Annotated in this window: 49 protein-coding genes and 2 pseudogenes (2 of these 51 cut by a window edge); 21 read left to right on the top strand and 30 right to left on the bottom strand. The window is 60.6% G+C overall.

Annotation, left to right across the window (positions count from 1 at the left end; translation table 11 throughout):
• The 6 genes and pseudogenes from aroA to NJC38_RS19020 all read right to left on the bottom strand — a co-directional run.
• Positions 1 to 323 carry the 5' end (the start) of a 3-phosphoshikimate 1-carboxyvinyltransferase gene (gene aroA, locus NJC38_RS19045; RefSeq protein ID WP_253116540.1) on the bottom strand. Its footprint begins 940 nt before the window's first position, so 323 of the gene's 1,263 nt are visible here — the first part of the coding sequence; the start codon lies at positions 321 to 323; its stop codon lies beyond the left edge, outside the window.
• Positions 324 to 386: 63 nt separating this feature from the next.
• Entirely contained in the window at positions 387 to 800 is a 414-nt protein-coding gene (locus NJC38_RS19040) for a type II toxin-antitoxin system VapC family toxin (protein ID WP_253116539.1), read from the bottom strand.
• Complete coding sequence (locus NJC38_RS19035) at positions 797 to 1,051, bottom strand: plasmid stabilization protein (protein ID WP_253116538.1); 255 nt, start codon at positions 1,049 to 1,051, stop codon at positions 797 to 799. Before NJC38_RS19035 ends, NJC38_RS19040 begins: the two co-directional genes overlap by 4 nt.
• A 130-nt stretch (positions 1,052 to 1,181) precedes the next feature.
• Positions 1,182 to 1,667, bottom strand: a pseudogene (locus NJC38_RS19030) (transposase); the annotation flags it as partial.
• Positions 1,668 to 1,948: 281 nt separating this feature from the next.
• A complete protein-coding gene (locus NJC38_RS19025) occupies positions 1,949 to 2,902 on the bottom strand; it encodes a sensor domain-containing diguanylate cyclase (RefSeq protein WP_253116537.1) in 954 nt (317 codons plus the stop codon).
• Between the two features lie 3 nt (positions 2,903 to 2,905).
• On the bottom strand, positions 2,906 to 3,904 hold the full coding sequence (locus tag NJC38_RS19020; protein WP_045492857.1) for a response regulator: 999 nt from the start codon (positions 3,902 to 3,904) through the stop codon (positions 2,906 to 2,908).
• 915 nt (positions 3,905 to 4,819) lie between these two features.
• Between NJC38_RS19020 and wecB the strand changes: the two genes are divergently transcribed.
• The 13 genes from wecB to NJC38_RS18955 all read left to right on the top strand — a co-directional run bounded on the left by wecB (position 4,820) and on the right by NJC38_RS18955 (position 18,496).
• Positions 4,820 to 6,067, top strand: a complete 1,248-nt coding sequence (gene wecB, locus NJC38_RS19015) for a UDP-N-acetylglucosamine 2-epimerase (non-hydrolyzing) (protein ID WP_253116559.1) — start codon at positions 4,820 to 4,822, stop codon at positions 6,065 to 6,067.
• 48 nt (positions 6,068 to 6,115) lie between these two features.
• Positions 6,116 to 8,320: a cellulose biosynthesis cyclic di-GMP-binding regulatory protein BcsB gene (locus NJC38_RS19010; protein WP_253116536.1), complete on the top strand. Its 2,205-nt coding sequence runs from the start codon at positions 6,116 to 6,118 to the stop codon at positions 8,318 to 8,320.
• Between the two features lie 12 nt (positions 8,321 to 8,332).
• Positions 8,333 to 10,441, top strand: a complete 2,109-nt coding sequence (locus NJC38_RS19005) for a glycosyl transferase family protein (RefSeq protein WP_253116535.1) — start codon at positions 8,333 to 8,335, stop codon at positions 10,439 to 10,441.
• Positions 10,438 to 12,393: a tetratricopeptide repeat protein gene (locus NJC38_RS19000; RefSeq protein WP_253116533.1), complete on the top strand. Its 1,956-nt coding sequence runs from the start codon at positions 10,438 to 10,440 to the stop codon at positions 12,391 to 12,393. The genes NJC38_RS19005 and NJC38_RS19000 overlap by 4 nt, the downstream gene beginning before the upstream one ends.
• A gap of 2 nt (positions 12,394 to 12,395) precedes the next feature.
• Entirely contained in the window at positions 12,396 to 13,268 is an 873-nt protein-coding gene (locus NJC38_RS18995; protein WP_253116531.1) for a hypothetical protein, read from the top strand.
• 444 nt (positions 13,269 to 13,712) lie between these two features.
• Positions 13,713 to 14,153 (top strand): curli production assembly/transport protein CsgE, encoded by a 441-nt coding sequence (locus tag NJC38_RS18990; protein WP_253116529.1) that lies wholly within the window; start codon positions 13,713 to 13,715, stop codon positions 14,151 to 14,153.
• A 10-nt stretch (positions 14,154 to 14,163) separates the two neighbouring features.
• Entirely contained in the window at positions 14,164 to 14,583 is a 420-nt protein-coding gene (locus tag NJC38_RS18985; protein ID WP_045492869.1) for a curli assembly protein CsgF, read from the top strand.
• A gap of 70 nt (positions 14,584 to 14,653) precedes the next feature.
• Positions 14,654 to 15,790 carry a hypothetical protein gene (locus tag NJC38_RS18980; RefSeq protein ID WP_253116528.1) on the top strand — a complete coding sequence of 379 codons (1,137 nt, stop codon included), beginning with the start codon at positions 14,654 to 14,656 and terminating at the stop codon, positions 15,788 to 15,790.
• A 90-nt stretch (positions 15,791 to 15,880) separates the two neighbouring features.
• A complete protein-coding gene (locus NJC38_RS18975; RefSeq protein ID WP_231906518.1) occupies positions 15,881 to 16,705 on the top strand; it encodes a CsgG/HfaB family protein in 825 nt (274 codons plus the stop codon).
• Positions 16,706 to 16,723: 18 nt separating this feature from the next.
• Positions 16,724 to 17,230 carry a curlin-associated protein gene (locus NJC38_RS18970; RefSeq protein ID WP_253116526.1) on the top strand — a complete coding sequence of 169 codons (507 nt, stop codon included), beginning with the start codon at positions 16,724 to 16,726 and terminating at the stop codon, positions 17,228 to 17,230.
• A gap of 5 nt (positions 17,231 to 17,235) precedes the next feature.
• Positions 17,236 to 17,529 (top strand): curli-like amyloid fiber formation chaperone CsgH, encoded by a 294-nt coding sequence (gene csgH, locus NJC38_RS18965; RefSeq protein WP_045495061.1) that lies wholly within the window; start codon positions 17,236 to 17,238, stop codon positions 17,527 to 17,529.
• Between the two features lie 61 nt (positions 17,530 to 17,590).
• Positions 17,591 to 17,986: a lysozyme inhibitor LprI family protein gene (locus NJC38_RS18960; RefSeq protein WP_045492879.1), complete on the top strand. Its 396-nt coding sequence runs from the start codon at positions 17,591 to 17,593 to the stop codon at positions 17,984 to 17,986.
• 153 nt (positions 17,987 to 18,139) lie between these two features.
• Complete coding sequence (locus tag NJC38_RS18955) at positions 18,140 to 18,496, top strand: GFA family protein (RefSeq protein ID WP_045492882.1); 357 nt, start codon at positions 18,140 to 18,142, stop codon at positions 18,494 to 18,496.
• 213 nt (positions 18,497 to 18,709) lie between these two features.
• Here the strand turns inward: NJC38_RS18955 and NJC38_RS18950 are convergent, their stop codons facing one another.
• The 17 genes from NJC38_RS18950 to NJC38_RS18870 all read right to left on the bottom strand — a co-directional run bounded on the left by NJC38_RS18950 (position 18,710) and on the right by NJC38_RS18870 (position 42,107).
• Positions 18,710 to 19,000, bottom strand: coding sequence for a type II toxin-antitoxin system RelE/ParE family toxin (locus NJC38_RS18950; RefSeq protein WP_045492887.1), 291 nt, complete (start codon positions 18,998 to 19,000; stop codon positions 18,710 to 18,712).
• A complete protein-coding gene (locus NJC38_RS18945; protein WP_045492890.1) occupies positions 18,990 to 19,229 on the bottom strand; it encodes a type II toxin-antitoxin system RelB/DinJ family antitoxin in 240 nt (79 codons plus the stop codon). The genes NJC38_RS18950 and NJC38_RS18945 overlap by 11 nt, the downstream gene beginning before the upstream one ends.
• Before the next feature lie 322 nt (positions 19,230 to 19,551).
• Entirely contained in the window at positions 19,552 to 20,664 is a 1,113-nt protein-coding gene (locus NJC38_RS18940; RefSeq protein WP_231906520.1) for an SGNH/GDSL hydrolase family protein, read from the bottom strand.
• A gap of 151 nt (positions 20,665 to 20,815) precedes the next feature.
• On the bottom strand, positions 20,816 to 21,874 hold the full coding sequence (locus tag NJC38_RS18935) for an SGNH family hydrolase (RefSeq protein ID WP_231906522.1): 1,059 nt from the start codon (positions 21,872 to 21,874) through the stop codon (positions 20,816 to 20,818).
• A 49-nt stretch (positions 21,875 to 21,923) separates the two neighbouring features.
• Entirely contained in the window at positions 21,924 to 23,327 is a 1,404-nt protein-coding gene (locus NJC38_RS18930; protein WP_253116523.1) for an MBOAT family O-acyltransferase, read from the bottom strand.
• A 327-nt stretch (positions 23,328 to 23,654) separates the two neighbouring features.
• A complete protein-coding gene (locus NJC38_RS18925; protein ID WP_253116521.1) occupies positions 23,655 to 24,788 on the bottom strand; it encodes a cell division protein FtsQ in 1,134 nt (377 codons plus the stop codon).
• A gap of 10 nt (positions 24,789 to 24,798) precedes the next feature.
• A complete protein-coding gene (locus tag NJC38_RS18920) occupies positions 24,799 to 26,214 on the bottom strand; it encodes an MBOAT family O-acyltransferase (protein WP_253116519.1) in 1,416 nt (471 codons plus the stop codon).
• A gap of 21 nt (positions 26,215 to 26,235) precedes the next feature.
• The gene (locus NJC38_RS18915) at positions 26,236 to 26,901 is read right to left on the bottom strand and encodes an alginate O-acetyltransferase AlgF (protein WP_045492906.1); all 666 of its coding nucleotides are present in this window, start codon (positions 26,899 to 26,901) and stop codon (positions 26,236 to 26,238) included.
• Positions 26,898 to 27,560 carry an SGNH/GDSL hydrolase family protein gene (locus NJC38_RS18910; RefSeq protein ID WP_253116518.1) on the bottom strand — a complete coding sequence of 221 codons (663 nt, stop codon included), beginning with the start codon at positions 27,558 to 27,560 and terminating at the stop codon, positions 26,898 to 26,900. Before NJC38_RS18910 ends, NJC38_RS18915 begins: the two co-directional genes overlap by 4 nt.
• A gap of 18 nt (positions 27,561 to 27,578) precedes the next feature.
• Entirely contained in the window at positions 27,579 to 31,649 is a 4,071-nt protein-coding gene (locus NJC38_RS18905) for a cellulose synthase subunit BcsC-related outer membrane protein (RefSeq protein ID WP_253116515.1), read from the bottom strand.
• Complete coding sequence (gene bcsZ, locus NJC38_RS18900; protein WP_253116513.1) at positions 31,628 to 32,830, bottom strand: cellulose synthase complex periplasmic endoglucanase BcsZ; 1,203 nt, start codon at positions 32,828 to 32,830, stop codon at positions 31,628 to 31,630. Before bcsZ ends, NJC38_RS18905 begins: the two co-directional genes overlap by 22 nt.
• The gene (gene bcsB / locus NJC38_RS18895) at positions 32,827 to 35,094 is read right to left on the bottom strand and encodes a cellulose biosynthesis cyclic di-GMP-binding regulatory protein BcsB (RefSeq protein ID WP_253116511.1); all 2,268 of its coding nucleotides are present in this window, start codon (positions 35,092 to 35,094) and stop codon (positions 32,827 to 32,829) included. Before bcsB ends, bcsZ begins: the two co-directional genes overlap by 4 nt.
• Positions 35,094 to 37,313 (bottom strand): UDP-forming cellulose synthase catalytic subunit, encoded by a 2,220-nt coding sequence (gene bcsA, locus NJC38_RS18890; protein WP_253116509.1) that lies wholly within the window; start codon positions 37,311 to 37,313, stop codon positions 35,094 to 35,096. The genes bcsB and bcsA overlap by 1 nt, the downstream gene beginning before the upstream one ends.
• Positions 37,310 to 38,425 (bottom strand): cellulose biosynthesis protein BcsQ, encoded by a 1,116-nt coding sequence (gene bcsQ, locus NJC38_RS18885; protein ID WP_253116507.1) that lies wholly within the window; start codon positions 38,423 to 38,425, stop codon positions 37,310 to 37,312. The genes bcsA and bcsQ overlap by 4 nt, the downstream gene beginning before the upstream one ends.
• A 224-nt stretch (positions 38,426 to 38,649) precedes the next feature.
• Positions 38,650 to 39,807 (bottom strand): MltA domain-containing protein, encoded by a 1,158-nt coding sequence (locus tag NJC38_RS18880; protein ID WP_045492921.1) that lies wholly within the window; start codon positions 39,805 to 39,807, stop codon positions 38,650 to 38,652.
• A gap of 142 nt (positions 39,808 to 39,949) precedes the next feature.
• Entirely contained in the window at positions 39,950 to 40,810 is an 861-nt protein-coding gene (locus NJC38_RS18875) for a hypothetical protein (protein ID WP_253116504.1), read from the bottom strand.
• Between the two features lie 73 nt (positions 40,811 to 40,883).
• Positions 40,884 to 42,107 carry a transposase gene (locus NJC38_RS18870; protein ID WP_253116502.1) on the bottom strand — a complete coding sequence of 408 codons (1,224 nt, stop codon included), beginning with the start codon at positions 42,105 to 42,107 and terminating at the stop codon, positions 40,884 to 40,886.
• 14 nt (positions 42,108 to 42,121) lie between these two features.
• Here NJC38_RS18870 and NJC38_RS18865 point away from each other — a divergent pair.
• Positions 42,122 to 42,211: pseudogene (locus NJC38_RS18865) on the top strand (IS200/IS605 family transposase); the annotation flags it as partial.
• A gap of 225 nt (positions 42,212 to 42,436) precedes the next feature.
• Here the strand turns inward: NJC38_RS18865 and NJC38_RS18860 are convergent.
• The 6 genes from NJC38_RS18860 to NJC38_RS18835 all read right to left on the bottom strand — a co-directional run bounded on the left by NJC38_RS18860 (position 42,437) and on the right by NJC38_RS18835 (position 47,968).
• Positions 42,437 to 42,811 (bottom strand): type II toxin-antitoxin system VapC family toxin, encoded by a 375-nt coding sequence (locus tag NJC38_RS18860; protein WP_253116501.1) that lies wholly within the window; start codon positions 42,809 to 42,811, stop codon positions 42,437 to 42,439.
• A complete protein-coding gene (locus tag NJC38_RS18855) occupies positions 42,808 to 43,035 on the bottom strand; it encodes a type II toxin-antitoxin system prevent-host-death family antitoxin (protein ID WP_253116499.1) in 228 nt (75 codons plus the stop codon). Before NJC38_RS18855 ends, NJC38_RS18860 begins: the two co-directional genes overlap by 4 nt.
• 237 nt (positions 43,036 to 43,272) lie before the next feature.
• Positions 43,273 to 44,583 (bottom strand): methyl-accepting chemotaxis protein, encoded by a 1,311-nt coding sequence (locus NJC38_RS18850; RefSeq protein WP_253116497.1) that lies wholly within the window; start codon positions 44,581 to 44,583, stop codon positions 43,273 to 43,275.
• 129 nt (positions 44,584 to 44,712) lie between these two features.
• A complete protein-coding gene (locus NJC38_RS18845; RefSeq protein ID WP_253116496.1) occupies positions 44,713 to 45,060 on the bottom strand; it encodes a hypothetical protein in 348 nt (115 codons plus the stop codon).
• 118 nt (positions 45,061 to 45,178) lie between these two features.
• Positions 45,179 to 46,387, bottom strand: coding sequence for a trypsin-like serine protease (locus NJC38_RS18840; RefSeq protein WP_290447304.1), 1,209 nt, complete (start codon positions 46,385 to 46,387; stop codon positions 45,179 to 45,181).
• 162 nt (positions 46,388 to 46,549) lie between these two features.
• Positions 46,550 to 47,968: a mannose-1-phosphate guanylyltransferase/mannose-6-phosphate isomerase gene (locus tag NJC38_RS18835; RefSeq protein ID WP_253116492.1), complete on the bottom strand. Its 1,419-nt coding sequence runs from the start codon at positions 47,966 to 47,968 to the stop codon at positions 46,550 to 46,552.
• A 259-nt stretch (positions 47,969 to 48,227) separates the two neighbouring features.
• Here NJC38_RS18835 and NJC38_RS18830 point away from each other — a divergent pair, with 259 nt between their 5' ends.
• From NJC38_RS18830 to NJC38_RS18815, 4 genes are all read left to right on the top strand, one after another.
• Positions 48,228 to 49,133 carry a DUF4214 domain-containing protein gene (locus tag NJC38_RS18830; protein ID WP_253116490.1) on the top strand — a complete coding sequence of 302 codons (906 nt, stop codon included), beginning with the start codon at positions 48,228 to 48,230 and terminating at the stop codon, positions 49,131 to 49,133.
• A 49-nt stretch (positions 49,134 to 49,182) separates the two neighbouring features.
• Positions 49,183 to 50,061, top strand: a complete 879-nt coding sequence (locus tag NJC38_RS18825; RefSeq protein ID WP_253116488.1) for a DUF4214 domain-containing protein — start codon at positions 49,183 to 49,185, stop codon at positions 50,059 to 50,061.
• Positions 50,062 to 50,705: 644 nt separating this feature from the next.
• Positions 50,706 to 51,899: a glycosyltransferase family 1 protein gene (locus NJC38_RS18820; RefSeq protein ID WP_253116486.1), complete on the top strand. Its 1,194-nt coding sequence runs from the start codon at positions 50,706 to 50,708 to the stop codon at positions 51,897 to 51,899.
• A gap of 122 nt (positions 51,900 to 52,021) precedes the next feature.
• Positions 52,022 to 52,939, top strand: coding sequence for a GDP-mannose 4,6-dehydratase (locus NJC38_RS18815; RefSeq protein ID WP_253116483.1), 918 nt, complete (start codon positions 52,022 to 52,024; stop codon positions 52,937 to 52,939).
• 4 nt (positions 52,940 to 52,943) lie between these two features.
• Here NJC38_RS18815 and NJC38_RS18810 read toward each other — a convergent pair whose 3' ends face one another.
• Positions 52,944 to 53,861 (bottom strand): hypothetical protein, encoded by a 918-nt coding sequence (locus tag NJC38_RS18810; protein WP_253116481.1) that lies wholly within the window; start codon positions 53,859 to 53,861, stop codon positions 52,944 to 52,946.
• A 229-nt stretch (positions 53,862 to 54,090) separates the two neighbouring features.
• On the opposite strand from NJC38_RS18810, the gene NJC38_RS18805 reads away from it, so the two are divergent.
• The 3 genes from NJC38_RS18805 to NJC38_RS18795 form a co-directional block, all read left to right on the top strand.
• Entirely contained in the window at positions 54,091 to 55,281 is a 1,191-nt protein-coding gene (locus tag NJC38_RS18805) for a DUF4214 domain-containing protein (protein ID WP_253116479.1), read from the top strand.
• Positions 55,282 to 55,654: 373 nt separating this feature from the next.
• Complete coding sequence (locus tag NJC38_RS18800; RefSeq protein ID WP_253116478.1) at positions 55,655 to 56,989, top strand: DUF4214 domain-containing protein; 1,335 nt, start codon at positions 55,655 to 55,657, stop codon at positions 56,987 to 56,989.
• Positions 56,990 to 57,093: 104 nt separating this feature from the next.
• Positions 57,094 to 57,671: the 5' portion of an acetyltransferase gene (locus NJC38_RS18795; protein WP_253116476.1), read on the top strand. Its footprint extends 121 nt past the window's final position; 578 of the gene's 699 nt are visible here — the first part of the coding sequence; its start codon is at positions 57,094 to 57,096; its stop codon lies off the right edge, out of view.

Raw genomic sequence — 57,671 nt, 5'->3', positions numbered from 1 at the left:
GCCAGCGCGGCGGTCAGAAAACGCGTGGCGGTACCGGCATTGCCCAGCACCAGCGGCTGGCCTGGCGCGTTCCAGCGGCCGCTGCTGGTGACCACAAAGGTGCTGGCATCCGGCTCATCGACCTGCACACCCATCAACCGCAGCGCCTCGGACATCACCCGGGTGTCGTCGCTCTTCAACGCACCGGTCAGGCGGCTGGTGCCCTTGGCGAGGCCGGCCAGCAGCAAAGCGCGGTTGGTAATGGATTTGGAGCCCGGCGGGCTGACCCGACCGGTCAGCGGGCGGTTGACAGGCACAACGGTGATCGTGGATTGAGGTCGCATGATGCCCCTGAAGGATGTCGGCGGAAAAAGCGCGATCCTAGCATGCTGAGACAGCGATGAGACTCAATCCCAAGGATTGATGACTGCCAATCCACCAGCTTCATAAGGAGCTGTATCACGCGATGCCACAGTAAACCCTCTGGATACCGTGATCGACGCAATGTAGCCATCAGGAACAGGAAAGCCTCGCCCACTGGCTCGAGCAGCAACAGCCATCTTTGAGTAATGATGAGCGGCTTCAAGATCAAAAGGCAGAATGCGTTCCTTGAATAATTCCAGAAGCCCTTCAAGGACATTTGCCAACATGCCTCGGCGCTTTCCCGCCGGCAATGAGTCAATGCCAAAACGCAATTCAGCGACCGTAACGCTCGATAAATACAATGTTTCGGCCATTTGATCATTCAGCCAAGCCAACACCTTTGGATCAGGCTGTGGCTTCATTGCTTCAGAAACCACGTTGGTATCCAGAACGATCATTCGAACCCCATTGGCTCAGCGGGTGTCCTGTCGTGTACCTGCTCAAAAATCGAAAAGTCCTCATTGCTCAGACCTGCATTGCGTCCCAGGTTTGACAATGCATCCCCCAAGCGCAACCGCTGCTGTGGCTTGACCACAGAGGCCAGGATTTCACGAATTTCTGCTTCTGTGCTGCGACCATGTTGGGCAGCACGCACACGTAAAGCCCGATGAACTTCATCAGGCACATTGCGTACCGTTAGAACAGCCATGATGCGACCCTCAAAACCGATGTCAATGACAGCAAATATAGATCATTGCTGTCAATTAAACAACAGAAACTACATCAATCGTGCACCTTGACATCCTCCCCGGCCTGAAGGCCGGAGATTCCTACGGCGCTCAGGCACGGCATCGGGCCGCCCCCGAGTCGCTTCGGTGGGTTCCTGCTGCTGGCGCCATGACCTCTGCGCTCACTTCACAGGCTAACCGGGCGTGTCCCGCCCTTAGTACATTGATCGCCCCGACCACATCGGCGTTGCCTTCGAAACCACATCCCACGCACCTGAACAGCGCCTGCGTCTGGCGGTTGGCCGCCGACACATGGCTGCAACACGGGCACGTGCGGCTGGTATTTTGCGGCGGCACTGCAATGAGCCAGCCGCCGCGCCACGCCAGCTTGTAGTCCAGTTGCCGGCGGAACTCGAACCAGCCCTGATCGAGGATGGCCCTGTTCAGGCCAGACTTGGCCCGAACGTTTCTTCCCGGCGCCTCGGCCGTGCCTGCCGCCGACCTGGACATCTTCCGTACCTGCAAGTCCTCGATACACACCATCGCGTGGTTTTGGCTGATCGTGGTGGAGCACTGGTGCAGATAGTCGCGGCGGGCGTCTGGCATGAGTTCGTACTTGAAGGCTTGAAGTCGTTGCATACTGCTCTTGAGCCATGAGCAATGAAGGCGACATTAGGCGCGCACGGCACGGTGTTTTCAAGGTGCATGCCCATGGGGTCTTTGTAACGAAATACCGCCGTAGAAGGGCATTTGTGTCGCCGTGTTACTTCGCATCATCCTGTGGCGGTGCGTCCATCGAACAGCAGCAGACACCCCACTGCAACCAGGGACGGCTACGCCGTCCGCGCTATCCTTCCCCCCCTGAACGGCGGGGCTTGTCACGCGTCGATGGTCACCCGATTACGCCCGCCTTTCTTCGACTGGTACAGCGCCTGGTCGGCCCATTCGATCAAGGCTTTGTAACCGTTGCTCGGTTTGCTGAGGTCAGCCACGCCCAGGCTGATCGTGCAGCGAATGCTCTGGCCTTCGTGTTTCACCTCAAGCGCTTCAACCGCCGTGCGCAAGCGCTCGGCAAAGATACGCGCGCCTTCCTTGTCGGTGTCGGGCAGCAGCACGACGAACTCTTCACCGCCATAACGACCGGCGATATCGGCACCGCGTACCTGAGCACGGACCACCTCGGCCATCGCCTGCAGCACCTGATCGCCCACCTGATGCCCCCAGCTGTCGTTGACGTGCTTGAAGTGATCGATGTCGAGCATCACCAGCGAGGTCTGTGAACCGTAGCGACTGTGCCGGGCGTATTCCTGTTTGAGCGCTTCTTCCCAGTGACCGCGGTTGTTCAGGCCAGTCAGCCGGTCGGTGCTGGAAAGCTTCTGCAACTGGCGGTTGGCGTTGAGCAGCTGATGCCGGTTGGCCGCCACGTCAGTGACGTCATAGATCACCAGGCAGGTGTGGCTGATCTGGTTGTTGGTGCCACGCAACGGAAACAGGCTGGTGTTCTGGTACATGAACTCTTCCTGGCCGGTGATCGGCTGGTAGTTCTTGAAGCGCACCAGGTACGGTCGCTGTTCCCAAATGGTGAACGCAGGCGTGCCCAAGGTGATGACGTTATCGACCTTCTTGCTGAACCAGGCCCGGTTGAGCTCCGGAAACAGCTCGAAGAACGACTTGCCGATAGCCTCGAACGGAATCACTCCGGAGCGGTTTTCCATGAACGTGTTCCACACCTGCACTTGCAGGTCGCGGTCCAGCACGACAATGCCCACATCAATGTTCTGAGTGACCGCCAGTAGCCAGTGAAGCTCTTTGATATCGATACGCTCGTTCATTGATCAGCTCATCATGTAGGCAAGTTTGTTCGTGAGCCGCTCGACCGAGTCTTCGGTGAACAACATCAACAGATCGAAGTGAATATTGTGCCCTTCAACGCTGTAGCTGACCTCGACGGCCAGGGTCTTCTTCCAGCGTTTCTGGTTGACGTCGATCAGGTCGTCGATGCCGCCCTGCTGACCAAGAATCTGCGGGTGGCCCAGCGAAAACGGCACGTCGATCTGCTCACCGATACCGCTCAGGCAGGCACCGATCACCAGAGTCGAGAGGTCCAGAAGCATTTCCATGTCGGTGTAATCGGTGGAGTCTCGCTGCATCAGCCGGGCGATGTCGGCGACCTCCGAGTCATGCAACAGCAACAAGGCTTCACCGGCAATACCGCCGCCGATGTAACCCTGGCACACGGCGGTCAGCCGCTGACCACGCTGAGCATCGGCCAGGGCCATGTGCAACTCGCCCACCTCAAGCATATTGACGTTGGGCACCGGCAGTTGCACGAACACCCCCAGCACCTTGGCCAGCAACGCCGCGGCACGGCCCATGGCGACGTTGACCGTCTCGCGCATGGCATCCTGAAAGCTGATCCGGCCATCGGCGCCAGCAACGATATGCGGCGCCTTGACGGCAGGCGGGCCCAACAGCGCCAGGCGACTCAGGGTCGCTTGCAGCTCGGTGGGGTCAGCAGGCTTTTTCAGAAATGCCAGGGCGCCCAGCTCCATCACTCGCCGCACCGCTTCGTCCTGGACATCCCCGGACACCACAACGACCTTGGCCGCCAGTTGCTCCGAACGGATCGCTGCCAGGGTCTGATAGCCGTCCATCACCGGCATGGTCAGGTCCAGCAGAACCACCTCGCCCTGCCCCCGGCGTATGGCATCGAGGCCTTCAAGCCCGTTGGTGGCCATGGTCACCGACACATCCCAGTCTTCAGGCAAGGCCCGGAGTAACTGCTTGCGCGCCATGTTCGAGTCATCGCAGATCAGTAGCGCTATCGTGGGCATCGCATGGTTTCTCACTGCAAAGAAAAAGTTTCAGACCAATAATGGAACAGCCTTGATGGCCATTGGCAAAGAGCAATTAAAAGCGAGCGTATAACACTCAATGCTGCCTGCGAAACGTTACGGTGGGTGGAATATTCACCTTTGCGCCCGCTTGCCTGCAGCAATGCAATTAGCATGCTCAAGCCCTTGCAGCACGGGCTTGCCAGAAAATACCAAGCCTGTGCGAAGACCATTGCAATACGCCGCAGGACAGCCGACAGCCGCTCAATATTGAACCCGCTAATCATTCTCAACCAGGCCGATGATTAACAGCGCGCGGTTGACGACTAATAGTGCGCAAACACGGCACTCAACGCATCAGCCTGCTGAACTTTCCCACCTTGCGGCGGTCCTGTTTCGCCCTGTACGAAATGATTGAACTTTTAATTCCTCGCGCGCTACGCGTTCTGCCAACCCGTTCGCCATTCTGCCAATATGCAGGCGTCATAGTGCTGACATTAATGACTCCGCTCAGTCGAACAACAGTCGCTAGCCAATGCGTGAGCGTCAGATAATTAATACCCTCAAAACAGCTCAATCAAAAATAGAAAAATGAGAAATATCATATAGTTATGATGATATCAAAACGATAACACCCTCGTTTGAGTTAATCACGACTGCCCGTAACTTCAAAAGTTTCCCGTTCTTTCCTACGCAAAAATCAAATTAATATTTTGCAATTCTTAAATTAAGTACTAATAATCCCTGCACTTCCGGGATGCAAAGCAGTGCAGTTCTTCATCACATGATGTGACCCCCCTAGTGTCGATTCTGTTGACCCCGGTACTACGATAGAACCCGAATCATTAGTTGCCCGCACGCTGTAGCGTACGGGCCGACTGCTGTAAGCGCACGATGACTGCGCGGGAGGCCACCATCGCTAGCAACCAACCCAAAGTCCGTATTCTGTCCATCTTCGGCACTCGCCCCGAGGCCATCAAGATGGCACCGCTGGTCAAGGCGCTGGCCGCCGAGCCCGGTATCAGTTCACGGGTCTGTGTCACTGGCCAGCATCAACACATGCTGCACCAGGTGCTGGAACTGTTTGAGCTCAAAGCCGATTACAGCCTGGAGGTCATGCGCCCCAATCAAGGGCTCAACGGCCTGACCGCCGCACTGTTCGAGGCCATCGACCCGATGCTGGAGATTGCCCAGCCCGACCGGGTGCTGGTCCACGGCGATACCACCACGGCCATGGTCGCCGCGATGGCCGCCTTCCACCGGCGTATTCCGGTGGGCCACGTCGAGGCCGGGCTGCGTACCGGCGATATCCGCCAGCCATGGCCTGAAGAGATGAACCGGCGCAGTATCGACATGACCGCCGACCTGCTGTTCGCCCCCACCGCTGAGGCGCGTCGCCATCTGCTTGGCGAACGCCAGCAGGGCCGTTCGTTCGTCACCGGTAACACGGTCATCGACGCCTTGCAGCAAACGGCCCGGCGCATCGAACGCGACAGCGAACTGCGCCAGCGCCTGGACCAGCAGTTCAGCTTTCTGCTGCCCAGCCGCAAGGTGTTGCTGGTGACCGGTCACCGGCGCGAGAACTTCGGCGCAGGTTTTCTCGATATCTGCAAGGCGCTGCGTACCTTGGCACAGCGTCCGGATATCCAGATCGTTTACCCGGTGCACCTGAACCCCAACGTCAAGGGCCCGGTCACCGAGCAGTTGGGCAACCTCGGCAACGTGCACCTGATCGAGCCACTGGATTACCTGTCCTTCGTGCGCCTGATGCAACGCGCCCACGTAGTGCTGACCGACTCCGGCGGCGTTCAGGAAGAGGCGCCGTCGCTGGGCAAACCGGTGCTGGTGATGCGCGACGTCACCGAGCGCCCGGAAGCCGTGGCCGCTGGCACCGTGCGGCTGGTCGGCACCGCGCCGCAGTCGATTGTCGAGGGCGTCAGTGCGCTGTATGACGACGACCTGCTCTGGCGCCGCACAGCCCAGGCCAACAATCCCTATGGCGACGGCAAAGCCTGCACGCGCATCGTCGATGCACTGATGGGCCGACCGGTCGATGACTTCGTTCCCGGCCAGGCCGACTGGCCCCGCGCAGACTGGCTACAAAATACCGCAAGCCTGCCACCGGCGGCGCACTCAGCGTATTCACGGCCGTTCAACTCCTAGATCGGCGCTTACTTCACCCGCGATTTCCATTCGTTCGAGACCACATTGATGAAGTCCATCCCTGCGGGCGCTCTCAGCGCCCTCGCCTGGGGTGCGAGCCTGTTTGTGCTCGCCCCCAACCTGACCCTGGCCGCCGACAGCCCGCTGACCCAGGCCATTGCCCGGCTCAACAGTGATCTGCGCCAGGACCGCGAGATCCGCCTGGCGGAACTGGGCATCAAGGCGCCCATCATCCTGGGCTCGACCGATGCGCGACGTGAGCTGTACCTGCCGGTACCGGCCGGCGTGCCGCTGCTCGATGCCAGCCTGAAGTTCGATGCCAGTTACCTGAATGGCGAAGGCGGCCGCAACACCCTGTTGTTGTCGCTCGATGGCTACCCGGTGCGCGCCCAAGGCCTGAACGAAGCCCAAGGCGATGCCAGCGTCAGTCTGGGCGTCGACAAGGCGCCGCGTGACAGTGGTTCGGTGCGGCTGGGCGTGGCTTGGTCGTCGATCGTTTCCCGGGATCTATGTGAAGACGAGCGGGTCATCGGCAACGTGCTGCGCATCGAGCCCGACACCCGCTTGCAGTACAGCTACGATGCCGGTCAATTGCGTGATATCGGCGCGGCCTGGAACGCCTTGCCTGGCAAACCCGGCGTGCTGGTCGCGCCCGGCAGCCTGAGCGCGCAGAGCTACGACGCGGTCTGGCGCCTGGGGGTGGCGCTGGAGCGCATTGGCAAGCAGGCGCAGATTCTGCCGTTGCCCGCCGTGGGCGATCAGCTTGATCTGAGCGCCCTGAATATCCCGGCAGCGCTGCGCAACGTGCCGGCTTTCGCCAGCCTGGCAGGCCAGGGCCGCTATACCCTCAAGACCCCCGCCGAAGTGGGTGCCCTGCTGGTGCTGGGCCAGACCCCGAATGTGCAGGCTGATCTGGCGATTGACGATGCGCAGCTGCTCAAGGCCATCAGCCTGGCCCTGGACGCCTTGCAGGCCGAAGTCCAGAGCCTGGATGGTCAGGCCGCTGCCGCGCTAACCCAGTGGCGCCAACGGCATATCGGCGCAGGCCTCGGCGCGTTGAGCAAGAACGAAGCGCGCCTGGCGCTGGTCGGTGCCCGGCCGATGCTGCTGATCGCCCCCGACGCCACGGTCAAGGCCATGAGCCTGTTCAACTCGGCGTGGAACAAACTGGCCCGCAATCGTCAGTTGACCATTGCCGAAGCGCAACTGCCATTGAGCGAGGACGGGCGTCTGGCCCTGTCACGTCTGGGCGGCTCACCGGGTGGTCTGCAAGTGCTGGCCAAGAGTGACTGGAGCGCCACTTTCCCGTTGGGCAACGTTGCCTATGACGGCCGCCTGCCGGTCAAGGCGGTGGTCGATCTGGCCAGTTCACCGGGCGCTTCAAGTACCGCACCGGTGGCCTCGGTGTTTCTCAACGATTACCTGATCGGCGCCGCACAACTGGTCAGCGATGGCCACAAGCAACGCATCGAGGCGCGGATTCCGGCTTATGCGCTGGGCTCGCGTAACGTGCTGCGCGTGTCGTTCCAGCGCCAGCCAGTCAGCAACCGTTGCCTGGAAACCCCGCAGGCGTTTCCAGTCACGGTGCTGCCCACCAGCCATATCGTCCTGAAAGACAGCACGCCGGGCAGCGACTTCGCCGGCATGGCCGCACGCTTTGCCAAAAACAGCCAGATCCTGGTACCGCAAGCCTGGCTGGAGCAACCCGCCAGCAGCCTGCCAACCCTGATCAAGATCGCCGACGCAGCCGGCATCTCGCCACTGCGTGCGCAGCTCAAGGTGCAGACCGACGGCAAGGCCGCGGTGGCCCCAGACCAGACGTTTCTGGCCTTCGAATTGCCCATCAAGGACAGCGATGCCGCTGTGCAGGTCGACGACCAGGGCCACTTGCTGATCAACCACAAGCAGCAACGCCTGCTTGACCTGCAACAGCTGGACGGCATGGCCGCCCTGCAAGTGGTCACGTCCGGCGCTCAGCAGGGCCTGGTGTATCGCACCCTGGGCAGCCATGCCCCGCAGTTCGATGAGTCACTGCTGCTGACCCGCGGCAACGCCTCGATACTGGGTTCTGAAGGTGTGCTGTCGACCTTCGACACGCACGACCCCAGCGGCAGTCAGTTGATCGACGCCGACGAGCCACGCGGCCTGGAGGCCTGGCGTCAGCCGTCACTGCTGTGGCTGATCCCCGGTGCCCTGCTGTTGCTCGTCGTCATCCTGCTGGCCGGCCGCCGCGCCCGCCGTCAACGCCAGTAACGGGACCGCTCGATGACCTCGCTCTACTGGCCGTACTGGCTGGCTCATTACTACAGCTACCTGGAAGCCGCGACCCTGGTGGTCGCGGTGATCATCCTCATCTCCAGCCTCGACGACCTGATCGTCGACCTGTGGTACTGGGCGCGGCGGCTGTACCGCAAGTACACCGCCGAGCGCCGCTACCGGCCACTGACCGAGGCGCAGTTATTGGCGCGTGACCAGCAACCCATGGCCATCATGGTCCCGGCCTGGCTGGAGTACGACGTCATCGCGCCGATGATCGAGAACATGGTCTCGACCCTGGACTACAAGCATTACGTGGTCTTCGTCGGGACTTACATCAATGACCAGCGCACCATTGATGAAGTCGAACGGATGCGCCGCCGTTACAAGCAACTGCACCGCGTCGAGGTGCCGCATGCCGGGCCGACCTGCAAGGCCGACTGCCTGAACTGGGTGATCCAGGCGATCTTCCACTACGAGAAAACCCACGGCATGAGCTTTGCCGGCACCGTGCTGCATGACAGCGAAGACGTGCTGCATCCGCTGGAGCTGCGCCTGTTCAACTACCTGCTGCCGCGCAAGGACATGATCCAGTTGCCGGTGGTATCGCTGGAGCGTAACTGGTACGAGTGGGTGGCAGGCACTTACATGGACGAGTTCGCTGAATGGCACGGCAAGGATCTGGTGGTGCGCGAAAGCATGACCGACACCGTGCCTTCGGCCGGGGTCGGCACCTGTTTCTCACGGCGCGCCCTGGAAGTGCTGGCGGCTGAAAACCAGAACCAGCCGTTCAACACCGACAGCCTGACCGAGGATTACGACGTCGGTGCGCGCCTGGCCAAATACGGCATGAACGCGATCTTTGTGCGCTTCCCGGTGCAGTTCCGGGTGCTGCGCAAGTCGTGGTTTCGCAAGCCGTATGAATCGACCCTGAACATGCCGCTGTGCGTGCGCGAGTTCTTTCCCGATACCTTCCGCACCGCGTTCCGCCAGAAAGCCCGCTGGACCCTGGGCATCGGCCTGCAGGGCTGGGAGCAGATGGGCTGGAGCGGCTCGCTGGCCAACCGTTATCTGTTGTTTCGCGACCGCAAGGGTATCGTCACCTCGTTCGTCAGCATCCTGGCCTACCTCATCCTGATTCAACTGGTGGCGCTGATCGTGCTGCGCTACAGCGGCCTGTGGGATACCAGCTTTCCGACCCTGTTCGATAACAGTGACCTGTTGAGCGTCCTGTTGCTGGCCAACGGCGCGGCACTGCTGTGGCGTATGGCCCACCGTTTCTATTTCACCAGCGTGCTGTACGGCTGGCAGCACGGGCTGTTGTCGATCCCGCGCATGGTGGTAGGCAACTTCGTCAACTTCATGGCCGCCGCCCGCGCTTGGCGCATGTTCCTGATTGGCAAGCTGCTGGGGCGCAAGCTGGTCTGGGACAAGACCATGCACGACTTCCCCTCCACCGACCTGGTGGCCAGCGCGCCGCGCAAGCTGGGCAGCGTGCTGCTGTCGTGGCAGGCGATCAGTGATGAGCGCCTGCAAAGCGCATTGGATGAACAGCACAGCCGTCCCCTGCCGCTGGGCCGAATCCTGCTGAGCCGTGGCTGGCTGGATGACGAAACCCTGGCCGAGGCGATCGCCTTTCAAAATGACCTGCCACGTATCTTCGACCTGCAGGCGCAGTGTCAGGATGACCTGCTCGACCATGCGCTCGTCCTGCGCTGGCGTGCCGTGGCGCTGGGCGCAAATGAACACGGCCAGCCACGCATCGCCGTGACCAGCCCGCTGAGCGACGAAGCGCTGCAGCAAATCAGCATCGCGCTGGGCGGTGAGCCGTTGCAGTTGATTGCCCGGGAAAGCGAAATCAACGCCCAACTGCGCCGGATCGGCGCCGCCACACACGGCCAGCAACCTGCCAAAGGCACGCCGCTGCTCGGCGACTTGCTGATCGAAGCCGGGCTGATCGACCGTCAGGTGTTCGACCGGGCGATGCTCAATTATCAGCCACAACAACACGGAAGAATCGGCGACTACCTGGTGGATCTGGGCGTGTTGCCGCGCGAGACCATCGAACAGGCCGTTGAACGCCAATACCGTTTTGAGCCAATGGAGTCCACGCCATGAAGCGCGCACTGCTGCCGTTAATGGCAAGCCTGGCCCTGCTGCCGGCCAGCGTCATGGCCGAAGTCCTGCCGCTGGCCTTGAGCGGCCCGGCTTATCACCTGGCCAACGAGGCTTACCTGGCCTATGACCGCAAAGATTACGACCAGGCGGTCGCCAAAGCCCGTGAAGCCCTGCGCCAGCGCCCTGATGTGAGCGAGCTGAACGGTCTGGTCAAACTGGCGCTGCGTGACAAGGATCGCCGCGACCACCCCGAGCGATACCCCGATGCACGACCAAAACCCGGTTACCTGGCCGGTAATCAGTCGCTGCGCGAATACCGCAACGGCCATTACGATGCCGCCGCCAGGGCTGCACTCAAGGCCATCAGCCAAGCACCTGAAAACCTCGACTATCGGCTGATGCTGATCGAAGCCCTGCAACGCCAGCAGAAGCTGGAGCAAGCCCACGCGGCCACCACCGAGGCCATCGCAATATTGGGGCCGCAACCGGAGCTGGTGCGCCGCCGGCAGGCGATCGAAGAACAGCAGTCGGTAGTGATTGCCGCCAAAGGCTACGAGGCCCTGGCCCGGGGTGACAACGACAAGGCCGTGAGCCTGGCCCGTGATGTGGTGCAGCGCTATCCGCAGAACGTCGCGTACCGGCGCTTGCTGGTCAGTGCCCTGATCGCCCATCAGCAATACGAACCGGCCCGCGCCGCCGCCAGCGAAGCCTTGGCCCTGCAAGGCAATGACGCCACGCTACTGGCCCAGCGCGGGCAGCTGCGCCAGCGCCTGGGCGACGACGCCGGCGCGCGCCAGGACTACGCCCAGGCGCTCGCCGTAGGCAACTTGCCCGACCGTGAACGCGCGGCGCTGTATGCGGCCATGGGCCAACCCGATACAGCGCTTCGCTATCTGCAACAGGCACGGGCCAAGGGCGAGCTACAGGCCGGCGACGAAGTGCAGATTGCCTACTTCCTCAGCCAGGCCGGCGAGCAGGATCAAGCGCTGGCGACGTTTCGCCAGGTGGACCGCAGTACCGGCCTTAAACCGGTCGACCTGCGCAACGCGGCCTACACCGCACAGCGCAGTGGCGATGACGTGCAGGCGATTGCCTACTTCGAGCGGGTGCTCGATTATCAGCGGGCCGGCACGCTGGACATGAGCGAACAGGAGGTATTCGACACCCGTCGCTCGGTCGCCGACCTGTCACGGCAATGGAGCCTGACCAACACCAGCACTTACCGCGGCGCCAGCACCAGCAGCGGTCTGGGCGGCGCACCCGGTGCCAGCAACGACAGCCTGCAAAACAGCACCGAAGTGGCCTGGCGCCCGCTGGGCTACAACAATGCGCGGTTCTTCGAGCTGTACGGCCGACTGACCGACACACTGTGGAGCAAGGACGACAACGACACCGGTCGCGATGCCTTGCAAGGCGCGCTGGGGATCCGCTTCAAGCCGTTGTCGGCGTACAACGTGATGCTGGCGCTGGAGCGCACCTTCCCGCTGGCCGGCTCGAATGTCGACGGCGACTGGCTGGTGCGCCTGGGCTACGGCTCAAGCATCGGCACCGACCTGCGGGTCGACAAACCCGGCTGGTGGACCTCCCAACTGTATATGGAGGCCGGGCGCTACCTGCAGAACAGGCGCAACTACTTCAACAGCGAATGGCAGATCGGCCGCAGCATTCGTCTGGACCGTATCAGCCGCCGGCTGGTGATTTTCCCGCACATCGTAGCGGCCGCCGACTACGACTCGAAGATGCGCAGCCAGGTCGATGACCTGGGCCGCCAGCGCAGCTCATCCGGCAACGCCGGCGGCGTCGGAGTCGGTGTCGGGGTGCGCTACTGGATGCGTGAAACTCGTAGCAAGGCACCACAGTCCTACATTGACCTGTCGTTGCAATATCGCGAGCGGGTCTTCGGTGACGATCGCGCCGAAGGCGTCTTCGCTCGCTTTACCTACTCGTGGTGACCATGCCCCAGCTACCGCTGCTCCGTCGTCTGTCAACCCGCGCCCGGGTGCTCACCGGCGTGCTGCTGGGCTTGATAGCACTCGGTACCGGATTGCTCTATGCCATCGACAGCGAGCGGCCCGCGCCCGACATCGCCGGCATCATCTGGCAGCCGGACAACGCGACGGTGGGCATCCAGGGCCAGTGGCACACACTCGGCGCCAAAGAGCTGCTGGTGCAGTGGTCAGTGGTCGACGATCAGGCATTCATACCCGGCACCGGCCTGCCGGGCGTGCCGGTGATGCCCGACTGGGAACGCATCGCCCGCGAACCCTGGGCGCAGGGTGTGATTCTCGGCCTGGCCGGCTATTTCAGCGAAAACCGCTCACGGGACAACATCGAGCACCTCGCAGCGTTGTCAGAACAGCTGGCCAGGGTCCAGACACCGCTAAACGTCACCGGCTGGTATTTCCCCGCGGAAGTCGACCCCAGCTGGACCCGCGCCAAAGAGCTGCCCGCGCTACTGGCCAAACTGCCTCGCCCGCTGTGGATCAGTGTCTATGACGGTGCCAACATCGGCCCTGCCGCCACTGCCGACTGGCTGCAGAGCTGGCTGCCGGCAGATGTCGGGGTGTTCTTCCAGGACGGCGTGGGCGTCTATGCGCGCACCGCGCCGGTGGCCCGCACTTACATGGACGTGCTCAGCCAGCGGCTGGGCAAAGACCGCGTACGGCTGATCGTCGAAGCCTTCCGGCCGCAATGGGGCGGCGGCTTTCGTCCGGCAACGCTGGATGAGCTCAAACCGCAAATGGCAGCGTATGCCGGCTATCCGCTGTACCTGTTCGATGGCCCGCACTATGTGACGCCTGAGCTGGTCGAGGGTCTGAACCCATAAACAGGTGCCGGGGGGCCGTAAGACAACAACCGGCACGGTTAAATACCTCACTCAAATGAATGAAACTAATAATTCATTTGATGCCAAATAACGCCATCTTATATCCAGGCAGCGGCCTATAAGCCGCCTTTATATTTCATCGCCCACTGGATTCTCAACATCCATAACCCGCCCACCGTTAGATCATGCCTTTAATGGCTTATGTGCTCAACCCGTCAAATTAATTGACGTCACCTCTTCGCCTGACGGCCCCTGATGAAAGGCTGGCGCGCCCAGATCTATTATTGACGCCAGAAAACACCCCATAAGCCCATTCATTTCGTTAGTTATAAATAACAATTTGGCGCCAGAAAATTATTTCCTGTTTAGTTTAAAAAAACAGTAGCACTTTGTAATTAACCAGTTATAAATTGGCATCACACACCTGTTGTGACTCAACGACCCATGAACTACTTCCGGCTCCTGAGCGTTCTCGTTCTGCAACTGGTACTGGCCTCTATTGGCTTGGCGCAGTCGAGTGTCGATCAAACGCCAGCGCTGACGCAAAAACGCACGCTCGACCAGGACGTGGGCGGTCTGGTCGTGGCGCAAACCATGACCCTGGCAGGTCGCGCGTTCTACGACAGTTTCGCCAGTGCCTGGAACGACAAGGACCCCGATGGCCGCTTTAGCGTGTCCATCAGCGAACGGCCCACGGCCCGGCTGGGCAGTCAGGTGTTTGTCGATTACGGCCACCGGCGCCTGGTGCAGATGTTTCTGCCGCCTAACCGCAGCCTTATCCCGGCGTTGGGCGCCAATGCCGCAGAGCAGGTTTATCAGGCAATTCTGGAGTATCAGGTGGCACAGTTTTTTGGCGATCCCGATATCGGTCGCGACGAACTCTAAAGGTAAGGTTATGCACCGTTATGCTTTGTTGCCTATCAGCCTGGGGCTGCTCTTTATTCTGGGCGGTCGCGTGCAGGCCAGCGAACTGGTCTACACACCGGTCAACCCTTCATTCGGTGGCAATCCGTTGAACGGTTCGGTGTTGATGAACCAGGCCACGGCACAGAACAAGTTCAAAGAGTCCAGCGCGTCCACCACCCAAAGTTCGCTGGAGCAGTTCAACAGCATGTTGCAGAGCGCCATTTTAAGCCGGGTCTCTTCGGCAGTGACCTCCAGCATCGTGGGCGCCGATGGCAAACTTTCGCCCGGCGTGGTTGAAACCACCGACTTCAGTATTGCCATTACCAACTTGCAAGGCGGGCTGCTACAGATTGTCACAACCGACAAAAGAACCGGCCAGACCACCCAGTTTCAAGTGAACCAACCGTAATACCGCCGTACTTGCTGTTCCTGCATTCACCGACCTCAAGAACCTGATCCTATTAATAAGGAAGACGTCCATGCGCACTCAAAAATCCCTGCTTTCACTCGCGGTTCTGGTTGCCCTGTCCGGTTCTGCACTGGCTGACAACAGCACCGTCAACGCCATCCAGAACGGCTCAAGTAACGCCATTACTTCGACTCAGATCGGTGCCAACCAGTCCTCGGTCTATGCCGAGCAGAACGGCAGGCGCAACACCGCCGGTATCGAGCAGACCGCCACCAGCAGCAGCGTGAGCGCGGTGCAGGCCGGCAGCAACAACACCGCGACAGCCCAGCAAAACGGCAACAGCAACCAGACCGGCATCAAACAGGTTGGTAATGGCGGTCAGACAGCCGCTGTGAAACAGGGCAGCGCGAACAACACCGCCAGCGTCGAGCAGACCTGGAACACCAACAGCACCGTGCAGATCGACCAGGGCCATACCTACGGCGGCAACAACAACCAGGCGTACGCCACCCAGAACGGTAACAACGGCACCACCAGCAACACCATTCAATGGGCCAGCTCAAACAACCTGGCGTCGAGCAACCAGCAAGTCAACAACGCTGCGCAGTCCACCATTAGCCAGCGCGATGGCAATAACAACAAGGGCTGGGTGACCCAGGTCGGCAACAACGTGGCCACCGCCACCATTGCCCAGTCACGCGGCGACAGCAACGAAGGTTCGATCAACCAGCAGTACGCGATTTACAACAACGCGGCCGGCATCGACCAAAGCTATGGCAGTGCCAACAAAGCGGCCATCGGCCAGAACGGCGGCTGGAACAACACCGCCACCGTGACCCAGGCCAACGGCAACCAGAACCAGGGTTATGTCACCCAGACCGCCGTGGCTGAGAGCAGCGCCGCCGTCAAGCAGACCCAGGGCAGCAACAACACCGCCAACGTCAACCAGTCCTACGGCTGGAAACTGGTCGCCAACGTCGAGCAGAAAGGCAACAACAACCAGGCCAACACCGTGCAGACCGGGGCTTACAACGAAGCCCGCCTGCTGCAGGACGGCTACAACAACGTGGCCAACGTCAACCAGAGCGGCATCGGCCTGGTCGGTCAGAGCAACGTCGTGGCGCTGACCCAGGCCAACAGCAACAACGTGGCCAACGTTACCCAGACCGGCGGCGCCGGCAACACCGCCACCATCACCCAGCGTTAATGGCTGTAGCCCCGCCGCTCACCCGGCGGGGCGTTCTGGAGAGTCACGGACATGTACATCCGCGCGTTATCATTAATTGTGTGTGCAGCAATGCTGGTCAGCGGTTGTGCTACGTCCCGTCCAGCGGCGACCTTCAACCCCGCGTCGCTGGCTCCCCCTACCCAAATTTCCCGCGATCTGGCCAACCTGCCAGCCCCGGCCGGCCCGATTTCCGTGGCAGTCTATGGCTTGCGCGACCAGACCGGCCAATACAAGCCTTCACCGGACAGCTCGTTTTCCACGGCCGTCACCCAAGGCGCCGCGTCACTGCTGGTGACCGCCCTGCGTGACTCGAAGTGGTTCAAGCCGATGGAGCGTGAAAACCTGCAGGACCTGCTTACCGAGCGCAAGATCATCCGCGCGCTGGAGCAACCTCAGGACCAGGCCCAGGTACAGTTGCCCCCCCTGCGGCCCGCCAACCTGATCGTCGAAGGCGCCATCGTCGGCTACGAAAGCAACGTTCGCACCGGCGGTCTGGGCGTGCGTTACCTGGGCATCGGTCCTTCAGAGCTGTATCGCCAGGATCAGGTCACCGTCAACCTGCGGGCCGTGGACATCCGCACGGGCGAGATCATCCAGAGCATCACCACGACCAAAACGATCTTTTCCATCCAGGTCGATTTCGGCGTTTTCAAATATGTCTCGCTCAAGCACCTGCTGGAAGTCGAGACCGGTATCAGCCGCAACGAACCGGTCCAGCAGTGTGTGCGTGAAGCCATCGAGACCGCGCTGGTGCACATGGTTGCCCAAGGTGTACGTGACGGCAGCTGGCGTCTGAAGAACCCCGACGACATCAACCAGCCGCTGCTGCAGGCCTATTTGAAGAATTACGACGAACAGACACTGGCCATGCCTCTTACCGGGTCCGACAAATAATCCTCTACGGAGCAGATCATGGCATTTCATCTCAACCTGCGCGGCTACCTGGCCGCCTTCGTGCTGATCAGCAGCGGCCTCTGCCAGGCCGCCGATCTGCAAGCTGAAGCCCGCTACGCCGGCATCGTCAACGGCAAAGTGGCAAACATCGAACAGATCGGTTCCTGGAACCAGACCCGGGTCGAGCAAAGCGGTGCCAGCCAGCAACTGACCCAGCGTCAGGACGGTAATCGCAACCAGGCGCAGATCAGCCAGAGCGGCGCGAACAACCAGGCTTACCTGCAGCAGACCGGCAACGCCAACGACATCGTGCTCAGCCAGGCCGGCAGCTACAACCAGGCCAGCCTGCAACAAAACGGTCTGAACAACAGCGCCAACGTCCAACAGAGCGGCGCCTACAATCAGGCGCAGGTCAGCCAGTACGGCAATGGCAACCAGGCCAGCGTGCAACAGAGCGGCTTCGGCGGTACGGCCTCAGTCACCCAGTACGGCAACAATTCCACCGCCAGCATCAAACAATGGTGACCCCGATGATCGACATCTCCCAACTGGTGGTATCGATCGACACCCAGCGCAACGGCGAGGCGGTGCTGATAAGCCCGCTGCTGCAAAGCCCTGCGCCGCTGACCCTGCAGTACCGCCTGAGCGTTCGCCAGACCAGCAGCAACGGCACCTCAAGCATCAGCCAGAGCGGCGACCTGCACAGCGGCGTGGCCTCTTCAGTCGTGCAAATCAGCCTGCCTTCAGGCGCGACATGCCAGATCCATCTGCAAGTTCTGCAGGACAATCAGGTGCTCAAACAACTCGAACGCGATTGCGAATAACCCATATCCGGCTGCGAATCAGTATGCTTGTCGCCAACACCACTGATCGACAGAGGGACCTATGTCGCTGCCACGCTCGCTGCTGCTTCTCACCGCCCTGATCCTGCCTGCACTGCCTGTCCAGGCCAAAGAACCGCAATACAGCGTCACCTATGACCGCTGTATGGACACCTCCGGCGGCGTTACGGTGGAAATGCTCGACTGCAATGCCGCCGAGCTCAAACGCCACGACGCCCGCCTCAACGCCCAGTACAAAGCTGCCCTGGCTGCCCACGGCGAAACCCAGCAAGCGCTGCTGCGCGAGGCCCAGCGCCAGTGGATCAAGTACCGCGATGCCAACTGCAGCTTCTATGCCCAGCTCACCGGCGGCACCATGGACCGCCTCAACAGCAGCAGTTGCGTACTCGAAGCCACCGCGCGGCGGGCTGATGAGCTGGAAGGACTGGCGGGTATGTGAGCGTCATGAACCTGCTCGACCACTACCTGCCCGACCACCGTTTCAGGAAATACGCCAGACGAGTGCCACGCCCGAGCAACCGGCCTGCGCCGACAGAGCGACGATGACCTGGAAACCATGGCTGACGGTGCAGTATTCAACAGGATGAAACACATGGCCCAGACCTTTACCGGCGGCTGCCTGTGTGGTGCGATCCGCTTCGAAGCCCACGGCGCCGCTGGCAACCCGCACAACTGCTCATGCCGGTTCTGCCAGCGCCACACCGGCAGCCTGAGCGCACCCTGGGTGGAATACCCCAGCGACCAGATACGCTGGACCGGCCCCGGCGGCGCACCGGCCACCTGGCGTTCCAGCGACTATTCGAGCCGGGCCTTCTGCGCCACCTGCGGCAGCTCACTCGGCGCGATAGACGATGCGCCGACAGTCGCCCTGCTGATCGGCTGCTTCGACGACCCACGTAACCTGGACTTCAAGCCGGAGTATCACTCGTTTGAAGACCGGCTTGTTTGAGCGTACGTACGAATAGCCAAAGGCTTACACGCGCCAGAGAACAATTGCCATTTGCGCACCCCGGCGACAAGCCTATATTCAGATCCAACCACTGGTGAACAGGATGCTCACCAGGATCAGGGACGATCGACCGTGAAGGGATACTGCCGACAGGGAGTTGGAATGGTCTGGGACAAAAAACCCGCTTCGGCGGGTTTTGTTTTTTCTGCGCTTTCAGTTTTTCAAGCGTTCAGCCGCCTTGGTATAAACCTGGCTACGTTCACGCTTGTCTACTGCCACCACGAACACGACCACTTCATGGTCAATAACCTGGTAGACCAAGCGATATCCGCTGCTGCGTAATTTAATCTTGTAGCAGTCTGCAAACCCCTGCAGTCGGTTGGCGTCAACACGTGGATTGACCAGCACTGCAGCGAGCTTCTTTTTGAGTTGCTGGCGAATGGTATCGCCAAGCTTGTGCCACTCCTTCAACGCCCTCGCATCAAACTCAAGACTAAAGGTCATCCAGTGAAACCTTTACTCGCTGAGGTTCAGCAAGCCGCTCACGCAGTGTTGTCAGTAGCGCTTCATCCTCTTCGGTAACCAAAACCGGCCTGAAAGGTAACTGCCCCCGTTCTGCCACATATTGCAGCGCCTGACGCATCAGTTCGGAGGGGGTAACGCCAAGCCTCTCCAGCTCCCGGTAAGCCCGCAGTTTCAGATCATCGTCGATACGGATGTTGATGGACGCCATGACCAACCCTCGATGTAATGACATTTGTGCATACACTGAACCAGATTTCTGTTTCAAGCAAGCCCCTTTGGCGATGTACGGACCTGTCCAGTCATGGTGCACAGATCCTTTCAGCAATAGCCAAAGGCTTACACGCAGCAGAGAACAATTGCCATTTGCTGCCCCCGGCGACAGGCCTATATTTACATCCAACCACTGGTGAACAGGATGCTCACCAGGATCAGGGACGATCGACCGTGAAGGGATACTGCCGACAGGGAGTTGGAATGGTCTGGGACAAAAAACCCGCTGCGGCGGGTTTTTTATTGTCTGCTGAAAAGACCTAGCGTTTACCGACCTGGCCCTTGAACCAGGCATACAACCCGGCTGCGCTCTGCCGATAGCCTTCGGCAGTCAGATGGACCAGGTCCGGGCGGGCCAGGTCGCGGGCTTGCCAGCGCTCGATGGCGCAGTTGCCGCCCATGAACGCCTGCCAGTCCCAGAACAACGCATTGACCTGAGCGGCGACCCGGCGCTGGATCTGGATCACCGGGCGCAGGTTGTTGGCCTGTTTGCTTTCGCAACGCGCCGCACGCTTGTTACGCACCGAGTCCGGGGCGCTGACCACCAGCAGCACCGTGCCGGGCAAGGCCTTGCGGAGCATCTGCAGCCGCTCGCGCAGGCGCTGCTCGTAGAGCGCCGGCTCCAGGCTGTCGTCGTAGGCTTCGTTGGTGCCATAGGCGAGGATCAGCAAGTCCGGGCGCAGTTGTTTGAGGGTGTCGAGCCAGCCGGCCTGCCACTTGTCGACCACATCGAAGGTCGCACCATTGATGCCCAGCGCCGAATACAGCACGCCATTGTTGCGCTGCGACTGCAACAGCCAGCCGCCCACCGCCAGACCATTGCTGCTGGCAAAGTTCAGCTCGACAGGCAGGCGCACATTGCTGATCGGCTGGCTGAAACGCCACTGGCCTTGAGTGACCGGCAATGCCCGGGCCTGGGTCGCGGTGTCTTTAGCCTGCAAAATGGTGCCACGACTGGTCTGGTAGAGGGTCGACAGCGTATAGCGCTGTTCGCTCGGCTCACGGCTTTGCAGGGTCACGCCGGGACGGCTGGCGATCGGCAGCGACAGGTAGCCGCCCAGCGGAAATTGTGTGCTTTGCTGATTGCGCGCCGACACCAGGTCCCACTGACGTTTGCCGGTGTTGATGATCACCTGCTCGTAACGGGTGCCCGGGACCGGCGTGGCGGCGATAAAACCGATCCCGCCGTCGCCGTAGTCTTGCTGGAACAGCCGGCGCAGCTCGCCGCTGAACAGGTCGGCGGCCGTGTGTGAGTCGCCCAACTGGACGATATTGACCGGCTGACGCTGGGCGTTCTTGAGCTTGAGCGCCAGTTGGCTCAGGTTCGGGTCGACCCGGTTGGCCGGCAGCAAGGGTGTCCAGGCTTTGGTCACGATGCGCGTGGGCGGGCGCGGCGCTTCAGGCTGAACCGCAGCCGCACTCAGGGACAGGCCCGTCAGCAGCAGACAAAGGGCACCTCTAAAAACGACCTGCGTTGCCATCGCAGCGTTTTTAGAAGCACCCCAAAGGGCATGTTTGATCAACTCAACGCTCCGATAAACCAGGTTGGTGGACATCAATCAGGGTGAGCACCTTATTGGCGATCAGCCGCTGGCCCAATGGCGTGAAATGGATACCGTCGTCCCCACGAATCTTGCTCTTCTTGCCCGTCTCGTCGGTCATGTAGAACGAAAAATCATCGGCGCCGTAACCGAATACATCGTTGGCCGACAGGTAGAACTGCTGGTACTGCTGCGCCTCACTGCGATACACCTCGCGCAGATACTGCATGGCCGTGGACAGTCTGGGGGTGTTCATGTTCGGCGGGCCGACCCAGATGACCCGGGCATTGTATTGCCGGGCCTGTTCGAGAATCGATTGCACACGCTGACGATATAGCGCTTCCCAGGCTTCGCTCTTGAAACGCAGGAATGGCTTGCCACGACTTTCGGGCATGTCCCAGGGATCGTTGGGGCCGAGAAACACCACCAGCAGACGAATGTTGCGGTGCGCCTCCAGGGTTTCATGCACGGTCTGCGGCCAGTTGAAGAAGCCTGGATACGCAAGCCCGGTGCTCTGTTTGCTCAGGTTGATGCTCTTGATGTTGAAGCGCTTGAGCAAGGTATTGGCCAGATGCGGCGCCACGCCTTGCATCAGCGAGTCGCCGACAAAGAACACCTCGTCGCCGGGCTCAAGGATGACCTGCCGGGTATTGATTGAACGGGCAGGCACCGGCGCGACGGTCGATACTGCGGGCGCCGCAACAGGCGTCTGGGGTGCAGCAGGCGGCGGCAGTACAGGAACCTCGACCGGCGCAATATACACCGGTGCCTCGGCAGCACCGGCCATGACCGTCACCGCTGCCACCGTGGCGGGCAGTTGCACCACCGGCTCCGGCGGCACGCCGTCTGTACGCTTGCCAAGCTCGGCGACAAACGCATCGCGCCCCTGGCCCATGGCCCGCGTGATGTCCGCCCCCAGGCGCCACGCCGGGTTATCGCCCAGCCCGGGCAGTTCGCAACTGCGGTGGTACTTCTGCTGACAGTACAGACGCATCGAGTCCTGATTCAGCCAGCAGAGAATGATCATGGTCGTCAGCAGCATCAGCAGGGTCTTCAACGCAACCCGCAGACTGCTCCCAACAGTGGTGGACTCAGAAACTGGCATAAATGAAACCCGGCACGCCCGCAGGCGAGGCAAAGATGACCACGGAAATGAACAGCCCCAGCACCACCGGATACACCACCGCCGGCATCCGCTCGCCCGCCGCCAGCAGCTCACGCACGACACTCACCCAGGCCGGATACAACACCAGCACCGCCAGGCACGCCAACACCTTGAGCCCCGCATCACTGCTAAGGCCGTGCAATGACAGACCGGCCAGACCGTTGAGCAGTTCGCTGGCGTCTTCCAGCGTCGCACTGCGAAAGAAGATCCACGCCAACGCCACGTAATGGAAGGTCAGCAAACGTGCCAACAGACGTCCGCCCGACCAACTGGCCTGCTCAGGCACCCAGTGCGACCACAATTTATAGATCGCCAGACCAATACCGTGCAGCGCGCCCCAGACGATGAAGTTGACGCTGGCGCCGTGCCAAAGACCGGAGATCAGCATGGCGATCATCATGTACAACATACCCAGCCACAGGCCATGCCGGTTGCCGCCCAGCGGGATATAGATGTAGTCGCGGATAAAGCGCGACAGGCTGATGTGCCAGCGGCCCCAGAACTCCTTGAGGTTATGCGCCAGGTACGGGTCGTTGAAGTTATCCGGCAAGCGAAAGCCCAGCAACAGCGCGATGCCGGTCACCAGGTTGGTGTAGCCGCTGAAGTTGAAGTAGATCTGCAGCGAGTAACCGTAGACCGCCAGCAGGATCTGCTCCGGCGAACCCGCCGAGGGGGTGTCGAAAATCGGGTCGACCCACTCGTTGGCCAGCCAGGAGCTGAGCAAAAACAGCTTGACCGCCGCCAGACCGATCAAACCCAGCGCGCGCTGCGGCTCAAGCACCTGACGCAGGCCGTCGGGACGAATCTGTGGCAGAAAATGCAAGGCTCGGTTCACCGGGCCGGCAATCAGGCTCGGAAAGAACGCCAGGTACAGGGCCAGATCCGGCAGCCCCGCCGGCTTGAGCTCGCCCCGGTTGATCGACACCAGATAACTGACCGAATGGAACACATAGAACGACAGCCCTACCGGCAGCAGCACCTGAAACACCGGCAACGCCAGGTTCAGACCCAATGACTGCCCGGCCGCCTGCACTGTCGTGGCCAGCAAGTCCTGATACTTGAAGCAGTAGAAACAGCCAAACACCACCGTGAGTATCAGCAGCCGTATGAACCAGCGCCCGGGCCATCGCGCGCTCAGATGCCCCAGGCCATATACCACCGCGGTGTAGCCCAGCAGCACATAGAGAAAGCTCAGGCCAAACGAGGCGAGGATGCCGTAACTGGCCGCCAGCAACAGCAGGTTCTGCAAGCGCGTGCTGGCGCACAGGCCCCAGTAGAGGATGAAAAAAGGCAGGAAACAGAGACCGAATTCGATCGAGAAATAGCTCATGCGCGTAGTCCGTTACGTCCGATTTCAGCGGGCTGGGCGAAGCGGCGCGATTATGTCAGAGCGTAGGGATCTGTAACAGGATGTATGAAGAACGCAGCCTGAAAGATAGAGCGCAGTTGAAGCTGGAGCGCTAACTCATAGGTTGTACAGCCGCTTGAAATGTCGGTTCTTGTACAGGGGGGGTAGCTCATATTGGCAAGATAAGAACACGTCTTGAGAGAAGCCATCACCGGCATGTTCACCGGATTTAGATTTATAGCTATCTAGATAGATAGCAATATATCTAGTTAGCTATAAATATAGGTGGCAGGCCTACAGCACCCGTTATCAGGGCTTCAACGGCACATAAGCCGTCTGCAAGTCCCGTTCGGGTATCTCCCAAAGCACCAGTTTCGGTGGGGTCTGGGTAAAGGCCGGGCTGCTGAAGTAGGCATTGGCCGCGCCGGAAAATTCGCCGCCGTCTTTGGCAAAGTTGCCGATCGGCGCCCCCAGCGCCCGTTGCAGAAAGCCCACAAATCCGGAGTTGCGCGAGAACGAGGTGCCGATCAGCGCAATGTTGGGCAGTTCAGCATCACCGAACAAATCATCGAGGTTGTCAGCGTCACCCTGCGCCGCTTTCGCCTGTTCACTGATGGTGGTTTCGGCCACGCTTTGCGGCGTGGGCTGTAGCGACAGCGGCAACCAGTCGAGACCGGCCAGGCGGACCAGATCACCGGGGCGCGGCGCGGCAGGTGCTACGCGAGTGTCGAAATCACGCTGCGGGCTGGCCCTGAAGCCCGACTCTTTTATCTGCCGCGCCAACGCCAGGGCGGCAGCGTTGGCGCCGGTTTCGCTCCAGTGGGTGTCGGTGCGCAGAAACGCTGCCTCACCCAACGGCTGCAAACTCGAGGTCAGGTCCAGGGTGGTGACGCCTGCGCGCTGTAACTGACGGGTCCAATCGCTGATCCGTGACTGTAATTGCTCAGGGCGATACAGCCCGCACAACTGGCTTGAGGCGATGCGGCTCTTGTCCGGGACCACCGCCACCCATAGGTCGATACCCTGCCCCTTCAGCCGCTGCTTGAGTTCGATCACCGCCTGGGCTTTGCGCTGGGCGTTGGCCTGGGCATTGCGCTGGATGCGTCGTTCATCGGTCAGGAACAGCCAGCCAGGGCAGCCTTGGCGGACCCGCGGGCCACTGTCTTGCAACAACAGCCAACTGGCGCCGCGTTCCAGATTGGCCGCTTGCTCAGCCAACAACGTGGCAGACAACTGCTTGGCCAGGGCATGGGTCACCTCACCGTGCAGCAGCGCCTCGCGGTCGACGTTGGCCGGCAACCATTGCAGCTTGCCGCTGGCGATCAGTACTCCACAACTCAGCAGGCCGATGCCCAGAAATGCCGCCAGGGTCACTCCGGCCAAAGGGCTGCTGCGCAAGGCCAGTTCAGTGGGCGCGAGCGGTGCATTGGATGGCTGGCTCATGAACAGGCCCTCAAAACTGGAAGTACAGGAACGGCACGGTTTCACGGCTGGCGATCAACGCGAACGACAGCAGGAAACCCGCCACCGGCCACACCGCCGCGCCGGTGACAAACCAGCGCGCCTGGGCCCAGCGTTGTTCGGCGCGGCGTTGCAGCAGCGGTGCCACGATGCACAACAGCCCCAGCACGGCCGCCATGCCATGCGCCGGACGCAGGGTCACAGCCATGGCATCCCCCAGGCCAATGCCGTGCAGGCCAAACTGGCCGGCGTACATGCTCAAGGCCGTATGGAAGTCCGGCGAGCGAAACAGCGTCCAGGCCAGGCATACAAACAACAAGGTCAGCACATGGGCCAACGGTCTGGGGATCGCCGGCAGGCTCGAATGCGCCCAGGCCCGATCGACACACAGCGCGATACCATGCGCCGCCCCCCACAGCAGGTAATTCCAGCTGTCACCGCCATGCCACAGGCCGGCGATGGCCATGGTCAGGAACAGGTTGCGGTAGGTGTTCCAGACCCCATGGCGATTGCCGCCCAGGCCGATGTACAGGTAATCACGCAGCCAGCTCGACAACGACAGATGCCAGCGCCGCCAGAAATCCTGGATGCTGCGCGCCAGGTACGGCCGGTTGAAGTTCTCCGGAAAGTGAAAGCCCAGCATCAGGCCCAGGCCGATCGCCATCGCGCTGTAGCCGGCAAAGTCGAAGAACAGTTGCAGCGAATAGGCCAGGCAACCGATCCAGGCATCGACCAGGCTCGGCTGCGGCAGATGAAAAGCGACGTCCACCAGCGGCGACAAGGTGTCGGCCACCAGTACCTTCATGCTCATGCCGATCATGAAACGCCGCGCCCCCAGGGAAAAAAGCGTCCAGTTGAACTGACGCTGGTTCAGCTCACGGCGCACCCAGTCATAACGGATGATGGGGCCGGCAATCGAATGGCCGAACATCGAGATGTAGGTGGCGTAGTTGATGAAGCTGCGCTCCACCGGCACCGTGTGACGATGCACATCCACCAGGTAGGAGATCGCCTGCAGGACGATGAACGACAGCCCCGCCGGCAAGGCCACGCGCTGCCATTCGAACGGCATCGCACCGTAAGCGCTCATCAGCTCATTGGCGGTCAGGGCCAGGATGTTGGCGTACTTGTACCAGCACAGCACGGCGGTGTTGAGCACGATCAAGCCCACCAGCCAGCGCATGCGCCGGCTCGACCCCTCACGGGCCCGGTCCACAATCAAGCCGCCGACCCAGGCGATCACCGTCAGGACCATGTGCAGCGCCAGAAACAACGGGCTCAACCAACCGTAGAACAGCCAGCTGCCGATCAGCAGAATCGTGTTGCGCCAGGCCGGCCGCCCCAGCGCGTAGACCAGCATGAACGCCGGCAGGAACAGCAGGAGAAACTCCAGAGAGGCGAAGACCATGACGACAACTGCCTGATTCGATCAGTGGGACAACGTATCCGTAGCCGCCAACAGGCGCGGGCCATTGGTCGATGGCAACAGCAGCACGCTGTAGCGCTCACCCGCCTTCAGCTCACCCAGATCCAGGGGCGCGCCGACATTGGCCTGGCCACAGACCAGTTGCACCGACAACTTGACCGGGTTGATCGAGCGACGCTGCAAGGTGCCATCCGGCACCGCCTTGAACAAATCGGCCGTACGCCCGGCCGGACGCAGGCTGGCCTCGGCGCAACTGGCGTCGAGGCTGAAGAACGCCAGCGAAGCCTTCAGCGCATTGAAGTCATCCGGTGCTTCGCGCACCGCGACCTGACGCAGGCTGCCATCGGCCTTGGCCAGGGCCACCACCGTGGCGAACTCGCCGGGTTCGACCGCCTGCGCCATGGCCAGCCGTTGCGCACCACTGATCAGCGTGCCTTCGACCGCCCCTTTGGCCTGTACCGGAAAAAAGGCCGACGGCTGCTCCGCCTCCAGGCGCAGCGGTTTCTGTCCTTCACGGGCCACGACCTCCAGCGGCGCGGCGCTGGCATTGACGAAGCGGATGAACGCTGAGTCTTCAGCCGGGCCGCTGGGGTACAGGGCAATCTCGGCCGCCTGCGCGACGCCACCCAGCATCGGCCAGAGCAGCAGCGCTGCCAGTGGCCGGATCATGGCCGCAGTTCCTTGACCGCAGGCGCCTGCACCAACGCCTTGCCGATGTTATCGCTCCAGGTCTTGTAGCCAGGACCGGTCAAGTGCTGGCCATCCACCGTGGCCCACTGGCCCGGTTTGGAGAACTGCAGCGAATCGATGTAGCTGCAAGGGGCAACGTTGCTGGCCAGAAACTTCGAAGTCATCTCGACCCGGGCGAAGGTCTTGCCGTACTTGCCGCCCTCGGTGCCCCAGTTCGGGCCGACCCAGACGCAGCGTGTGCCGCTGGTCGCCAGCGCCTTGGTGAACGTGGTGGTCTGCTGCCACAGCCAGGCTTTAGGGAACGCCGGTTTGGTGTAGCTGGCCATGGTGTCGCCCATCACCACCAGCACCAGATCCGGTTTGTCGGCGGCCAGCAACTGGCTGATTGGTACGGTCGCCGCTTTGCTGCCCAACACCACGGTCTTTTCGCTGCCACGGCGCTCGGCACCGCCACAGGTGCCTGGTGTGGCCTGCAGCCAGTCACCGGCGTTGGCGCCGCAGATGCCCAGGGTGTGGACCTTGGCGCCCTGCTGGACCAGGCTGTCGTGCAGGCTGCCGATCAGGTAATCGGGGGTCGCCAGGTGGCTGTCGCCAATCATCAGGATCGTCAGGCCCGCCAGGACCGATGCTGTTGCCATTGCGTACTACTCCTGCTGCTAATTCGAATAAGGGGAACGGTAAGGGCTGACCGGCAAGGCCATCGGCCCGCTGAAGTCTTCGAACATGTAGCGCAGGTACAAACCGCCGCTCCATTGTCGGTAATCACGGGCGTTATCCAGACCGAACTGGCCACCCAGGAAGAAGTTGTCGCCCATCTGGTACTCGGCCGCTGCGGCCAGGTTGTAACCCACCCCGGTCTTGCTCTGCCCGGCGTACTGGGTTGACACGCCAAGCCCGGCGCCGGCTAGGTTTTGCGCCGTCGCTTCAAGACTCGCCTGCAAGGCCTTGTCGTTGGGATAGAAGTCCGCGCCATCCTGCTGGATATGCTGTACACCCAGTGCACCACGCAACGAGTAGCTCAGCCGGCCGGAACGCTGCGACCAACCAATCGGCGCACTGAGGGCATAGAAGCCCTGCGGGCTGAAATAACCACCGTGGCCATAGGTATAGAAGTTCTGGTTCTGGTCAAAACCGATGGCGGTCAGGTTGACCCCGACCGTGAACTGCTTGCTATCGTCGTTGAAGATGTACCAGTAGGCGCCGGCACTGCCCTCGCGGCGTTGGTTGTCAGCGACGTTATGCCCCACCAGTTCATGCACGGCGGCCACACCATAGGTGCCGAAATGGCCATTGTCGTAGCTCAGTTGTACACGCCCGCCATTAGCGGTGACACCGCCCCACTCGACGCCGGTACGCCGGTCCTGAACGCCGGCAAAGGAGGCCAGGCTGTCGGTGACCGGACGCCGCGACAGATTGATGCTGTAACGCCAGTCACCGCCCTCGACAAACGGCCGCTCCAGGCTGATGCCTCCGACCACGGTGCTGTACAAAAAGCCTATCGGGCTGGTGCCCAGATCGCTCTTGAGGCCCAGCGAAGGGCTTTCATAGGCCACGGCCAGCCCCACGCCGCTGTCTTTCTGGCGACCGATCCCGGCCGCCGAAGCACCGCGCAAATCCACGTCCGCACCCAGTGCTTCCTGAGCGGCTGCGGTCTGTACGGCGGTCAGACCGCTGAGGTTCTGCAAGGGTGACAGGGTCGGCCCGCTGCCAAAACGAAATGCGGCCGTGTCGTCAACCGAACCGGCATTGAGTGACACCGGGGTCACACGCAGCGCCAGCCGGTCATCGCCAAGCGGCATCCGAATTTCCAGGGGGGCCTGGACTTCGGACATCTTGCCCAGCCCGGACTCGCTGTTGTTGCTGCGATAGCTGACGCCTTGAGTCACGCTGGGGCTGCGCTCCTGGCGAATCTGCTCCAGGCTCTGACGCGCTTGCTGCCAAGGGTCAGCCGGCACGGGCGCCGCCTTGCGCACGGTTGCCGGCTCACGTGGGGGCGGGGCCGACGCCTGGGCTACAGCGGCATAACCGGCGGCATAGCCCGCCGCGTAGCTATCGGGTGTGGCGTAGCGGGCTGGCGCTTGTGCGGCGGCAAACTGCGGCACCGGTACGGCAACCGGGGCCACTGGCTCAACTGCCGCGGCCTGAACTTCGGCCGGTTCCGGAATCTGATTCAGGTTGCCCTGCTGGGCCAGCCGCGACTGACCGCGCTGGCCAGGCTGACCGACAAAGGGATTGCTGGCGGTCGCCTTGGCAAACGGATTAACTCCCGGCTGGTGCAGCGGCTCCTGCAAGGCCAGGGCGCGGCTGTACAACTCAGCGGCACGTGAGGTCTTGCCCTGGGCGCGCAGCAGCCCGGCGGCGGTCAACAGGATCTGCGGATCGTTGCCCGCCAGGTCCACAGCTTCATCGACGGCCTTCTCGGCCTTGCGCGACTCGCCCAACTGGTTCCAGGCCTGGGCAATGCCGATCTGCAGGCTGGCATCACGCGGGTACTTGGCCAGCAACGGCTGATACAGCGCAACCGCCTTGTGCGGATCGTTGTTGGCCAGGTACATACGCGCCAGGGCAGCACCGGCCAGCGGGTCGTTCGGGCGTTGTTCCAGGGCCGGCGCCAGAGTGTCGTAAGCGGCGACCAGATTGCCCTGGTCACGCAACAGATCGGCCTGACGGACCCGGTACAGGAACAGCAGATCGTCATAGCTGCGCCGCTGCGCAGGCGTCAGGTTGCGGTTCTGCAACTCGTTGAGGATCTGGTTGACCTGCACATCATCGCCGCTTTTGAGCAGCGCACCGGCATAGGCCAGACGCAACTCCGGGGTTGGTGAGGGGCTGCGTTCCTGAGCCTGACGCAACAGTTGCAAGGCTCGCTCGGGCTGCCCGGCTTCGATCCAGGCATTGGCCAAAGCACTGAGTTGCTCGTCACGGGCACTGGTTTCGGCGCGGCTGAGCAGGTCCACAGCAGCCTGGCGGTTGCCCTTGCGCACCTGTTCGCCGGCCTGGGTAATCAGGCTCTGCACGCGCAAGTCACTGGCCAGGCTCTGCATCGCCGGGGTGCGCTGCGCCGCCGGGATCCGCTCCAGATGACGCTGCGCCGCCGGAAAGTCGCTCATCCGCGCCGCCACCAGTGCCGCCACGTACAACGCTTCAGGATTGGCCGAATCGTTTTTGAGCAGGTCATCGATGACCTGACGGGCTTTGTCCGGCGCATTGTCGAGCAGGTACAGGCGCGCCAGGTCGTTGCGCAGCCAGGCATTCTTCGGCTCGTTGCGCACCGCATCCTGCTGGGCAGCCAGCGCCGAGCGAAGGTCGCCACGCAGTTCGGCGTTGCGCGCCTGGCCAGCGGCCAGGGCCGCGCGTAGCGGCCGTAGATCGCCCAGGCGCTGTTGCTGGGCGGCGCTCAGGCCGTCGATCAGACGCTGGGCCTCTGCGGTCTGGCCACTTTGGGTCAGCACCGTGAGCATGCCCATCAAAGCGTCGGGATTGGCCGCATCCAGCGCCAGCGCCTGGCGATAGCTGGCCTGGGCGTCATCGAACCGCCCCTGCTCAGCCTGCAGGCTGCCCTGCGCCACATGGCCTTCAATCTGCCGGGGCTTGAGGGCAATCGCCTGTTGCAACAGGTTTGCCGCCCGTTGCAGGTCCTTATCGGCCCGCGCCGTGCCGGCCTGGCCCAGCAAGGCCCAGTAACGGTTGGCATCCAGCGCCGTCTGCCAGCGCGCATTGCCGCTGCGCGCCACGGCGCGGCCCAGCAGTTCGTTGGCCTCGTTGAAACGCCCCTGACGCTGACGGACCAGCCCCATACCGCCCAAGGCATCGGCGTCCTGTGCCTGTTCTTTCAAACGTGCCTGAAAGGCCTGTTCGGCGACATCCAGCTGGTTGTCCTGCAACGCCTTGAAGCCACGGGCCAGATGCGGGTTCTGCTGCACCTGGGCGGCGCCAGCACCTTTGCCCTGCATCTGCTCGCGGAGCTCAGTGTCATCGGGGTTGGCCTTCAAGTAGGCCTCGAACAGTGGCTGTTCTGCCGGGCGCGGCGCACCCAGCCAGACCAGCGCCTGACGCCAGCTTTCAGTGGCCTCGCCGCCCAGTTCCGGGACCGTCGACAATTGCGCCAGACGCCGGATGCCATCGACACGGGTGGTCTCATTGCGGATCAGCAGCTTGGCCAGTACCAGCTTGACCTTGGCGTTGTCAGGCTCCTGGCTCAGCAGACGCTCCAGCCCTTGGCGCGACTCGTTCCAGCCGGTGCGGGTGTAGCCCAGGTAGCTGTAGAACTCCAGAGCCAGTTCACCCTGGGGCGGTTTGTTGGCAAACAACTGTCGATACAGCCCCACCGACTTGTCCAGCTCGCCGTTCTGCGCCGCCAGGCGGGCATTTTCCAGGCGCTGGCTGGCGTCGCCACTGTTAAGGGCGATGGCCTGTTCCAGTTGCAGGGTCAAAGGATCACCGGGGTGGGCCGCGCGCATCTGCTCCAGATAACGGGCGGCGGCGGCCGGGCGTTTTGCCTTGAGTTCCAACAGGCCCAGACCGTACTGCGCATCGATCTGCTGCGGGTCGATCAGCAGCAGTTTTTTCCAGACTTCTGTGGCGCGTTGCGGGTCGTTCTGGTTCTGCCAGTAACGGCCCTGTTCCAGCAGCGCCTGGCCGGCCGGAGTCAGCGGCGCGGCATACACGCCGGCATTGAAAAGGGTCGCCAGGACCCCGGAAAGCATTACGGTGCGAGGCGTGCGCATGGCGTCCCCCAAGCGGTCTGCAACAGGCCGTCAGCGTCCATACGGTAACGCTGCTCGATGTGGCCCAAGGCAAACAGGCTCAGTACAAAATGGTAATAAGGTGGCTGGGCGGCCTTGAGCGCTTCAGGTGTCAGGCTCTGGGCCATGCCCTGCCGAAAGCGTAGCGTCTGTGCGTCAACTTGCGCCGTGTTGCCTAACGCCTGGAAGTACGGCAACAGGGCCGCCGAAAACCCAAAACCACCCTGGCCACTGAAGGCACCGCTACGGGTTTGAATTTTTTCCGGTGGCACGCCGCTTTGCACGGTGGCGACGCTCATGCCATTGAGGGCCGCGAGCATCGGCCTGGCCAGCGGATCTTCAGCCGCCGTGATACCGGCCCAGAGGTAGACACGAATCGCGTCGTAACTGCCCAGTTCACCTTTGACCGGGTCGACAATGAACTGCCCTTGATCGGCGCCGCTGGCACGGTAGCTCACCCAGTCGGCAATGAAGCCCTTGGGCCCCACGGCCTGCATCAGGGTCAGGGTATTGTTGGCGATCTCGGTCCAGGGACCGTTGTTATCCAGTACCGCCAGACGCCGCAGCAGCGGTACTGGCAGGTAACTGGGGTTGAGCTGCCACAGGTCGGGCTTGTTCAGGTCCGGCTTGATGAAACCGCGAAACCCCGGCATCAGCATCTTGCCCAGGCCCGGCAGGGTCTCGATTTCCTGAGCCTTGATATTGGTCAGCAACTGGCGCGCCGCCTCGGTGTAGCGCTGGTCTTGCCATAGCCGCCCGGCCTCGAACAGCGCATAGGCGAACCACAGGTCAGCATCCGAGGCCGAGTTGTCATCCAGCAAGCGCCAGACGCCCTGCTCATCCTTGCCCCAGAACCAGCCAGGCAGCTTATGGGCAATGTCATCGCCCGCCAGGTTGTTCTGCGCCCAGCGCCACATCAGGTCGAAACTCGACCGGTCGTTGGCCACCAGCGCAAAAAACATCGCGTATGACTGCCCCTCGGAAGAGCTGTGCTGCTGCGGCGTACTGGCATCCAGCACGCGGCCGTCAGGCTGCACGAAGTGCTCGCGAAAGGTCTGCCACAACGGCCACAGGCTGCTATCGCAGCGAGGCGCCGCTTGCACCAGAGAGCTGCTCAACACCAGTAACAGAGTGCCGGCCAGCCAGGCCTTGAGCCGACTCACGGGTCGAGCCTGCGGCGTGCCCGGGCACGCAGCGCCAGAAACGCCAGCCCCGCCAGCACCGCGACACTCAGGCCGGTGACCAACAGCGACACCGCCAGGTTACGCGACAGGATCCATTGCACGTAGCGCACAGCGCCCAACTGGCCAATGTAGTACTGCTCGTCAGCCACCAACGCCTGAACCGACTTGCCACGCACCGCCACCAGGCTGCCCTGGATCGCCTGGGTGTAGTCCTCGCCCCCCACCAGCGCACGAGTCACATCAGCCAGATCCTGCGGCCGGCTGCTGGCAATCACCACCACGCTGCGGCCGCCCTTGAGCGGCGACTCAAAGCCGGTCAGGAACGAACTGCCTTGCTCGGCCGAGAACGACATGGCCACCCGCGCCCGGCGCAGGTTGGCCTCCGGATCAGAGCTGAACCAGCTGCGCACCTTGAACGCCAGGTCCGACAGTTCGACCCGGCTCTGGTTACCATTGACCTGCGCCGGCAAACGCTCGGCCCAGGTTTCAAGCAACGGTTGATTGGCACCGGAAGCCAGCACCAGCAGGTCTTTGTCGGCCACCTGGCTGACTTGCGCGGCCTGGGTCACAGTCACTGCGGTGGCCGGGTAACCGGTGGACTCACCAAAGCGGCCAAGGATATCCAGGTAGGCACCCAGCTCTTCGATACCTGCGTTGTCGGGGAGCACCACGGCGCTCTGCGACAGATCGGCCAGGCGTGTGAAGGGGAAGCCGGCATCCTTGAAAACGCCCAGGTTGGGCATGGCCATAAAGTGATCGTAGCCACTCAGGTCGACCGTCGATTCAGGGTCGATGCTGCCGCGCATGTTATCGATGATGATGTCGCCGCACTCACCCTGGCGCATGAACTCATACATGAAACGGAACTGCAGGCGCGATTGCAGGCTCAGCGCTTCGAGCGGCAGGCGGGCTCGGGTATCACGCGGCAATACCTCATCGCGGATCTTGCCCAGCAGGCTGCTGTCGAGCTGCTCGGTCGATGGCAGGTTCTCGGATTTGACCAGCGTGTCATTGAAGCTGACGATCAGCGACGAGTTGCCTTTGCGCGACTGCGGGGTGTAGCGGTACTTCAAATCCAGCGGCACGCCTTCCTGGCGCCAGTTGAACAAATCCGGCGGCAGCCGCAGCGGTACGCTGATGGTGTTGGGGTTGTAGCCAGAAACGTTGAGAGCTTTGGCCTCGATCAGTTCGCCGAGCTTGACCGGGCGATCAGAGGGGACCCAGTTTGGCGCATCGTAGGGTTTGCGCGGCTGCAGGGTTTCCAGCTGGCTGATGACCACTTGGCTGCCGCTCAGGGCATGGCTGCCGACCACCACTGCGGTCGCCGCGGTTTTCAGTTCTTTGGCGTCCCGGCCGCTGATCAACAGCAGCTTACCGTTAGGGTCGTTGGGGTTGGCCATCAACGCCACGCTGGGGCCGCTGGGCGCCGGTACAGGGCTGTTGCCCAGGGTCCCGGCGCTGGTGGCCACACGCAGCACCACCGCGTTGCCGCTGGCAGGCAGTTCGTTCAGGCTGACCGGAAAACTCGCCCCGCGATAACTGGCCTGGGCACCGAACCAGGACGACAACGCGCCAGCGGCTTCGAGGGTGGCATTATCGGTCCCCGAAGCAAACACAAACGGCAAAGTCACCGGGTGCATGTCGCGGCGATCAAAGAACGGCAGCGGCAGGATCGACAGATCGTCAGGCAGATTCAGTGGCTGGGTCTGCAACTCCAGCGTCGATGCAGGACTGACCCGCGCCCACAGGCTGCTGTGCATCGGGTCTTCACAGCTCATGGTGTAATGCCCGACAAATTGTAAGCTCAGGCGGTTGAATTCGGTGATCAGGTGCGCCGGGACCTCGATCAGCTGCTTCTGCGGTTTGCCGGCCCCCTCCTTGACCAGCGGCAAACTGGCGGCGACCTCGTCGTTGACCATCACGTTGAGCTGCGACATGTCGGCCAGCAATGCCGGTGAATAGGAATACTCCAGGGTCAGCCGCGCGCCGGTAACCACCTGATCGGCACGCACGTTGAAGTTGACCGTATCGGCCGACTCGATGCCCTTCAGGATCATCGGATAATTACGCCCCAACTGCTTGAGGCTCACGCGATACCCCTCGCCTTGCATCAGCGGCGCCACAGGACCGGCCACGTCGGCCAAGGCTTGCGTGCTGCCACCGAGCAACAGCAAGGACGACATGAACGCCGTCAGGTAGCGAGAAGCAGGCCCTGCGTAGCAGCTTTGCATTGGCTTGGACATCATGATTTTTCCGTAAGAGTGGCGGGCGCCGTATTCAGTGCGCGTCGGGCCCGCCAGGCATGGCGGGTGGCCGTGAACAGTTCGCGAACACCGCGCAGGCTGACGCTGCAGACCTCGCGCAGGGCCTTGAGTGGGGTATCGATCAGGCCATGGCCCCAAGTGGCGGCCCAGGTGTCGGCCCGCGAAAAGGTCAGGCGCACCAGGTCACTCTGCTGGCGCAGGGTCAACTGATTGAACTGCACACCGATCAACGAATCGCGGCAGAACACCACCGTGGCGGGAAACTGGCTGAGCTGGTCTTTGCGGAACAGGCCGATCTGCACGATCTCACCGCGCGTCAGGCTCTGCCCTTCGGGCAAGCGCAAGCCCAGGCCGTTCTGCGAGAAGTCCAGGGTCGTGGCATCCAGGCTGCTGCCATCGGCGCGCTGCAAACGCATCGGCAAGCTGGCCGCGACGCGGGGCTCGTTACGCACCTGGCGGGTCTCACTGGCCACCGCCACAGCGGCGCCGGCAATAATGATGTTGTAGAGCGTCCAGGCCAGGTTGATCAGGATCGTGACCGTGGCGCCCTCCTCGTTACTGCCCTGGATCAGCATCACGATGCCGCACAGCAGGCCGGCCAGGTTCAGGCCCAGCAACACAATGTAGGGACGGGCCAGTTTCCATTCGAAGAACTTCTCGTCGATGATCCCGCCCTTGTCGGTCACGTTAAAGCCGCCGAACTTGGGGTTGATCAGGGCCATGAGCACCGGGCCCATGATGTACCAGGCCAGCACCGTCTCGTAGACCTCGTTCCAGAACGAGTGACGAAAGCGCCCCTGCATGGTCGAGTTGGTAATGCTGGCATGCAGGATATGCGGCAATACATACACGGTGATCATCAAGGCCGAAGCCTGGAAAATCCGTGCATCGAAAAACAGAAAGGCCAGCGGCGCGGTGAGAAACGCCAGGCGCGGCAAGCCATAGAAAAAGTGCAGCATGGCATTGAGGTAACAGAGCCGCTGACCCATTTGCAGCCCCTTGCCCAGCAAGGGGTTATCGGTGCGGAAGATCTGCGCCATGCCTCGCGCCCAGCGAATTCGCTGGCTGATGTGCCGCGACAAACTTTCAGTAGCCAGGCCTGCCGCCTGCGGGATTGCCAGGTAAGCGGTGTTGTAACCGGCCCGACTGAGCTTGAGCGCCGTATGGGCATCCTCAGTCACGGTCTCGACCGCCACTCCGCCGATTTGCTCCAGAGGCTTGCGACGGATGATTGCACAAGAGCCACAGAAGAACGCCGCGTTCCACAGGTCGTTGCCGTCCTGGACCAGGCCATAGAACAGCTCGCCTTCGTTAGGCACCGCGCGGAAAGTGTTGAGGTTCTTTTCGAACGGGTCCGGAGAAAAGAAAAAGTGCGGGGTCTGCAGCATTGCCAGCTTCGGGTCCTTGAGGAACCAGCCCATGCACAGTTGCAGGAAAGAACGGGTCGGCACGTGGTCGGCATCAAAAATCGCGACGTATTCGCCGTCGGTGACCTTCAGCGCTTCATTGAGGTTACCGGCCTTGGCATGCCGATTGTTGTCACGGGTGATGTAATTGACCCCGACCTGGGCACAGAACTGCCGGAAGTCCTCGCGGCGACCGTCATCGAGTACATGCACGCGCAGCTTGTCCCGAGGCCAGTCGATGGCCTGCGCAGCAAAGATGGTGAGCTTTACGATCGACAGCGCTTCGTTGTAAGTGGGGATGAACAAGTCCACCACCGGCCAGCTATCCGGATGGCCCTTCATCAGCACCGGCTCGCGTTGCAGCGGCCAGCAGGTTTGCAGGTAGCCGCACAGCAGCACAATCAGCGCATACAGCTCGGCCAGCACCAGACCGTAGCCAAAGAGCATGTCGACCCAGTTCTCAAAGCCCAGCGTCGAGGTCACCCGCCAATACACGTAGCGCAGTGACATGACCAGCGACAGGGCAATCATCGCCAGAATCGCCAGGCGACCGCCAATACGGCGCAACAGCAACGCGGCGATAAAACACATGACCCCGAAACTGGCTTGAGCCTGCAGATCAAAGGGCACCGACACCACAAACGCAAATAGCAACACGCCCAGCAAACCACCAGCGACTTTCAGGATCAGGAGGGGCTGGGCAGGCAATGCATCAAGACGCGCCGATAACCGCGTCAGAACACGGCGGATTCGTGCCCGCAATCCAGGCACTTCGGTTTGCACTTCGCTCATGAAAGGCTGGACTCAGCACGGGCCTGTTCCATGAGCCGAGTGGTCAGTTGCTGACCCAGCGCGTGCAGGTCCTGGACACCTTGGGTCGGCGTTTCGGCCAGCAGCGGATACGTGCCATAGGCGAGCGCCTCAGCCAGACTGTAATCGAGCCGTACCCAGCCCAGCAGTTGCTCACCGAGACGACGCAGCAGCACCTGGTGCATGTCGCAACTGAACGCCCGCGTGGCATCGAACTGGTTGATCACGTAATGACAGGCCGGTGGCCGAGGCTTGCTGGCAAGAGGTGCCAGCCACTGCTCCATGACATTCAGGGTCTGGTAACAGGCGGCGTCGGTGTTCACCACGGCCAGTACCTGATCGGCAACATCCAGTGCCTGCTCCAGATAGCGCGACGGCCCTGTGGCCACATCCAGCACCAGCACGTCATGCTCGTCCAGTTGCATACGCTCGATCTGCCGGGCCAGCCAATGCCGGTCCTCATCCATTGCCTGTTTGAGCGAGCGGCGCTGCTCAGCGCTATGCGAACCGTAAGGCAGCACCCAGGTATTGGCAGTGCCCGGCAGCAACAGGCTGTTCCAGTCCTCGTCACGCAAACGGCCATTGACCAGACCGCCCTGTTCAGTACCGCCCAACAAGTGATGACGCAAAGCATCCTGCGGATCGAGTTCAACGACCAGTGTCCGGCCACCAGGCAACTGCAACAGGCTGGCCAACGCGGCGCTCAAAGTCGTCTTGCCTACCCCGCCCTTGGCCGAGACGACAGCAATCACCCGCGCCTTGATTTCAGGAGCGGGTCCTGTGTGCTGCGGCTGCGTGTGAACCTCATTACCGGTCCCGGCATTCGCTTCGCGCACACGGGCAGCTTCGGCCAGCAGCGAGCTGAGCGATGCCGATATCACCGCAGGCGATGCAGAGGGCGACTCAAGCGACGCCGTCGGCAGCGACGGGCTTTGCGCGGACGCAGGCGAAGACGCCTCGCTGACCGCACGCAAAGGTCGCAAGGGCGTCACTGTGGTTTCCGGATAATCGAAGTGGCTGTCCATGTCCAGATATCCGTCTGTACTTGCTCCAATTCCCTGGAACAATCTGGCGATATCGTCGGCGCGACTCATGCACTTCGTCCTATCAGAAGGCCCAGGGGATGCCCCTGTAAGAAAGCATTAAACAGTAATGTGTAATATCAGTATGACAGTGTCAATATATTGTTATTGGCGTCTTTGATACAACTCGTCGGAAAAAGATTCATTCATTTATTGCCATGTTTTTGACGACAAAAAACAAGTCAAAGTCCTGTTTAAATCTCTAACCCATACGCCGCTGGAAAACGTCAGGTTAATCACGGCAACGCCACGCCTTGGGGCCACAAAAGCCACACATTGCCCTTCTGCTTCATGTCCCCCGCCAGATGCCCGGCGGCCTCTCCGGTGCCCCAGAACAGGTCCGCGCGCACTTCACCGGCAATCGCACCGCCAGTGTCCTGAGCGGCAACAGGGCGTATCAGCGCTGTCCCGTCGGGGCGCGTGGTCGACAGCCACAGCAGGCTGCCCAACGGAATCACTTTACGGTCGATAGCCACGCTGTAGCCGGCGGTCAAAGGCACGTTCAACGAACCACGCGGCCCTTCATTGCTGTCCGGGTTACGGGTGAAGAACACATAGCTCGGGTTGCTGGCCAGCAACTCGGGAACTCGTTGCGGGTTGGCCTTGGCCCAGGCAGCAATGCTGCCCATGGTCACGTCTTCTTTCTGCAACTGGCCCTGCTCGACCAGCCAGCGGCCGATGGCGCGATACGGGTGGCCATTCTGATCGGCATAGGCCAGACGTGCTTGAGTACCATCAGGCAGACGAACCCGGCCCGAGCCCTGGATCTGCAGGAACTGCAAATCCATGGGGTCGGTGAGCCAGGCAATCACCGGCGCATCCAGGCCATTGGCATTGATCGTCGCGGCATCGTCATAAGGCTTGAGTACCCGGCCCTCGACCCGGCCACGCAGGCGCTTGCCCTTGAGTTCGGGGTACAGGCTGTCGAGATTGACCACCACCAGATCATCAGGAATGCCATACACCGGCACCTGGGCCTGTTCGGTACGGGTCAGGCTGCCTGGGTAGACCGGCTCGTAATAACCGGTGATCAGACCATCGGCACTGCCGCCATCGGCACGCAGGCTATAAACCTGCAACGTCGCCTGCAGAAAGGTCCGGATCTCGGCCGCAGACGGCGCCGCGGCCAGACTGGCCGCCGATGCACAAGGTGCCCCCCACACCGGGTCAGCCTTGAGTCGGGTACAGGCGCTGCGCCAGGCGGCAAAACCAGCCTGCAGATCGGCATCGGTCACCGCCGGCAGCTCATCCCAGCCGGCCTGACGGTAAGTCGTGTGCGGCGGTTCAACAGGCTTTTGTGGTTGAGCAGGCTTGTCGGTGTTGTCACACGCGGCCAGCAAAACAGCCAAGGCAACCACCAGCGCCTGACGCCAGGACGCAGAAAAGACAGACATTCAGAACGGTCCTACAACAAAAAGCGCTCATTGTGTCTGAATAGGACTGGTTAGCACAGGTTAAAGACTTCAAGCCGATGATTGAGTTGCCGAGCGGTTAGTCCGTTTGAGCGAAGTCCCCAAAAGGGACCGATCAACCCATTCAGATGTACTGCTTATCCTGATCAAGATCGATCGGCTCATCCTTGAACACTTCTGGCCCGTCCATGCTCAGCAGCACCCCGCCATTGCTCCAGCTCAACCAGGGCGTCGCCTCGCTGCCTGACTCTGCCGTGACACCTGAAGGACTGAGGACGATCTGCTGATCATCAATCTCGATCAGGCCAATGACGTAGGTGTAGCTGTCGGGATAGGTCGAGACGCTGGTCTTGCGGCCGAAGAAGCCCTTCTGCACTTTCTGCTCAAGCTCGAACTCGTAGGCGCACTCCACCACCTGGTCGCCATACTCCATACGCATTCTGGGCTTGAGCGAGCCCACCGACACATCACCGTTGTCCACCGCCGAATAGACACTGCACACCAGAGCCACTTTGCCACCCAGCTTGCGCGAGATCTGCGGATTGATTTCGACGCTTTCAGTGCCCGGTGCCGAAGCACTGGCGCTGACCACATCGCCGGTATGAAACACGAACGGGTCCAGATCGAAGGCGCCGCGCCTGGCCGGTGCGTGGATGAGCGACATCTGACCGTCGGGACGCAGAATACCGACGCGCAAGTCCAGATCATCGTTGTCGTTGCCATCGCCGTTATCGATCCAGGTCGCGCTGACCTTGATCGAGCGTGGCGCCCCCGGCCCCTTGTCCAGCGACACCTTATGCGTAACACCCGGCTTGTCCAGGGTGATCAGCGACTTGGCGATATTCACCGGCTGCAGTGCCGGGGCTTCAAGCGCCGGGGCTGGAGCCGGTTCTTCGACGTCCACGCCATATAACCCACACAAACCGGCCAGCCCGCTGGCAAAACCCTGCCATACCGAACGCGCCTTGGCCTGGCCATTACGCACATACAACTCTGCGACGATAATCCCGGTTTCTTGACATCCTCCCCGGCCTGAAGGCCGGAGATTCCTACGGCGCTCAGGCGCGGCATCGAGCCGCCCCCGAGTCGCTTCGGTGGGTTCCTGCTGCTGGCGCCATGACCTCTGCGCTCACTTCACAGGCTAACCGGGCGTGTCCCGCCCTTAGTACATTCATCGCGCCGACCACATCGGCGTTGCCTTCAAAACCACATCCCACACACCTGAACAGCGCCTGCGTCTGGCGGTTGGCCGCCGACACATGGCCGCAACACGGGCACGTGCGGCTGGTATCTCGCGGCGGTACGGCAATCAGCCAGCCGCCGCGCCACGCCAGCTTGTAGTCCAGTTGGCGGCGGAACTCGAACCAGCCCTGATCGAGGATGGACCTGTTCAGGCCAGACTTGGCCCGAACGTTTCTTCCCGGTGCCTCGGCCGTGCCTGCCGCCGACCTGGACATATTGCGTACCTGCAAGTCCTCGATACACACCATCGCGTGGTTTTGGCTGATCGTGGTGGAGCACTTGTGCAGGTAGTCGCGGCGGGCATTGCCGATGCGCGAGTGAATGCGCTGGACGCGGGCTTTCGCCTTGTTCCAGTTGCGGCTGAATCTGACCTTGCGGCTCATCGCCTGCTGCGCTTTGCACAGCGCGGTTTCATGGCGTTTGAAGCTGTTCAATGGTGCGTAGAACGAGCCATCCGAAAGCGTGGCGAAGCGGGCAATGCCCATGTCGATGCCGACTGCCGCACCCTGCGCCGTGGGCTGCTCATCGATCTCTCGTTCGGTCTGGATGCTCACGAACCACTTGCCACACGACTGGCTCACGGTGATGTTCTTCACCGTGCCAGGCACCTCGCGGCTGTTGCGGTAGCGCAGCCAGCCCAGCTTGGGCAGAAACAGGCGACTGTTGGTCTGGTCGAGCTTGATCTGTTTCGGGTCGGGATAGCGCAAGCTGTTGTTCTGCCCCTTCTTCTTGAACCGGGGAAAGTCGGCTCGCTTGGCGAAAAAGTTGGCGTAGGCCCGTTCCAGATCCTTGAGGCTCTGTTGCAATGGGTGAACCGGCGCATCGGCCAGCCATGCAGTTTGCGGGCTATTGCGCCACTCGGTCAGCAACTTGCACAGGCCCGCATAGCCGAGCTTGTTCTCGCCTTGCTCGTGGCGCTCCTTCTGCAAGGCCAGCGCCTTGTTGAAGACGAAGCGACAGGAGCCCGCAAAGCGGCGCATTTGCCGCTCCTGCCGGCCGTCTGGCATGAGTTCGTACTTGAAGGCTTGAAGTCGTTGCATGCTGCTCTTGAGCCATGAGCAATGAAGGCAACATTAGGCGCGGAGGGCACGGTGTTTTCAAGATGCATGCCCATGGGGTCTTTGTAACGAAATACCGCCGTAGAAGGGCATCTGTGTCGCCATGTTACTTCGCATCATCCTGTGGCGGTGCGTACACCGAACAGCAGCAGCCACCCCACGGCAACCAGGGACGGCTACGCCGTCCGTGCTATCCGTCCCCGCCCTGAACGGCGGGGCTTGTCGCGCCTTGATGGTCAATTGGGTAGGCTCGCTCACCTCAGAACCTTCCTGTATAAGCGGCTCCGATCTAACGGCTCAAACAAGATGACTCAAACAACCAACGTATGGGGATACAAGCGCAACATGCGGTCATGCGTGACTAGGCTGATACCCTCAACCAACGCCTGAGCCACCATAATGCGGTCGAATGGGTCGCGGTGATGATCCGGCAAGGTGCTGATCGCCAGGCTGTGCTCGCTGGTAATCGGCAATTCAAGATAACCTGCGTCCAGCAGTGCCTTATGCAACAAGGAAGGAACGATACCTGTTCGCTCAGCCCCTTTTATCGTGAGTTCCCACAGGCTGGCTGCGCTGAAATAAAGAATATTGGCTTCATCGTCGATCAATCTCGCGGCCTCTGTTGAAAGCCTTACATCGTCCGTTGCAGCCCATACCAGGACGTGGGTATCAAACAGCAGCTTCATTCTTTGTGCTCAAACAGATCTGCAATCTCGCTGTCCATCGCCTGCGAAGCGTCGGCATCAAACGTCACATCCTTCAACATGCCCCGCCGCCTTGGTGCTGTGATGGGGACCAGTTTCGCGACCGGTACGCCGGCCTTGGCAATGATGATGGTTTCCCCATTGGCCGCGGCATCGACGAGCTGAGAAAAATTGGTTTTGGCTGCATGAATGTTGTGCGTTTGCATACAACATATCTCAATCATTGAAGGGGTGCTCCTAAGGTTAGTCCAGTAACTGGACTAACTCAATCAGGCTGTTCTTCTCGTTAGATTGGCATCCTCCCCGGTCTAAGTGCTTAAGGCTTGTCGCGAACCGGATCAGTGGGTGCCTTGCATTGGCGATTTTGCACGCTTGTACAAGGCTAGAATGCAAGACATCTCTCTTTCTCCTGAAGGGCACTTCCGATAATTCTTCGTGCGCCCCTACAACTGACTGGCAAAGCGCCCCACCGCATTGACCACCTGCTGCGCCCCATCCTGAATCTCGACAATCACCGACCCTGCCTCATTGGCCAGCGCCAGCCCTTGTTCGGCCTGGCCGCGGCTGTTGGCCATGCCGCGCACGGCTTCGTCGGTCAGCGACTGGTTCTGCTGCACCACGCTGACAATCTCTTCGGTGGCCGCGCTGGTGCGCCCGGCCAGTTGCCGGACCTCGTCGGCGACCACGGCAAAGCCCCTGCCCTGCTCGCCGGCACGGGCCGCCTCGATGGCGGCGTTGAGGGCCAGCAGGTTGGTTTGCTGGGCAATCCCGCCGATGGTTTGCACGATGGAGCTGATCAGCAGCGACTGCTTGCCCAGCGCCTCGATGCCGGCAGAGGCCGACTGCATTTCTTCCGAGATCCGCCGCATGGTGTGCACGGTGTTCTGCACCACTTCGGCGCCGCGCCGGGCAGTGACGTCGGTGCGCTGGGAAATATCGAACGCGATACTCGCCGCCTGGCTGACATCCTCTTCGCGGGCGACCTGATCCGTGATCACGGTGGCGAACTTGACCACCTTGTACAGCCTGCCCTGAGCATCGTGCACCGGGTTATAGGTCGCCTCCAGCCATACCGGGCGGCCATGGCTGTCGATGCGCTTGAAACGGCTGGCGACGAACTCGCCCCGGTTAAGGGTCGACCAGAACTCCCGGTAAGCATTGGACGCCACTTCGGCGGGCTCACAGAACATGCTGTGATGCTTGCCGCGGATCTGCGCCATGTTGTAGCCCATGCCACGCAAAAACTGCTCATTGGCCTTGAGCACATGGCCGCTCAGGTCGAACTCGATCACTGCCGTAGAGCGCAATAGCGCCTGGATGAACGCCGCGTTTTCGGCGGCGGTGTCCACCGACTCGGTAATGTCCGAGCCCAGGCAATGAATGCCTGTCAATTGACCGCGAGCGTCCTGCAGCGGCTGCCATACGGCCCGGATCCAGGCCAGGCTGCCATCGGCTCGCAGAAAGCGGTAAGTGTCGGTCACCGGCTCGCCCTTCTGCACCGACGCCACCAGATTGCGGTAACAGTCGAGCTGTTTGACATAGGCCGGGATGTACTGATCCAGTGGTTTGCCCACCACCTGCTCGGCGCGATAACCCAACATACGCAGGAAATTGTCATTGGCCTCAATAATATTGTATTGGGCATCAAGGATGATATGCACCAGACATGCATCAATGCCTTTTTGCAATTGCTGGAACATCGACAATTCGGAATGCAGCGCCTGGACTTCCGTTTTCAAGCGGGTATTGAACATAGCGACACCGATCGTTGGAGTGGACCCTCTGCTATTGGCAAGCGTAGACGGGGTTTATTCATCCCATGCATCCGGACATAAAAAAACCCCGAAAAATCGGGGTTTCTTCAACACTCGTTACATGCGCAACTACTGATCAGTCTCAGCCTGGCAACTGAGCAAGTCGTCATCCTCGATCACAAACGTTTCCGAGGCGCTGATTTTCTGGCCTTTAACGACACACTCGTCGTTGTCCTCATCCACCAGACGCACATCCCACTTGCCCGGGTTGACACCGGTCAGGCTCAAGGTCATACCGGTCTTGAGCACCTGATTGCCCAGATGATCATCACCCCAGTCATCCTGACTGGTCGGCGCAAAATAGATCTCATGGATTTCCCAGGAAGACCTGTTTTCAATCTTGATCGTAGCGGCTAAGGCAGGCGCAGCCTGCACAAACATCAATGACAGACCGAGCGCAGCTAAAGCTTTCTTCATGAAGGTCTCGATATCGAGGTGGAGTAGCATTGAATAGCCACCATGCTACCTGTAAACGCGCCCGTCAACGTCCATTGCAGAAGAAGCGCCGACTCAATCACAAATCAGCGCTGTGCCATCAAACCGGCCAGATATCGTCGTTGACGATGGTGCGCGTGCCGGTCAGAACCAGCGCCCCATTGTCGAACGCCGCGCCCGATGCGTTGGTAAAGTCCATGTAGAAGGTTTCGTTGGCCTCCAGACGATTGTCGCCGATGATTTCCACCGCCACCACGGCCTTGGTTTCGTTCGGGTAGAACACCAGAGTGCCCTTGTTGGCCAGATAATCCTCACCGGCTTTGGCAGTACCATCGCGAGTGGTGAAGTTAAAGCTGATCAACGCATTGGGGTCTTTTCTTGGCGCGGTCAGTTCAACCATGAAATAGGCGTTGGTAAAGGTACCGGCCTGGCCTTCGACCACGTTCTGCTTGACCTCGGACATTTTGGTCGGCGCGTCGACGTAACTGGCCCGAATCGCCTTATCAATGAACTCTTGCTGGGCGCTGACGCGCTGCCAGGCAGCGATCTCGCCAAAACTGCTGTTGAGGCTGTTATCAACATCAGGATGCGCGCTGCCCATGCTCAGGGTACTGATGTAACTGGCAATACCGGCTACCTTGTTGCCGATAAAAGCAGGGCCCCCACTGTCGCCACTGCTGATCATCCCTTCAACCTGGCCAACACCGGTATGCTTGAGGTTGAGAAATTGCCCCAAGGCATCCTGACTGCTGCTGCCGTTATCGAAATCGGCAATCAACTGCGTACCAGCCTTAGGCGTGAACGGCAGGATACCGCCGGCCTTGGCTTTCAACGCTGCGGCATCGGCATCAAACGTATTGGAGGCCTTCTGGCGGATTGGTGCCGACGAATAGCTGGTCGAGATGCCGCTGTCACCGGTGCCCGGCCGACCATAACCAACAATGGTCATGGTCTGGCCGATTTCATCACTGGCACGGTAGATGTCATAACGGTTCGCAGTGACCGGGGCATGGCCGTTGAGCCAGACGATGGCCAGATCGTTATTCAGGCTATTGGCGTCATAACCCGGCAAGATCGTGACATTGCTTGAACTCAAGGTCTGGATGCCAGCCGTGGTTTCGAAGGTCACGGTACTTTGCGAATTGCCCGGCTTGAACAGATGCGCCGCCGTGAGAATCGCCTGGCCGCCGTAGAGCAGCACGCCGGTTCCGTAAACACCTCCTGTGGAAACCTTTACAACGCCATCATATCCCTGGCCTGGCGCTGCCTTGTTGCGAGAATCCGTGTAGGAGGTGACCGTCGAGACCATGAATCAATACCCGGTGGTTGGATGTGTGCCGGGATTGTGTCGATTTGCCACCACTGAGTGCAGTGCTGCTCGTCGGAATAGGCATCATGATGCCACTATTACTTTAGTTATCTGCCGAACGGTATAGGTGCCGGGCTGTTTGCACCCGGCACCGCTACATTCTTACTTGGCTAGGCGCCCGTAACGATCCTCAAACCGCACAATGTCGTCCTCGCCCAAATATGCCCCGGACTGTACCTCGATCAGTTCCAGCGGCACCTTGCCCGGGTTGGCCAGCGAGTGCTTGACGCCCAGCGGAATGTAGGTCGACTGGTTCTCGGAGAGGATCAGTTCCTGGTCATCACAGGTCACCTTGGCGGTACCGGACACCACGATCCAGTGCTCGGCGCGGTGGTAGTGCAGTTGCAGCGACAGGCATTCACCCGGTAATACGCTGATGCGCTTGACCTGGTAGCGGTCGCCCTTGTCGATGGTGTCGTAATGGCCCCACGGACGGTTGACCAGCGGATGGGTGACGAACTCGGGACGCTCTTCGGCCTGCAGACGCTTGACCACGTCCTTGACCTGCTGGCTGTCGTGCTTGTTGGCCACCAGGATGGCGTCCTTGGTCTCGATGACGATCAGGTCCTCGACGCCCACGGTGGCCACCAGGCGGTGATGCGACTGCACCAGGCAGTTGTTGGTGTCGATGGCCAGCACGTCGCCTTCCAGGCGATTGGCGTTGGCATCATGCGGGCCGACATCCCAGATCGCCGACCAGCTGCCCAGATCGTTCCAGCCCGCGTTCAGCGGCACCACCAGACCGGCTTCGGTGTGCTCCATCACCGCGTAGTCAACCGACTCGTCAGCGCACAGGGCGAACTGCTCGGCTTGTACATGGGTGAAGTAGCTGTCGGTCTGCGCATGCTCCAGCGCCACCCGGCAAGCACTGAGAATATCCGGGCGATGACGCTCCAGCTCGGCGAGGAACACCGAGGCACGGAACATGAACATGCCGCTGTTCCAGAGGTAAGCCCCTGAAGACAGGTACTCGGCGGCCAGCTCCGGCGATGGCTTCTCTTTGAACGCGGCGATCGCGAAACCGCCCTGCTCAATGGCCTTGCCACACTGGATGTAACCGAAGCCAGTCTCAGGATGCGTCGGGGTGATGCCGAAGGTCACCAGACGGCCCGCCTCGGCATGCGCCTGGGCGACCTGCACGGCGTTGCGAAACGCCTGCTCGTCATGAATGTGGTGGTCGGCCGCCAGCACCAGCAGCACCGGATCGGCACCGTCTACGGTGGCTTGCAGCGCCGCCAGAGCAATGGCCGGCGCGGTGTTGCGCGCCAGCGGCTCAAGGATGATGCGCTGGCTCTTGATCTTCGCCACACGCAGTTGCTCGGCGACGATAAAGCGATGGTTTTCGTTGCTCACCACCAGGGCTGGCGAGTGCTCCAGGCCGTCCAGGCGCGCCAGGGTGCGCTGAAACATCGTCCCCTGATCCTGACCGTCCAGGGCCAGAAATTGCTTGGGGAAGCTCTGCCGCGACAGCGGCCACAGCCGTGAACCGTTACCGCCAGCCAGAATTACGGGGGTGAACATAGAAGCTCCATTCTGATAGCCACGCGGGCATGCGAAGGGCCGCATTATCCGGGGGTGCTAATAAGGATGCAATATGGCATATCGCCTTTAGTGGCCATTAGCGCGAAGCCATTTTTCCGGAACAAAATCTGCTTATTACAGTCAGATACATCTACTTCGTATCCATTGTTCATCACTATCGACACTGCCCTTCATACACTTGCACTTGGCAGCTGTGTAGCGCTGCAACGACACATTGCAACCTGAATTAAGGAAGATCATGGCGACCGTAAAACTTCATCAGCCGATCAACATGAATAACCTGCCGGCCTGGGACGGTGAGTTTACGATCATCGAAGCAGGCCATATACGCGCGACTGATGGCGTTCGCCAGCAGGACTACTTTGGCCTGTTTCAGTTCGGCAACAATGAAATAACAGGTGGCACTCTGACATCGACGGTCGCCTATCAAAATGGCCTGTACTACGAAATTACTGGTCTGAATGCCGACGCGGTTACAACGGCCGAGGCCATTGGAAACTTCGATATCAAGGCTGCCATGAATGAACTGTTTAAAGGTAATGACTCCTTTATTGGCTCAGGCGGCAATGACCTGTTTCGTGCCAGCGCCGGCAGCGATCATTATGACGGCGGTGCCGGTATCGATACGGTCTGGTACAACACAGGTAAAGCCGGCGTCAGCGTAAAAACCAGCGGTGCCGGTCACACGGTCAATATCGCCGGAAAGACCGATAGCCTGGTCAACATCGAGCGGGTTGGCTTTGGTGACGGCTCTACGCTGGCCATCGACACGGGCGCTGGAGAAAATGCAGGCTCAGCATACCGTCTGTATCAAGCCGCATTTGACCGCCAGCCAGACACTGTCGGGCTCAATTACTGGATCAAGCAACTGGACAGCGGTACTTCCCTTGCGCAGATCGCCGCAGGCTTCGTACAGAGTAACGAATTCAAGGCGCTCAACCCCGGCAATGACCCGGGCACATTGATCAGTAACTACTACCAGCATGTTCTGCATCGCAGCGCAGACACCACGGGTTTCAATTACTGGAGTTCAGCCATGGCCAATGGCATGAGCGCCAGTGACGTGCTGATTGCATTCTCCGAAAGCAATGAAAATATCAGCACAACTTCCGCTGTCTTGCAAGGCGGCCTTTGGCTGAGTTGATCAGCCTGTCCCTCCCTCCCCACGCTCATATCAGGAGAACATCCCTCCCATGGCAACCATTACCTATAATCGGCCACTGGACAATTTTGATCTGGATCGCGCGGCCAATGTCAGTACGGTCACCAGCGCCACCAACAACCAGATTTCCTACAGCGACGGTTATTACACATCGACCCTTAAAGGTTCTTTCATTTACACCTCCTCAAACGTACTGGGCACCATTACCGGCGCCAGCTATTCAGCAGGCGGTGAGGACTTTTTCACTGTCAGCGGGCTGAGCATCAACATGCTTCGCCTCAAAACCGACGGTTTTTATGACGGCAATGACACCTATAACGGCTCCGTGGGCAACGATCATTTCTATGCCCAGCTTGGTGACGACGTCTATAACGGCGGTGAGGGTCGCGACACGGTGCACTACGCCGCTGACCGCAGTTTCTTCACTGTCACTGCCAATGCTAACGGTTTCACGGCCAAGGGCCTGGGCAAGACTGACACCCTGAACAGCATTGAACGCGTAGTGTTTGACGATGCCACTCTGGCCCTGGATGTCAAAGCCGGTGACGCGGCCGGCTCCGCTTATCGGGCTTATCAGGCTGCATTCGATCGCAAGCCAGATACCGCAGGGCTGAAATACTGGGTAGACAAGATGGATGCCGGCACCAGCCTGACAGAAGTCGCCTTGGGTTTTGTACAGAGCGCAGAATTTCAGAAGCTTCATACAGCGACCGATACCAACAGTATGATCACCAGCTTTTATCAGAACGTTCTGCACCGTGCTCCAGACGCCACGGGTCTGGCCTATTGGAGCAATGCAGCGAGCACCGGTACGCAGACCCACGAAATGCTTGCGGCCTTTTCGGAAAGCACTGAGAACGTCAATAACACGGCGGCGGCCATCAAAAACGGTATCTGGCTGGAAGTTTAAGTCCGAGACGGCATACAAACATGGCAATGGAGCTCTGGAACCGAGCCGCCGGTGGGTAGTCGAAGCAATACAGGCCAGCCAGATGCAACGCTTTTGCTGAAGGCGCTTACTTAAAAGGCAAAAAAAAGCATCGAGGGGGGTGGCCCCCTCGATGCCTCAGCTTCAAATCACAACCACCCTGGAGAATGGCAACGATCAGAACTTACTGCTCTTGCTGCCCGGTTGCGATCTGCAACCCGGCGAAACCTCGCTTTGGATCACAATCGGTTCAAGATCGTGACCGGCAAACAAAATCCTGAGGACATACCCCCCAGATGATGTTGAATTGCCACAATGATTCCCTACGGCACTGTCGTCAACGGGTTGATGAAAAAAAATTCGACAAACCGTGACCACACCTCATCAGTCGACCAAAAAATGGCGCCATAAACGCGGTCCAGACGAACGGCGCAAAGGCAGTTCGGATTTTTTGACGTCAGGAGTTGTACCGAAGCAGCCCGAAAAACTGTGATGCCCACAATACCACTAAAAAAGTAAAAAATTCATAGATTCGTGTGTATTCATTGCCCCCTGTTAAACTCGCCGCCCTCAGATCATCCTGAGACGTTCCCCCTCGACCGTGCAGCCAGGTAAACCCACCGTTCATGAAGCTATTGCTCAATATCGAGTCGCTCATCCCGCCCCTGACCGGAATCGGGAACTACACCTTGAATCTGATAGAGCAGTTGCAAGACGAAGATATCGAGCACATCGAATGCTTCATCGGCGCGCGCTCATGGCCAGCCAACCAGGCGCTGACCAATTGTGCCCAGGCGAGCTTGCAGTACGCCCAGGCTCTCAATAACCCAGGCGCCGCCAGAGAGAGCCTGAAAACGCAGCTGCGCAACACATTGCGTAACTGGACACTGGCTTACAAAGCGCGTGAGATGCTGCGTGACCTGCAACTGAAACTACGTGCCCGACATCGACGCGACTACGTCTATCACGAGCCTAATTTCATGCTCAAGGCTCACTCAGGCCCATGCGTGTCGACCATCCATGACCTGTCCTTCCTCCATTACCCGCAATTTCACCCGAAAAAGCGGGTGGACTGGCTCAGCGCCCAACTGCCCAAGACCCTCAAGCGCGCCGATTACCTGATTACCGATTCGAACATCATCCGCGACGAGTTGATCGGCGATTTCGGCGTCAGCCCTGACCGGGTACGTACGGTCTACCTGGGAGCCTCTCAGGATTATCGAGTCCAGACCCGTGAGCAGACACGACCCACTCTACAGCGCTACAAACTTCAGCACGGCCGCTATGTGTTGTTCGTCGGAACCCTGGAACCACGCAAAGGTGTAGACACACTGCTGGATGCCTGGAGCAGCTTGCCACAGACCCTGCGTGAAGAATTCCCGCTGGTGCTGGCTGGCGCCCCTGGCTGGCAGAACCAGCAGCTGGCCGAGCGTATAAAGGCTCTGGAGGCCACCTCTGGCCTGCGGCAACTGAGCTTTGTCCCCGGCGTCGACCTGCCAGCACTGTATGCAGGCGCGGCGACGTTCGCTTACCCGTCACTTTATGAGGGCTTCGGCCTGCCAGTGCTTGAAGCCATGCAGTGCGCGGTCCCCGTGATCTGCACCGACGATACCTCCATGTCGGAATTTGCTCAGGACAGCGCGCGGTTGATGGAGCGCAGCAACGCCGAGCATCTACGCAGCCATCTGCTTGAGCTGCTGAGCGACCCGGCTCTGCGCCAACAATTGGCGCAAAGCGGCTTGCAACGCGCGGCAGACTTCTCCTGGAAACGTTGTGCACAGGAAACCCTGGAGATCTACCGGCAGGTCAGCCCTGCCTGATCAATTAGGCTAACTAAAACCGTCTCCTCTGCCGGCAGTAACCACCAGTGGCAGACGCCGCGTTGAAATCCGTAACTGTTAAACTCACCGGCTTGCGCACGGTCATCAAGGAACCCCTGAACATGCAACGCATCCTCCTCACCGGTGCCAACGGGTTTGTTGGACAGATCCTGACCCGCCGCCTGCAGGACGCCGGCCACCAGGTCCTGGCCCTGACCAGCGCTGACTGCGACATTCGTGACGCTATTGCGGTTGAACAGGCCATTGCTCAGGCCAGGCCGACGCACGTCGTACACCTGGCGGCGATTACCAATGTGCCACAGAGCTTCAAAGAACCTTTGCAGACCTGGCAAACCAACGTCATCGGCAGCGTCAATCTGCTGCAAGCCTTGCGTAACCAGGCGCCTGAAGCCTTCGTGCTGTTTGTCAGCTCGTCAGAAGTCTACGGCGCAAGCTTCAAGCAAGGCGTCGCCCTGGACGAAAGCGCCCCCTGTCATCCGCAAAACCCTTATGCCGCCAGCAAACTGGCGGCCGAGACAGCCTTCAACGAGTATTTCCGACAAGGTCAACCAGGCGTCATCGTGCGCCCGTTCAACCACATCGGCGCCCTGCAATCGCCCGACTTTGTCACCGCCTCCTTCGCTCGCCAGATCGCGCTGATCGAAGCCGGCCAGCAAGCACCGGTACTTAAAGTGGGCAATCTGGAGGCCTGTCGCGACTTCCTCGACGTCAATGACGTGTGCGATGCCTATGTTCGCCTTCTGAAGCTCTCTGAGCACACGGGTGGCTACCCGCGCTGCTACAACATCTGTTCCGGCCAGCCGCGACAGATCCGCAGCATCCTCGATGAGTTGCTGGGTATGAGCAAGATGGCTATCGAAGTGACACAAGATCCAGAGCGCATGCGCCCTTCTGATGTACCGACCGCTACCGGCAGCACCCAGGCAATGCGCGACACCACCGGCTGGCTGCCGGCAACCCCGCTGCACACGACTCTGGAACAATTGCTCAATTATTGGCGCGATCAGGTCAACGCCTGAGCGATCAATTCTGGCTGACCAGTAACGGCTGCAGCAGCCGGTTGGCCTCCTGTAAACGCACGATCAGGCCGCTGGCATAGTCCGGGGTCAGTTCTGGTGGTTGCAGGCGGTATTGCTCGCAGACTTTTATGGCTTGCTCCCGGCCTTGCCAGGCATTGTCCGCGACAGGCTGGGTCGAGTCGGCCAGGCATTGCTGCAACAGGCCAAACAATTCATCGTCCAGCGCCAATGCCTCCAGCACGGTCACACTGGCACTGAAGCCACTGCGGCTGGTCAGGCTGATCATATAGTTGGACGCCGCCTCTAGACGCACGCTGCCGCCAGGCGCCGCCACCAGCAGCGGAAACCAGGGCGCCAGCTCTGGCAGGACATGATTGGGAAACACCTGCGCTTTCCAGTAACGGCCCGCCACCCGAATGAAATGCCAATAATCCTCGACCGGCACCAGACGCGCTTCGTCGAACGGTAATATCTCGACCTTGGGCTTGTGGCTGAACACCGTGTCGTTGGACACATCCACATACAGCGTACCCACGGTAAAGGCGTTCTGAAAATACTCGCCGCGCAAGTCGCCCCACACCTGACGTACCGTCCCCCCGGCCTGCATAAACGCCAGCAACGCCAAACGGCCATGCTCTGCCTGGCCCTCACAACGCAGTTGTTGCAGTTGCGCCAGACAACGCTCGGTCGCCTGGGAAATTTCCAGGCACTGACCCAACGGGTAAGGCTTGCCCAGCTTGATCGGCAAGGCCTGGCGCAAAGGGGAGTCCAGGCTGGCACGCAGGCTCACAAAGAACTGCTCCAGGGCCGGCAAGGCTGGCAACAGGTAGCGTTCGGTCAGCTGCGCCTCGCGCGCCGGATCAGCCACGCGAGGTTCGTTGGGCAGCAGACTGGTATGGACACCCTCTACGGAAGCCGTCATCGAACACATGCCCCTATCGAAAGCGTGCAACAGCACAGAAAAGTGACCGGCAATCTAGCACGCGACCGGAGACGCTGAAATTCCTTACCGCCGCAAAAAACATTCTCGCGCTCGGACATGAGCGTCCAATGGTGGGAATCCCAGCACTTTAGAGCGGGGAGGATGTTAAATTATCCAGCTGGAGCTTTAGCGACACGCTGCAACCTGCAGTCCGACAAGGAGATTTTAAATGGCAGATACCATCACCCTCGAAGACGGCATGCTCGTCACCCGCACGGCCATCACCCTGGCCGATGGCAGCAACGCCACCCGCATCAGCGTTCCCATTGTTACGGCCGCCCGCACCGACACCCTTGCCCCGGCCGACTCGGCACAAATCCAGATCGGCCAGGGCCTTTCATCCCTGCCCACGGGCTGGGGCGTGACCGCCATCACTCATGAGCCGTACAGCCTGGCTAACACCGCCACGGCCATCAAGGCGGCGCTTAAAGCAGTGCCGGGCACGATCACCGACAACGAAAGCGCCTATTTCAGCCGCTATACCGAAAAATACCTCAGCACTCTGAGTTCCGAGAGCCAGGTCAGCGTCACAACGTTCAGCCCCATCACAGCCAGCAATCTTCCGACTGACAGGATTGTACTCAGTGGGACCGCGCCCCAAACCGTCGCGATTGTTGACCTGAGCCAGACAGACGCCAAAAGCATGGTTGCCGTTGCCCCGCTCTTTTCGCTGGTCACCGGCGAAGGCACGGTAAGTATGCTCAGCGACGGCGCTGTCGCCATTGGCGATGACGCCAGTCAGGCCTTTATCAATCCCAATCGTGGCGGGACGGTCTATGCCGGCGGCGGCAACGACACCCTGGAATTCGGATTTGGCCTGGCGCGCATTGACAGCCTGTTTCATGGTGGCACGGGCTTCGACACACTCTATAGCGATGGCTCGATCGAGCAGCACGCCGGTTACGTGCTGGTCAAAGGCCGTGGTGTGACCCTCAAACTGGTCAACGTTGAGCGTATCGTGGACTACAAAGGCCAATACATCGATATCAACGTCACCACCGAACAGAAAGCCATCGCCACCCTGTACCAGAACATTCTGGGCCGACAGGCGGACGTGGGCGGTTTCGAATATTGGGACAACCAGCTCAAGGCCGGGCAAAGCCTGGGCCAGGTCGCCATCACCATGACTCGCTCCACGGAGTCCGGCAACACACTGTTCAATGGCAACACCAGCCACGATCTGGACACACTCTATAACGTGATCCTCAAACGCCCGACAGACCCGATCGGTAAAGCGTACTGGAGCGCGCAGATTGATCAGGGCCTGCAAACCCTGGAACAAGTGGCACAAGGCTTTGTGACGTCCAATGAACTAACGAACGCCTATCTGCAACAAACTGACTGGAATTTTCTGGTTTAAGCTCGGCCGGGGTTGCGCTGGCAAAACAAAATGCCTGCAAGGCAATTCGCGTTTTGCTGTGTGGCCTGTCGGCTAAAAACACACGCATTGATCGGCCAACCACAAACAGCCGCCCACAAAAAAGCCCCGCCTTCCGGGAAACCTGGAAAGAAGGCGGGGCTGTGGCTGCTTCCGGATCATAGCTCAATGTGGCGTCAAGAGCAGGTTTGATAGAACTGATTGTGAAACAAGTCCGCGTTAGTGCCGTTAATTGAGCCGTTGAAGCCGCCTCCAGCCCTGCAAAGCTGACCGCCGGTCAGCTGCGCACACACTTGTCGGGGTGCAGGCGCCATGCTATCAACTCTCCAGCAGTCCTCACCGAGCAACGCCCATAATGGCCACTGAAGTCAGCCCTACCCAATATCCATACTCGACAGCCGTGTTCATCAGGGCAACCTTTGCCAATGGCCAGGTGTTCACCGCCAGCGGCGCGGTGGTGGGGCGCAATGACATCCTCACCGCCACCCATGTGGTTTACGACCCGGACCTGGGCGGCTACGCCACCAAGCTGGAGTTCTACATCGGTGCGGATTACAACTTCCAGACCCGCCGGTTCGACAGTACCCCGCTGATTTCGCTCACGGATGCCAAATGGCAAGCCCTCGCCTACCCCAGCCAGTCCTTTCAGGACAGCTCTAACGGCACCATGACCTTGGCAGAGTCGCAATACGACGTGGCATTGATCGGACTCAACGTGGCAGTAGGCGACAAAGTGGGTTACATGAGCCTGGCGCCGGGCTATGACCAGAACCAGTGGGCGACCACCATCGGCTATCCGGGTGGCAGTACCGGGCTAATCCAAGGCTCGGCCTACATCCATCACGACTCGCGCTATTCCACCTATACAGCCTACTCCCGCGAAGGCAGCGACATTCTGGGCAGCGGCAGCTCAGGCGGGCCGCTGTATGTCACCGACAGCACCGGCGCACATGTGATCGGGGTCAAAAGCACCGGCAGCACGACCGTCGACAACTGGGCCGACATTGGCCTGGTGTACAACGACCTGGTCAGTTTCATGGCCAGCAATGATTCGTTGCTGGGTGAAGCCGCGACCAGCTCACGCAGAGACGGCACGGCCGGCAACGATAACTTCATCGCCACCACAGCGGCTGAGCAGTTCTACGGCCTGTCCGGGCTCGACACCGTCACCTACAACGGTCTGCGCAGCACCTACGACCTGTCGCGCAGCGGCGATGTTGCCAGCGTGAGTAACCGCAACAACGCCAACGACCGTGACACCCTGACCAACATTGAGCGCATCAAATTTCAGGACGGCACCTTGGCACTGGATACCGCAGCGGGTCAGACCGCCGGTAGCGCCTATCGGCTTTACCAGGCAGCACTCGACCGGGCACCGGACACCGTCGGAATCAAGTACTGGGTCGCCGCCATCGATGGCGGCCAGAGCCTGTCGTCAGTCGCCGGCCAGTTCATGATCAGCAATGAATTCCGCACCTTATATGGCAGCGTCCAGACTCAGAGCGAGCTGCTGACCGCGTTCTATCGCAACGTACTGGACCGCGCGCCCGATACCCAGGGCTTCAACTATTGGACCAATGCCCTGAACAACGGGCTGAGCAGCAACGACATGCTCGTTTCATTTTCTGAAAGCAATGAGAACATTGCCAACCTGGCCAGCGTCATGAACCAGGGAATCTGGCTGGGGTAAGCTGCCCTTTAATCGCCCCCCCGTGCTTTTAAGGTTCAAGGTGCCCGAGCCGAAACAAGGCGCTATGCTATCGCCGCCATTCCAACCACCTACGGCGGCTTATCATGACCGACTTTCGCTATGCCGACGCTCTGGCCGACTCACGCCCGGTGGTGATTTTTGGCAACCTGCGCTCAGCCAGCCTGGCCAGGTATTGCCTGGAGCATGACAGCCCATGGCAAGTCGCAGGCTTCACCGTCGATGCTGCTTACTGCCAGACCGAACAGTTCGAAAACCTGCCTCTGGCGCCGTTCGAACAGCTTGAAGCGTTTTACCCGCCCGACGAATACCGCCTGTTGATACCCATGGGCTATCAACAGATCAATACTGTCCGTCGTGTCCGCTACGAAGTGGCGAAGCAACGCGGTTATGACTTCGTCAGCTATGTCTCCAGCCGCGCCAGTATCTGGCCTGACCTGCACATCGGCGAAAACGTTCTGATCTACGAGCACGCGATCATCCAGCCTTTTGCCCGCATCGGCGATAACTGCATCATCCGCAGCGGTGCGCATATCTCACATCATTGCCAGGTGGCCAATCACGCCTTTGTCGCCGCCGAAGTCGCCATGGGTGGTGAAGGCTACATCGGCGAGCAAGCCTTTATTGGTGTCGGGGCCGTCTTGCGTGACCGTATCCATGTGGC

Source organism: Pseudomonas sp. 21LCFQ010 (assembly GCF_024129905.1).
In the GTDB taxonomy this organism is placed as follows: Bacteria; Pseudomonadota; Gammaproteobacteria; order Pseudomonadales; family Pseudomonadaceae; genus Aquipseudomonas.
The sequence above is the reverse complement of the archived record's forward strand: the minus strand, read 5'-3'. Positions and strand labels throughout refer to the sequence as shown.

Coding starts and splice junctions, on each gene's coding strand:
- NJC38_RS19040 (WP_253116539.1), bottom strand. CDS start 800: ATGATCGTTCTGGATACCAACGTGGTTTCTGAAGCAATGAAGCCACAG.
- NJC38_RS19035 (WP_253116538.1), bottom strand. CDS start 1,051: ATGGCTGTTCTAACGGTACGCAATGTGCCTGATGAAGTTCATCGGGCT.
- NJC38_RS19025 (WP_253116537.1), bottom strand. CDS start 2,902: ATGAACGAGCGTATCGATATCAAAGAGCTTCACTGGCTACTGGCGGTC.
- NJC38_RS19020 (WP_045492857.1), bottom strand. CDS start 3,904: ATGCCCACGATAGCGCTACTGATCTGCGATGACTCGAACATGGCGCGC.
- NJC38_RS19010 (WP_253116536.1), top strand. CDS start 6,116: ATGAAGTCCATCCCTGCGGGCGCTCTCAGCGCCCTCGCCTGGGGTGCG.
- NJC38_RS19005 (WP_253116535.1), top strand. CDS start 8,333: ATGACCTCGCTCTACTGGCCGTACTGGCTGGCTCATTACTACAGCTAC.
- NJC38_RS19000 (WP_253116533.1), top strand. CDS start 10,438: ATGAAGCGCGCACTGCTGCCGTTAATGGCAAGCCTGGCCCTGCTGCCG.
- NJC38_RS18995 (WP_253116531.1), top strand. CDS start 12,396: ATGCCCCAGCTACCGCTGCTCCGTCGTCTGTCAACCCGCGCCCGGGTG.
- NJC38_RS18990 (WP_253116529.1), top strand. CDS start 13,713: ATGAACTACTTCCGGCTCCTGAGCGTTCTCGTTCTGCAACTGGTACTG.
- NJC38_RS18985 (WP_045492869.1), top strand. CDS start 14,164: ATGCACCGTTATGCTTTGTTGCCTATCAGCCTGGGGCTGCTCTTTATT.
- NJC38_RS18980 (WP_253116528.1), top strand. CDS start 14,654: ATGCGCACTCAAAAATCCCTGCTTTCACTCGCGGTTCTGGTTGCCCTG.
- NJC38_RS18975 (WP_231906518.1), top strand. CDS start 15,881: ATGCTGGTCAGCGGTTGTGCTACGTCCCGTCCAGCGGCGACCTTCAAC.
- NJC38_RS18970 (WP_253116526.1), top strand. CDS start 16,724: ATGGCATTTCATCTCAACCTGCGCGGCTACCTGGCCGCCTTCGTGCTG.
- csgH (WP_045495061.1), top strand. CDS start 17,236: ATGATCGACATCTCCCAACTGGTGGTATCGATCGACACCCAGCGCAAC.
- NJC38_RS18960 (WP_045492879.1), top strand. CDS start 17,591: ATGTCGCTGCCACGCTCGCTGCTGCTTCTCACCGCCCTGATCCTGCCT.
- NJC38_RS18955 (WP_045492882.1), top strand. CDS start 18,140: ATGGCCCAGACCTTTACCGGCGGCTGCCTGTGTGGTGCGATCCGCTTC.
- NJC38_RS18950 (WP_045492887.1), bottom strand. CDS start 19,000: ATGACCTTTAGTCTTGAGTTTGATGCGAGGGCGTTGAAGGAGTGGCAC.
- NJC38_RS18945 (WP_045492890.1), bottom strand. CDS start 19,229: ATGGCGTCCATCAACATCCGTATCGACGATGATCTGAAACTGCGGGCT.
- NJC38_RS18935 (WP_231906522.1), bottom strand. CDS start 21,874: ATGCTGCTGACGACCATGATCATTCTCTGCTGGCTGAATCAGGACTCG.
- NJC38_RS18930 (WP_253116523.1), bottom strand. CDS start 23,327: ATGAGCTATTTCTCGATCGAATTCGGTCTCTGTTTCCTGCCTTTTTTC.
- NJC38_RS18925 (WP_253116521.1), bottom strand. CDS start 24,788: ATGAGCCAGCCATCCAATGCACCGCTCGCGCCCACTGAACTGGCCTTG.
- NJC38_RS18920 (WP_253116519.1), bottom strand. CDS start 26,214: ATGGTCTTCGCCTCTCTGGAGTTTCTCCTGCTGTTCCTGCCGGCGTTC.
- NJC38_RS18915 (WP_045492906.1), bottom strand. CDS start 26,901: ATGATCCGGCCACTGGCAGCGCTGCTGCTCTGGCCGATGCTGGGTGGC.
- NJC38_RS18910 (WP_253116518.1), bottom strand. CDS start 27,560: ATGGCAACAGCATCGGTCCTGGCGGGCCTGACGATCCTGATGATTGGC.
- NJC38_RS18905 (WP_253116515.1), bottom strand. CDS start 31,649: ATGCGCACGCCTCGCACCGTAATGCTTTCCGGGGTCCTGGCGACCCTT.
- bcsB (WP_253116511.1), bottom strand. CDS start 35,094: ATGTCCAAGCCAATGCAAAGCTGCTACGCAGGGCCTGCTTCTCGCTAC.
- bcsA (WP_253116509.1), bottom strand. CDS start 37,313: ATGAGCGAAGTGCAAACCGAAGTGCCTGGATTGCGGGCACGAATCCGC.
- bcsQ (WP_253116507.1), bottom strand. CDS start 38,425: ATGAGTCGCGCCGACGATATCGCCAGATTGTTCCAGGGAATTGGAGCA.
- NJC38_RS18880 (WP_045492921.1), bottom strand. CDS start 39,807: ATGTCTGTCTTTTCTGCGTCCTGGCGTCAGGCGCTGGTGGTTGCCTTG.
- NJC38_RS18870 (WP_253116502.1), bottom strand. CDS start 42,107: ATGCAACGACTTCAAGCCTTCAAGTACGAACTCATGCCAGACGGCCGG.
- NJC38_RS18860 (WP_253116501.1), bottom strand. CDS start 42,811: ATGAAGCTGCTGTTTGATACCCACGTCCTGGTATGGGCTGCAACGGAC.
- NJC38_RS18855 (WP_253116499.1), bottom strand. CDS start 43,035: ATGCAAACGCACAACATTCATGCAGCCAAAACCAATTTTTCTCAGCTC.
- NJC38_RS18850 (WP_253116497.1), bottom strand. CDS start 44,583: ATGTTCAATACCCGCTTGAAAACGGAAGTCCAGGCGCTGCATTCCGAA.
- NJC38_RS18845 (WP_253116496.1), bottom strand. CDS start 45,060: ATGAAGAAAGCTTTAGCTGCGCTCGGTCTGTCATTGATGTTTGTGCAG.
- NJC38_RS18840 (WP_290447304.1), bottom strand. CDS start 46,387: ATGGTCTCGACGGTCACCTCCTACACGGATTCTCGCAACAAGGCAGCG.
- NJC38_RS18835 (WP_253116492.1), bottom strand. CDS start 47,968: ATGTTCACCCCCGTAATTCTGGCTGGCGGTAACGGTTCACGGCTGTGG.
- NJC38_RS18830 (WP_253116490.1), top strand. CDS start 48,228: ATGGCGACCGTAAAACTTCATCAGCCGATCAACATGAATAACCTGCCG.
- NJC38_RS18825 (WP_253116488.1), top strand. CDS start 49,183: ATGGCAACCATTACCTATAATCGGCCACTGGACAATTTTGATCTGGAT.
- NJC38_RS18820 (WP_253116486.1), top strand. CDS start 50,706: ATGAAGCTATTGCTCAATATCGAGTCGCTCATCCCGCCCCTGACCGGA.
- NJC38_RS18815 (WP_253116483.1), top strand. CDS start 52,022: ATGCAACGCATCCTCCTCACCGGTGCCAACGGGTTTGTTGGACAGATC.
- NJC38_RS18810 (WP_253116481.1), bottom strand. CDS start 53,861: ATGACGGCTTCCGTAGAGGGTGTCCATACCAGTCTGCTGCCCAACGAA.
- NJC38_RS18805 (WP_253116479.1), top strand. CDS start 54,091: ATGGCAGATACCATCACCCTCGAAGACGGCATGCTCGTCACCCGCACG.
- NJC38_RS18800 (WP_253116478.1), top strand. CDS start 55,655: ATGGCCACTGAAGTCAGCCCTACCCAATATCCATACTCGACAGCCGTG.